Source organism: Prevotella sp. P5-64 (assembly GCF_002251285.1).
Taxonomy (GTDB): domain Bacteria; phylum Bacteroidota; class Bacteroidia; order Bacteroidales; family Bacteroidaceae; genus Prevotella.
In genome coordinates this window covers 1-57,671 of sequence record NZ_NPJK01000030.1, presented here as the reverse complement: position 1 = coordinate 57,671, position 57,671 = coordinate 1, and the positions used below count along the sequence as shown (strand labels likewise).

General features: G+C 47.2%; 55 protein-coding genes (1 of these 55 running past the window's edge). 19 read left to right on the top strand and 36 right to left on the bottom strand.

The genetic code is table 11. The annotated features are described in order from the left end of the window. From CIK87_RS05340 to CIK87_RS05310, 7 genes are all read left to right on the top strand, one after another. Positions 1 to 230, top strand: partial view of an MFS transporter gene (locus CIK87_RS05340; RefSeq protein WP_094386128.1) — the 3' end only. It extends 1,015 nt beyond the left edge of the window; only the last 230 of its 1,245 coding nucleotides appear in the window; its start codon lies beyond the left edge, outside the window; the stop codon is at positions 228 to 230. After that, entirely contained in the window at positions 230 to 772 is a 543-nt protein-coding gene (locus tag CIK87_RS05335; RefSeq protein ID WP_094386126.1) for a hypothetical protein, read from the top strand. Before CIK87_RS05340 ends, CIK87_RS05335 begins: the two co-directional genes overlap by 1 nt. 6 nt (positions 773 to 778) lie before the next feature. Then, positions 779 to 1,501, top strand: coding sequence for a 16S rRNA (uracil(1498)-N(3))-methyltransferase (locus CIK87_RS05330; protein WP_094386124.1), 723 nt, complete (start codon positions 779 to 781; stop codon positions 1,499 to 1,501). 156 nt (positions 1,502 to 1,657) lie between these two features. Next, entirely contained in the window at positions 1,658 to 2,752 is a 1,095-nt protein-coding gene (locus tag CIK87_RS05325; RefSeq protein WP_158216207.1) for a DUF4836 family protein, read from the top strand. Then, a complete protein-coding gene (locus tag CIK87_RS05320; protein ID WP_094386218.1) occupies positions 2,752 to 3,396 on the top strand; it encodes an ATP-binding cassette domain-containing protein in 645 nt (214 codons plus the stop codon). The genes CIK87_RS05325 and CIK87_RS05320 overlap by 1 nt, the downstream gene beginning before the upstream one ends. Positions 3,397 to 3,416: 20 nt before the next feature. Further along, a complete protein-coding gene (locus CIK87_RS05315) occupies positions 3,417 to 4,637 on the top strand; it encodes a hypothetical protein (protein ID WP_094386120.1) in 1,221 nt (406 codons plus the stop codon). A 105-nt stretch (positions 4,638 to 4,742) separates the two neighbouring features. Then, a complete protein-coding gene (locus tag CIK87_RS05310; protein ID WP_094386118.1) occupies positions 4,743 to 7,952 on the top strand; it encodes a carboxypeptidase regulatory-like domain-containing protein in 3,210 nt (1,069 codons plus the stop codon). 62 nt (positions 7,953 to 8,014) lie between these two features. Here the strand turns inward: CIK87_RS05310 and CIK87_RS05305 are convergent, their stop codons facing one another. Then, positions 8,015 to 8,263, bottom strand: coding sequence for a hypothetical protein (locus CIK87_RS05305; RefSeq protein WP_094386116.1), 249 nt, complete (start codon positions 8,261 to 8,263; stop codon positions 8,015 to 8,017). Between the two features lie 155 nt (positions 8,264 to 8,418). Between CIK87_RS05305 and aspS the strand changes: the two genes are divergently transcribed. The 4 genes from aspS (at position 8,419) to CIK87_RS05285 (ending at position 12,153) form a co-directional block, all read left to right on the top strand. Continuing rightward, positions 8,419 to 10,182 carry an aspartate--tRNA ligase gene (gene aspS / locus CIK87_RS05300; protein ID WP_094386114.1) on the top strand — a complete coding sequence of 588 codons (1,764 nt, stop codon included), beginning with the start codon at positions 8,419 to 8,421 and terminating at the stop codon, positions 10,180 to 10,182. A gap of 143 nt (positions 10,183 to 10,325) precedes the next feature. Next, the gene (locus CIK87_RS05295; protein WP_022311097.1) at positions 10,326 to 10,616 is read left to right on the top strand and encodes a winged helix-turn-helix domain-containing protein; all 291 of its coding nucleotides are present in this window, start codon (positions 10,326 to 10,328) and stop codon (positions 10,614 to 10,616) included. A 67-nt stretch (positions 10,617 to 10,683) separates the two neighbouring features. Beyond that, entirely contained in the window at positions 10,684 to 11,013 is a 330-nt protein-coding gene (locus CIK87_RS05290; RefSeq protein WP_094386112.1) for a hypothetical protein, read from the top strand. A 75-nt stretch (positions 11,014 to 11,088) separates the two neighbouring features. Next, positions 11,089 to 12,153, top strand: a complete 1,065-nt coding sequence (locus CIK87_RS05285; protein ID WP_094386110.1) for a mannose-1-phosphate guanylyltransferase — start codon at positions 11,089 to 11,091, stop codon at positions 12,151 to 12,153. Positions 12,154 to 12,235: 82 nt separating this feature from the next. On the opposite strand, the gene CIK87_RS05280 is transcribed toward CIK87_RS05285, so the two are convergent. The 4 genes from CIK87_RS05280 to proS all read right to left on the bottom strand — a co-directional run bounded on the left by CIK87_RS05280 (position 12,236) and on the right by proS (position 17,781). Next, positions 12,236 to 12,859, bottom strand: coding sequence for a DedA family protein (locus tag CIK87_RS05280; protein WP_094386108.1), 624 nt, complete (start codon positions 12,857 to 12,859; stop codon positions 12,236 to 12,238). Continuing rightward, positions 12,856 to 14,289, bottom strand: a complete 1,434-nt coding sequence (locus tag CIK87_RS05275) for a lipopolysaccharide assembly protein LapB (protein WP_094386106.1) — start codon at positions 14,287 to 14,289, stop codon at positions 12,856 to 12,858. The genes CIK87_RS05280 and CIK87_RS05275 overlap by 4 nt, the downstream gene beginning before the upstream one ends. Beyond that, positions 14,290 to 16,008: a glutamine--tRNA ligase/YqeY domain fusion protein gene (locus CIK87_RS05270; RefSeq protein WP_094386104.1), complete on the bottom strand. Its 1,719-nt coding sequence runs from the start codon at positions 16,006 to 16,008 to the stop codon at positions 14,290 to 14,292. Between the two features lie 291 nt (positions 16,009 to 16,299). After that, positions 16,300 to 17,781: a proline--tRNA ligase gene (gene proS, locus CIK87_RS05265; protein ID WP_022311092.1), complete on the bottom strand. Its 1,482-nt coding sequence runs from the start codon at positions 17,779 to 17,781 to the stop codon at positions 16,300 to 16,302. Positions 17,782 to 18,078: 297 nt separating this feature from the next. On the opposite strand from proS, the gene CIK87_RS05260 reads away from it, so the two are divergent. The 3 genes from CIK87_RS05260 to CIK87_RS05250 all read left to right on the top strand — a co-directional run bounded on the left by CIK87_RS05260 (position 18,079) and on the right by CIK87_RS05250 (position 21,997). After that, on the top strand, positions 18,079 to 18,753 hold the full coding sequence (locus CIK87_RS05260) for an OmpA family protein (RefSeq protein WP_022311091.1): 675 nt from the start codon (positions 18,079 to 18,081) through the stop codon (positions 18,751 to 18,753). Positions 18,754 to 18,817: 64 nt separating this feature from the next. After that, positions 18,818 to 19,543 carry a monofunctional biosynthetic peptidoglycan transglycosylase gene (mtgA, locus tag CIK87_RS05255; RefSeq protein ID WP_022311090.1) on the top strand — a complete coding sequence of 242 codons (726 nt, stop codon included), beginning with the start codon at positions 18,818 to 18,820 and terminating at the stop codon, positions 19,541 to 19,543. 18 nt (positions 19,544 to 19,561) lie between these two features. Continuing rightward, the gene (locus tag CIK87_RS05250; protein ID WP_094386102.1) at positions 19,562 to 21,997 is read left to right on the top strand and encodes an ATP-dependent helicase; all 2,436 of its coding nucleotides are present in this window, start codon (positions 19,562 to 19,564) and stop codon (positions 21,995 to 21,997) included. 148 nt (positions 21,998 to 22,145) lie between these two features. On the opposite strand, the gene CIK87_RS05240 is transcribed toward CIK87_RS05250, so the two are convergent. From CIK87_RS05240 to CIK87_RS05190, 13 genes are all read right to left on the bottom strand, one after another. After that, positions 22,146 to 23,564 carry a DUF4270 domain-containing protein gene (locus CIK87_RS05240; RefSeq protein WP_094386100.1) on the bottom strand — a complete coding sequence of 473 codons (1,419 nt, stop codon included), beginning with the start codon at positions 23,562 to 23,564 and terminating at the stop codon, positions 22,146 to 22,148. A 16-nt stretch (positions 23,565 to 23,580) separates the two neighbouring features. Beyond that, the gene (locus CIK87_RS05235) at positions 23,581 to 24,381 is read right to left on the bottom strand and encodes a glycogen/starch synthase (RefSeq protein ID WP_094386216.1); all 801 of its coding nucleotides are present in this window, start codon (positions 24,379 to 24,381) and stop codon (positions 23,581 to 23,583) included. 428 nt (positions 24,382 to 24,809) lie between these two features. Then, positions 24,810 to 24,941 (bottom strand): hypothetical protein, encoded by a 132-nt coding sequence (locus tag CIK87_RS14730; protein ID WP_256388295.1) that lies wholly within the window; start codon positions 24,939 to 24,941, stop codon positions 24,810 to 24,812. Positions 24,942 to 25,127: 186 nt separating this feature from the next. After that, entirely contained in the window at positions 25,128 to 25,553 is a 426-nt protein-coding gene (locus CIK87_RS05230; RefSeq protein ID WP_022311084.1) for a biotin/lipoyl-containing protein, read from the bottom strand. Positions 25,554 to 25,561: 8 nt separating this feature from the next. After that, positions 25,562 to 25,711, bottom strand: a complete 150-nt coding sequence (locus tag CIK87_RS14475) for a hypothetical protein (RefSeq protein ID WP_173823482.1) — start codon at positions 25,709 to 25,711, stop codon at positions 25,562 to 25,564. Between the two features lie 17 nt (positions 25,712 to 25,728). Next, positions 25,729 to 27,294, bottom strand: coding sequence for an acyl-CoA carboxylase subunit beta (locus CIK87_RS05225; protein ID WP_022311082.1), 1,566 nt, complete (start codon positions 27,292 to 27,294; stop codon positions 25,729 to 25,731). A 98-nt stretch (positions 27,295 to 27,392) separates the two neighbouring features. After that, entirely contained in the window at positions 27,393 to 27,920 is a 528-nt protein-coding gene (locus CIK87_RS05220; RefSeq protein WP_094386098.1) for an NUDIX domain-containing protein, read from the bottom strand. A gap of 9 nt (positions 27,921 to 27,929) precedes the next feature. Next, positions 27,930 to 28,766 (bottom strand): 4-(cytidine 5'-diphospho)-2-C-methyl-D-erythritol kinase, encoded by an 837-nt coding sequence (ispE, locus tag CIK87_RS05215; RefSeq protein WP_094386096.1) that lies wholly within the window; start codon positions 28,764 to 28,766, stop codon positions 27,930 to 27,932. 248 nt (positions 28,767 to 29,014) lie between these two features. Next, on the bottom strand, positions 29,015 to 30,064 hold the full coding sequence (locus CIK87_RS05210) for an alcohol dehydrogenase (RefSeq protein WP_094386094.1): 1,050 nt from the start codon (positions 30,062 to 30,064) through the stop codon (positions 29,015 to 29,017). 69 nt (positions 30,065 to 30,133) lie between these two features. After that, the gene (locus CIK87_RS05205; RefSeq protein ID WP_022311077.1) at positions 30,134 to 30,547 is read right to left on the bottom strand and encodes a secondary thiamine-phosphate synthase enzyme YjbQ; all 414 of its coding nucleotides are present in this window, start codon (positions 30,545 to 30,547) and stop codon (positions 30,134 to 30,136) included. Then, a complete protein-coding gene (locus tag CIK87_RS05200) occupies positions 30,547 to 31,023 on the bottom strand; it encodes a PaaI family thioesterase (protein ID WP_094386214.1) in 477 nt (158 codons plus the stop codon). The genes CIK87_RS05205 and CIK87_RS05200 overlap by 1 nt, the downstream gene beginning before the upstream one ends. A 253-nt stretch (positions 31,024 to 31,276) precedes the next feature. After that, positions 31,277 to 31,744: a peroxiredoxin gene (locus CIK87_RS05195; protein WP_094386092.1), complete on the bottom strand. Its 468-nt coding sequence runs from the start codon at positions 31,742 to 31,744 to the stop codon at positions 31,277 to 31,279. Between the two features lie 17 nt (positions 31,745 to 31,761). Then, on the bottom strand, positions 31,762 to 32,520 hold the full coding sequence (locus tag CIK87_RS05190; protein ID WP_022311074.1) for a YaaA family protein: 759 nt from the start codon (positions 32,518 to 32,520) through the stop codon (positions 31,762 to 31,764). 34 nt (positions 32,521 to 32,554) lie between these two features. Between CIK87_RS05190 and CIK87_RS05185 the strand changes: the two genes are divergently transcribed. Next, entirely contained in the window at positions 32,555 to 32,881 is a 327-nt protein-coding gene (locus CIK87_RS05185; RefSeq protein WP_144008121.1) for a hypothetical protein, read from the top strand. Positions 32,882 to 32,936: 55 nt separating this feature from the next. Here the strand turns inward: CIK87_RS05185 and CIK87_RS05180 are convergent, their stop codons facing one another. From CIK87_RS05180 to CIK87_RS05120, 14 genes are all read right to left on the bottom strand, one after another. Beyond that, entirely contained in the window at positions 32,937 to 33,470 is a 534-nt protein-coding gene (locus CIK87_RS05180; protein WP_094386212.1) for a methylated-DNA--[protein]-cysteine S-methyltransferase, read from the bottom strand. A 280-nt stretch (positions 33,471 to 33,750) separates the two neighbouring features. Next, complete coding sequence (locus tag CIK87_RS05175) at positions 33,751 to 36,525, bottom strand: AAA family ATPase (protein WP_158216206.1); 2,775 nt, start codon at positions 36,523 to 36,525, stop codon at positions 33,751 to 33,753. Between the two features lie 4 nt (positions 36,526 to 36,529). Further along, a complete protein-coding gene (locus CIK87_RS05170; protein WP_094386086.1) occupies positions 36,530 to 37,678 on the bottom strand; it encodes an exonuclease SbcCD subunit D in 1,149 nt (382 codons plus the stop codon). 79 nt (positions 37,679 to 37,757) lie between these two features. After that, on the bottom strand, positions 37,758 to 38,096 hold the full coding sequence (locus tag CIK87_RS14815; RefSeq protein WP_371327111.1) for a 5-fold beta-flower protein: 339 nt from the start codon (positions 38,094 to 38,096) through the stop codon (positions 37,758 to 37,760). A gap of 70 nt (positions 38,097 to 38,166) precedes the next feature. Then, positions 38,167 to 41,514: an exodeoxyribonuclease V subunit beta gene (locus tag CIK87_RS05165; protein ID WP_094386084.1), complete on the bottom strand. Its 3,348-nt coding sequence runs from the start codon at positions 41,512 to 41,514 to the stop codon at positions 38,167 to 38,169. Continuing rightward, a complete protein-coding gene (locus tag CIK87_RS05160) occupies positions 41,511 to 44,327 on the bottom strand; it encodes a PD-(D/E)XK nuclease family protein (protein WP_144008119.1) in 2,817 nt (938 codons plus the stop codon). Before CIK87_RS05160 ends, CIK87_RS05165 begins: the two co-directional genes overlap by 4 nt. A 404-nt stretch (positions 44,328 to 44,731) precedes the next feature. Continuing rightward, complete coding sequence (locus CIK87_RS05155; protein WP_094386080.1) at positions 44,732 to 45,121, bottom strand: hypothetical protein; 390 nt, start codon at positions 45,119 to 45,121, stop codon at positions 44,732 to 44,734. A 4-nt stretch (positions 45,122 to 45,125) separates the two neighbouring features. Continuing rightward, positions 45,126 to 46,253: a VWA-like domain-containing protein gene (locus CIK87_RS05150; RefSeq protein WP_094386078.1), complete on the bottom strand. Its 1,128-nt coding sequence runs from the start codon at positions 46,251 to 46,253 to the stop codon at positions 45,126 to 45,128. Between the two features lie 14 nt (positions 46,254 to 46,267). Then, positions 46,268 to 47,368, bottom strand: a complete 1,101-nt coding sequence (locus CIK87_RS05145; RefSeq protein WP_094386076.1) for an AAA family ATPase — start codon at positions 47,366 to 47,368, stop codon at positions 46,268 to 46,270. Between the two features lie 48 nt (positions 47,369 to 47,416). Further along, positions 47,417 to 48,127: a hypothetical protein gene (locus CIK87_RS05140; protein WP_094386074.1), complete on the bottom strand. Its 711-nt coding sequence runs from the start codon at positions 48,125 to 48,127 to the stop codon at positions 47,417 to 47,419. Positions 48,128 to 48,156: 29 nt separating this feature from the next. Then, positions 48,157 to 49,944, bottom strand: a complete 1,788-nt coding sequence (locus tag CIK87_RS05135) for an ATP-binding protein (RefSeq protein WP_094386072.1) — start codon at positions 49,942 to 49,944, stop codon at positions 48,157 to 48,159. A 79-nt stretch (positions 49,945 to 50,023) separates the two neighbouring features. Further along, positions 50,024 to 50,452 carry a hypothetical protein gene (locus CIK87_RS05130; RefSeq protein WP_094386070.1) on the bottom strand — a complete coding sequence of 143 codons (429 nt, stop codon included), beginning with the start codon at positions 50,450 to 50,452 and terminating at the stop codon, positions 50,024 to 50,026. A gap of 16 nt (positions 50,453 to 50,468) precedes the next feature. Beyond that, a complete protein-coding gene (locus CIK87_RS05125) occupies positions 50,469 to 50,690 on the bottom strand; it encodes a hypothetical protein (RefSeq protein ID WP_094386068.1) in 222 nt (73 codons plus the stop codon). After that, on the bottom strand, positions 50,677 to 51,027 hold the full coding sequence (locus CIK87_RS05120; protein ID WP_144008117.1) for a hypothetical protein: 351 nt from the start codon (positions 51,025 to 51,027) through the stop codon (positions 50,677 to 50,679). The genes CIK87_RS05125 and CIK87_RS05120 overlap by 14 nt, the downstream gene beginning before the upstream one ends. A gap of 676 nt (positions 51,028 to 51,703) precedes the next feature. Here CIK87_RS05120 and CIK87_RS05115 point away from each other — a divergent pair. The 4 genes from CIK87_RS05115 to CIK87_RS05100 all read left to right on the top strand — a co-directional run bounded on the left by CIK87_RS05115 (position 51,704) and on the right by CIK87_RS05100 (position 55,686). Then, positions 51,704 to 52,279, top strand: a complete 576-nt coding sequence (locus CIK87_RS05115; RefSeq protein WP_094386064.1) for a hypothetical protein — start codon at positions 51,704 to 51,706, stop codon at positions 52,277 to 52,279. Positions 52,280 to 52,409: 130 nt separating this feature from the next. Next, positions 52,410 to 53,036, top strand: a complete 627-nt coding sequence (locus tag CIK87_RS05110) for a hypothetical protein (protein WP_094386062.1) — start codon at positions 52,410 to 52,412, stop codon at positions 53,034 to 53,036. Between the two features lie 432 nt (positions 53,037 to 53,468). Continuing rightward, the gene (locus CIK87_RS05105) at positions 53,469 to 54,959 is read left to right on the top strand and encodes an IS1182 family transposase (RefSeq protein ID WP_094386060.1); all 1,491 of its coding nucleotides are present in this window, start codon (positions 53,469 to 53,471) and stop codon (positions 54,957 to 54,959) included. A gap of 166 nt (positions 54,960 to 55,125) precedes the next feature. Continuing rightward, positions 55,126 to 55,686, top strand: coding sequence for a hypothetical protein (locus CIK87_RS05100; protein WP_144008116.1), 561 nt, complete (start codon positions 55,126 to 55,128; stop codon positions 55,684 to 55,686). Between the two features lie 91 nt (positions 55,687 to 55,777). Here the strand turns inward: CIK87_RS05100 and CIK87_RS14320 are convergent, their stop codons facing one another. From CIK87_RS14320 to CIK87_RS05090, 4 genes are all read right to left on the bottom strand, one after another. Continuing rightward, entirely contained in the window at positions 55,778 to 55,918 is a 141-nt protein-coding gene (locus tag CIK87_RS14320; RefSeq protein ID WP_158216205.1) for a hypothetical protein, read from the bottom strand. A 3-nt stretch (positions 55,919 to 55,921) separates the two neighbouring features. Continuing rightward, positions 55,922 to 56,416 carry a DNA-processing protein DprA gene (locus CIK87_RS05095; protein WP_094386056.1) on the bottom strand — a complete coding sequence of 165 codons (495 nt, stop codon included), beginning with the start codon at positions 56,414 to 56,416 and terminating at the stop codon, positions 55,922 to 55,924. Between the two features lie 232 nt (positions 56,417 to 56,648). Then, positions 56,649 to 56,846 carry a hypothetical protein gene (locus CIK87_RS13940; protein ID WP_144008115.1) on the bottom strand — a complete coding sequence of 66 codons (198 nt, stop codon included), beginning with the start codon at positions 56,844 to 56,846 and terminating at the stop codon, positions 56,649 to 56,651. A gap of 16 nt (positions 56,847 to 56,862) precedes the next feature. Next, the coding region (locus CIK87_RS05090; RefSeq protein WP_144008114.1) for a transposase at positions 56,863 to 57,671 on the bottom strand (809 nt) is incomplete at its 5' end.

Genomic DNA, 57,671 nt, shown 5'->3' with positions numbered 1-57,671 from the left:
CCGATTCGAAGATTCGTTCAAGTGCGCAGGGCGTGTTTATGCTTATGACCAATGGTATCGGTGCAACCCTCGGCTCTTTTGCTGCCCAGGCTGTAGTCACTGCCTATACAGACGCCAATGGCGCAACCCAGTGGGCCACCTGCTGGTACATCTTTGCAGCCTACGCTTTGGTAGTTGGTGTGGCATTCGCCTTTATGTTCAGACCACGTAAAACAGGAGTTAAGGCATAATGGACAAAACCCGCCTATACATAAAGGGAGTGACGCAGTTGAGACAATTCGGCAATATAGGGTTGATTGTCCTCACCGACGCCGACCAGACAAAGCATCTTAGCATGCCTTGCAATATGGATAGACTTTATGATTTGGAGGGTTTCTTCAAGAAGCGACATACGTCTGTAGATGCGTTGATATCCGTCTTATGGACCATTATCAGAGACCACACTGGCGCCCCTTACGAGGTGCATGTTACCGATGTGAGTAGTGGCAAATACAGAATGGAATTACAAGATGTCGAAAAATCAATTGCATACAAGTTGGAACCTACGGCTGCCATCACATTGGCAGCCGTAGCCGATTTGCCTATATACATAAGCCCGCAGCTGTTTGACATACAGGGCGTGGATTACAATCCCGACAACGAGAAAATGTCTTTGCCACTCAATGTGCTTAGTTACGAGTTGTTGGAGAATGCACTTCGTCGGGCAGTCAAGGACGAAGATTACAGGATGGCGATGGCCATCAAACAAGAGATGGATAACAGAAAAAAATAAGAAATTATGAAAGAAGCACGGTATTTTTATGTACCCCAGGCGTCTGCTCAGAACGAACTGCCTGCCGAAGAGGCAGTACATGCCTTGCGTGTGTTAAGATTGGCTTCAGGTGACGAGATGTTTCTCATGGATGGAGATGGTGGCATTTACAGAGCCAAGGTCACTATGACTTCGTCCAAGCATTGCTTTTATGAGATTGTCGAGACGCTGCATCCCGGCAAGGCTTGGCTCGGAAACATCCATTTGGCCATTGCCCCAACCAAGATGATGGAACGTATCGAGTGGATGGCCGAGAAGGCCACCGAGATTGGTTTTGACGAACTTTCCCTACTCAAGTGCGCTTTTTCCGAACGCAAAGTTGTCAACACCGCGCGTTTGGACAAGATAGTCGTTTCGGCCATGAAGCAGAGCCGAAAGCCATTCAAGCCAGTTGTACACGAAATGGTTGACTTCAACACCTTTATCCAGCAACCACGAACCGGCCGCAAGTTTATAGCGCATTGCTATAATGAGGTGCCACGACTCGATTTGTTTACCCTGCTTACAGCCGACGGGGCGGCTGAAGACTGTACGGTTCTTGTTGGCCCCGAAGGCGATTTCTCTATCGATGAGGTTCGCGCCGCCATCGCCAACGGTTATCAGTCTATATCTCTTGGCGATTTCCGCTTGCGCACAGAAACGGCTGGTCTCATGGCCGTAACCATGGCTCAGTTGTCTCTTAGGAAATAGACACCTTATTAATATATAACAATGAAGAAGCTCGCATTTTTATTCATTTTGCTGAGCACGTTGATTGTTTCGTGTTCAGACAGCGATGATTATATGGATGCTGTTCCCAAGAAAAGTCCCTTGGTGGTATCCGTTGATTTGATGAAATACAAGGGTATGGATAGCAATGTCTTTATGCGTTCTCTTTTCCATATCCACAATATGACAACCCGCGGCATAGACCTTGCCCAAAAGGTTTATGCCTTTGAGTCTCCCGAAGGTTTTTATGGCCTTTGTTGCTGTGTGTCCGATGAGGACAACCTCAAGGAGCTTATGGGCAAAAACGGTTTCAAACTCACCGATTTCCGCGAATGTACATTCTCCGTTTTGGGCAATTCCTGGGTAGTGGGTTTCAATGCCAAGTCTCTGCTTGTGATGGGTCCCGTCACTGCGGGCGAGCAGCGCAATCTTATGGTTAAAATGGCCAGTTATCTCAAGCAGGATGCTGACAAAGGTTTGCGTGCCTCCGACTTGGTTCATCAGCTTGACTCTATTCAGGAGCCTATGGCTATGGTTGCTGCCATGACTTCCCTTCCCGAACTGATGCGCTCGTCACTCATGCTTTGTGCGCCCAAGGATATGGATGCCAACCAACTGTATTATCGTGCAGGCATTTCTGTCAGCAGCGATTATGTTCAGGTCGATGGAGCCATATTTGCAAAGAACCACAAGGATGATGAGACCATCAGAGATTACCAGCTCCGCCAGATGGATATTCTTCGTGGCAAATATGCGTCATATATAGACGAGCATAACTTTGTGTCAATCCTCTTGAACAGCAAGACAACGATGACGGAGCTTACCCAGGGGAAAAACGATTTTGACAAACTCTTCTCCGCCTTGAACGTTGGTTCTGATATCAATTACGGGAAGATATTTGACACATCTTCGGGAGAGATGCTGGTCAGTGTTCCTACTCATTCCAGCCAACTTCATCTGCTTGTCTCACGGCTGACAGCCGACTGGCATCAGTTTGTACCTGCTGATATGAGCGAGAAGCCTATCGGCGTAGCCGAAGATGGAACTTTCTTCTTGGGCATTCCATATAAGGATGTTGCACAACACGGGAAATGGGATGCAGTGCTAAAGGGAAAAAGGGCAGCCATGCTCGTGAACCTTGCCGAATTGCAGCGCGTAGCACCGCTGCCATTGCTTCAGAGTGTCCACACGGCATTGGGCAACAGACAGTTGATGGTCTTAACAGTAAAATGATGAAACAGATTCGGTTAAAAAGCGTCGTTCCTCATGTCTTTTCCAGTTGTGCTGACCTGAAATCCGATGTGTGGAACCAGGATGTGACCTTGGAAAAGGGCAAGACTTATTTGGTGGAAGCCCATAGTGGCAGAGGCAAGAGCACCTTCTGCAGTTATCTTATCGGTTATCGCCAGGATTATACCGGCGAATTGCTGTTCGACGATACACCCACGACCACCTTCAGTATGCAGCAGTGGGTTGATGTGCGCCGTTCCGGCATCAGCCATTTGTTTCAGGAACTCCGGTTGTTCCCCGAATTGTCTGCCCATGACAATGTGATGATTAAAAACTCTCTTACCCATCATGTTACGGCCTCTCAGGTAAACCAGTGGTTCGAGATGTTAGGCATATCAGACAAGGTGGATACCCCTATCGCCAATATGTCCTTTGGGCAACAGCAGCGTGTGGCTCTTATGCGAGCCTTGGCCCAACCGTTTGATTTCCTTGTCGCCGACGAACCCATCAGCCATCTTGACGACGATAATGCTGCGGTTATGGCATCGCTCATGATGGAGGAAGCACACCGCCAGGGGGCTGGCGTCATCGTTACCAGTATTGGCAAGCACATGGATTTGGATTATGACAAGGTATTCTGTTTGTAGATTTCTAAAGATTGCTGAAAATGAATTTGATTTGGAAGTTACTGAGCAAACATATAAGTAAAGGCCAACTGTTGGGATTCTTCTTTGCCAATCTCATTGGCTTGACCATCATTCTTTTGGGATTCCAGTTCTATATTGATGTGCTTCCCTGTTTCACAGGCGAAGACAGTTTCATGAACGATGACCAGGTGGTATTGACCAAGGCCGTCCGCTCGTCAAGTGTCGTTTCTGGCCAGACCAATCTTTTTTCTCCAGATGACGTCGAAGACCTGCGAAGCCAGCCGTTTGTAGAATCTTTGGGCGTGTTTTCATCCAACGAGTATCATGCCAATGCGACCATGTCGATTGAAGGCAACACAATTTTCAATTCCGAAGTATATTTCGAAAGCGTACCCGACGAATTTGTTGATATCGACAAGAGTCAGTGGAATTATGCTGAGGGCGATAGAGTAGTGCCCGTACTTCTGCCGAGGTCATATATAACAATGTATAATTTCGGCTTTGCCAAGTCCCATTCGCTGCCTACGCTCTCCGATGGCGTTCTTGGTATGGTCGACATCTCTCTCTTTGTTCAGGGAGATGGCAAGAAAGAGGTGTTCACGGGCAAACTGATTGGTTTCTCTAATAAGATCAGTTCCATACTTGTGCCTCAGTCGTTTATGGATTGGACTAACCGCAACTTCAGTTCTCAATCCCACTCCCAGCCATCACGTATTCTTGTCCATTTTGACAATCCTGCCAGCAAGGAGGTTACCTCATATCTCGAAGACCACGGCTATGAGGTCGACAGCGACCAGATGAACAATGAGAAGACTGCATATTTTCTCAAGTTGGTTGTAGCTCTCGTTATGGTTGTCGGCGCTCTCATCTCTGCATTGAGCTTCTACATCCTCTTGTTGAGCATCTTCTTGCTCGTCCAGAAGAATGAGGACAAGCTGGAGAACCTGCTGTTGATAGGATATACCACGCGCTCCGTAGCATGGCCCTATCAGATGCTTACCCTGGTGCTCAATGTCGGCATACTTCTCGTTTCCATCTGTGCAGTGTTCATATTGAGGGGGTATTATTATGATTATTTGTTGGCATTGTCACCCTCGTTGGACAAGTCGTCACCGATGCTCATGATTGCATTAGGTGTAGGTGTCGTTTTGCTGCTTTCAATGCTCAATTTTATCGTCATTCATAACCGTATCCAACAGATCTGGTATAGTAAAAGGCGAAATAACGGCGTTGTATCATAATTTTAACGCGCTCTTTATGATTAATTAAAAAAAAATACCTATATTTGCACCAAATATTAACAATAGTTACTACGCTGAGTAGTATTTTAACTTAACTTTTATAATATGTTGAGACGTTTAACCATTATTGCTTTAATGATGTTGGCCTTTACAACATCGATTATGGCACAAATTACGACTTCAGGTATTAATGGTAAGGTTACCTCTCAGGGTGATGAGGTTATCGGTGCTTCAGTTACCGCAACCCACCAGCCATCTGGTACCGTGTATCGTGCCGTTACTAATGTTCACGGAAGATTTAACATTCCGGGTATGCGTCCTGGCGGACCCTATAAGGTAGAGATATCTTATATTGGCCATCAGACCAAGACTTTCAACAAGGTTAGCTTGTTGTTGGGTGAATCACAGAACCTTTCTTGTTCGTTGGAAGAAGATGCCAAGATGCTCGACGAGGTTGTCGTTGCTGGCAAGGCAGGTCTTAATGCCACCAAGACAGGTGCGGCACAGAGCATCAATGCCACACAGATAGCCAATATGCCTACCATTACCCACAGCATCGCCGACATTGCGCGCCTTAATCCCCAAATCAATTCAAATGAGCAGGTGGGCTCTATGTCTTTTGCCGGTACAAATACCCGTTACAACGCTTTCCAGATTGACGGTGTAATGAATAATGACGCTTTCGGTCTTACCTACAATGGTAGTAACGGTGGTCAGGCTAATACACAGCCTGTTTCGATGGAAAGCATTGAGCAGATTCAGATCAACATCGCTCCCTTTGACGTTCGTCAGAGCGGTTTCACCGGTGGTGCCATCAATGCCATTACCAAGAGTGGTACCAATACCTTCCATGGTAGTGCTTATATCTATGGCAACAACGAAAAACTCGTAGGTCGTCACTTCCTGAACCATGATGGAACTTACGCTGCACCTTATTCTAAAGAGAGCGAGTCTTTGTTCGGTTTCACTTTGGGCGGTCCCATCATCAAGGACAAGCTGTTCTTCTTCGCCAACTTCGAGAGCTCAGACAAGTCATATCCTAATGACTATGGACTGGGTACCGGTGGCTCTAAGGTAGATGCCGATCTGGCTGTGAAGATTCTTGACGCTGTCAAGGATATGGCACAACGACAGGGTTATGACTACAATGGTGTCTATGCCAACCCCGATATGCGCACTTGGAGCAACAAGGCAAGTGTGAAGCTCGACTGGAACATCAACGACTTCAATAAGTTGTCTGTTCGCTGGAGCTATGTCAACGCCCGTTCTATGAAGGGTGGCGGCGGTATCGCTACTCTGAACACTGGCGACCACATCTATGAGTACAAGTCCAATACCAATACCATCATGGCCGAGCTCCAGTCTCGTCTCAGCCCTGTGTTGAGCAATGAGCTTCGTGCTTCTTATGTAATGGTTCGTGATGCTCGTACTTCTGGTAACCCATTCCCAGCCATCCAGATTTCAAAGGTAGGTAATAACAATGGTTCTGTAAACATCGGTAATGAGTACAACTCAATGGCTAATGGTCTTGACCAGGACGTATTTACCTTCGAGGACAACCTGACATGGTATAAGGGCAACCATACCATCACTATGGGTACACACAATGAGGTGTATAGCTTCTCAAACCTCTTTATCCCAAATCTCTTTGGCTCATATTATTTCCAGAATCCCGATGATTTCTTCAGCTATTATGAAGGTTTCAAGGCTGGCACTCCCGGTATCGGTAAATATATCAACCAGTATTACTTCCAGCAGGCCAATGTAGACGTTACAGGCAATGCCCGTTGGAGAGCCAAGTTCGGTTCTGCCCAGTTAGGTTTCTACATCCAGGACAAGTGGGATATTTCTAACTCTCTGCAGCTTACCTATGGTCTGCGTATGGACCTCCCCTTGTTCTTCGATACTCCTTCTGAGAATGCTCCATTCAACGCGTGGGCTGCCCAGAACGGCTATGGATACAGAACCAATAACAAGCTCAACTCTACACCTATGTGGAGCCCCCGCGTAGGCTTCCGTTGGGATAAGGACAACAAGCACAAGCTCATCGTACGTGGTGGTGTGGGTATCTTCACCGGTCGTGTACCTTTCGTATGGCTGAGCAACAGCTTCTCCAATACCGGTATCCAGATGTCTTCTTACAATGTAAAGCGCAACGATAAGATTACGTTGATTCTGGACCCCAACAAGCAGGCAGAGAACGGTCACCTGCTCAACGCCAGCAGCGGTAACCAGACCATCAACGTCTTTGATAAGGACTTCAAGTTTGCCCAGAACCTTCGTGCCAACCTCGGTGTAGATTTCAAGGCTCTTGGCATCGACTGGACTGCGGAGGCAATCTACAGCAAGACACTGAACGATGTATATTATCAGAACATTGCTTATGCTGAGACCGGCAAGACATTTGGCGACGTGACAGGTATGTATTGGGACAATCGTCCTATGTACGAGCGCGTGACCAAGGGTCTTCCTTTCTCTAACATCTATGCTCTTAAGAACAGCAACAAGGGTTATTCTTACAGCCTCTCACTGAAGGCAGAGAAGAGTTTCGACTTCGGTCTTGACCTTGCTGCTTCTTACACCTTCACACAGTCTAAGAGCCTTTGTCCTGCCACTTCTTCTCAGGCTGCCAGCAACTGGAACAACACCTCTACATATCGTTTCTCCAATGCTCCTGAGTTGGGTTACAGTGCCTACAATCTGCCCCACATGATCAAGGCATCTGCTTTCTACCGTTTCCACATTGCCAACAATAAGAACTTCACCACTACTATCGGTGTTATCTACCAGGGCAGAAGCGGTTCACCTTATTCTATGTTGTATAGCGGAGACCTCAATGGCGACAACGGTCGTGGCAATGACCTGATGTTCATTCCTACTGACGAGCAGATCGACCTGATGCCCTTCAAGGCTCAGGGCAACTATACCGAGGAACTGCAGCGTCAGAACCTGAAGGCATGGTTGGCCAAGACTCCTTATCTCAAGGATCATCGTGGCGAATACTTCAAGCGCAACGCAGACAACCTGCCTTTCGAGAACCACTTCGACTTCCACGTAGCTGAGAAGATGAGCGTGAAGGTGGGCAAGCAGGTACACTCTCTCGAGTTGTCTCTTGACATCCTCAATGTGGGCAACCTCCTCAACAAGGATTGGGGCCGTACCTACGGAACAACTTATTCTAACGAGTTGATTTCTCCTCTGACCTACGATGGTGGCAAGTTCCAGTTCCTCAGCACTCCAGACTATGTCATCAAGTATCCTCAGTCTTACTACAGCCGTTGGCGTGGTCAGCTTGGTCTGAAGTACACATTCTAACGCATAAGACTAACTTCATTATAAATAAGCCTTTCGGGAGCCAGTTTCCTGAAAGGCTTATTTTATTCTTTCATTGTCGAATAAGCGTCGCGCTTTGCCCCTATCTTCTTCGCTTCTCGTGACAATAATGCCTCGATGGCAATAATCTTGTTTTCAGGGTTTGAAATTGTTGTTGCCAATCGCGCAACATGCGATGCTAACCTTGATTTCCTGATTTCATGCTTTGCATTTACTTTATAACTGCCCACGGCATACTTTGATGTCTTTACGGTCATTGGCTTGCAGGCTTGCATGGTGTCGGCTATAGCCATATCCAGTCCAGTGGCAGGGGAAAAGCAAGCGAAGTCGGTCTTGCGCCGTCCACTATTTAGCATTTTAGTTGATACGTTTGAATATTAATTAGTTTTTTGTTTTGTTGTTATCTTCAAATATAGTAATTTTGCATGAAGAATTAATATATATCTTTATGTATAGAACAAAAACATGTGGCGAACTTCGTCTTGCCGATAATGGAGTCGAAGTTACCTTGGCTGGTTGGGTGCAGAAAGTACGCAAGATGGGTGGTATGACCTTTGTCGATTTGCGTGACCGTTATGGTATAACCCAGCTTGTTTTCAACGAATCTGTTAATGCTGCTTTGTGTGAGCAGGCCAATCGCTTGGGTCGTGAATACTGCATCCAGGCTAAGGGTGTTGTCGGTGAACGACAGAGCAAAAATGATAAGATTGCTACGGGTGATATCGAAATCCTCGTGTCTGAGCTCACTGTGCTCAGCCCCAGTGCTGTGCCTCCCTTCACCATCGAGGACAATACCGACGGTGGCGACGACCTGCGTATGAAGTACCGCTATCTCGACCTTCGACGCAATGTGGTGCGTAGCAATCTGGAGCTGCGTCACCGTATGACGATACTTATCCGCAACTTCCTCGATGCACAGCAGTTCATAGAGGTTGAAACTCCAATACTTATCGGTTCTACTCCTGAAGGCGCCCGCGACTTCGTGGTTCCCTCTCGTATGAATCCCGGTCAGTTCTATGCTCTCCCTCAGAGCCCTCAGACCCTGAAGCAGCTCCTTATGGTTGCAGGCTTCGACCGCTATTTCCAGATAGCCAAGTGCTTCCGCGACGAGGACCTGCGTGCCGACCGTCAGCCCGAGTTTACTCAGGTCGATTGTGAGATGAGTTTCGTAGACCAGGAAGATGTTATCTCTCTGTTCGAGGATATGTGCCGCATGCTGTTCAAGGAGGTTAGAGGTGTAGACCTTCCCGCCAAGTTGCAGCAGATGACATGGCATGAGGCCATGCGCCGCTTCGGTTCCGACAAGCCCGACCTGCGTTTCGGCATGGAATTTGTCGAGCTCAAGGATGTATTTGATGGCAAGGCAGACTTTGCCGTGTTCAACGAGGCTGCCTATATCGGTGCGATTTGTGTGCCCGGTTGTGCCAACTACACCCGCAAGCAGCTTGACGAACTCACCAACTTCGTAAAGCGTCCTCAGGTGGGTGCAAAGGGTCTTGTGTACATCAAGTACAACGAAGATGGCTCGGTAAAGAGCTCTGTAGACAAGTTCTATGGCGCAGGAGTGTTGGCAGAAGTCAAGGAAAAGACCGGTGCCAAGGATGGCGATTTGGTTCTGATACTGAGCGGCAGTCCTGCCAACAAGGTGCGCACACAGCTCTGCGCACTCCGTCTTGAGATGGGTGAGCGTCTTGGCTTGCGCGACAAGAATAAGTTTGAGTGTCTGTGGATAGTAGACTTCCCACTCTTTGAGTGGTCAGAAGAGGAGCAGCGTCTCATGGCAACCCACCATCCCTTCACGATGCCCAACCCTGATGATATTCCTCTCTTGGATGAACATCCCGAGCGCGTGCGTGCCAAGGCTTATGACTTCATCTGCAATGGTATCGAAGTCGGTGGCGGTTCGCTCCGTATCCATGACTCCAACCTTCAGGAGAAGATGTTCAAGATATTGGGCTTTACCAAGGAGAGTGCAGAGGCTCAGTTCGGCTTCCTGATGAACGCCTTCAAGTATGGTGCACCTCCCCACGCTGGTCTCGCTTTCGGTCTCGACCGCTTCGTCTCTATCATGGCTGGTCTCGATTCTATCCGCGATTGTATCGCCTTCCCCAAGAACAATTCTGGACGTGACGTGATGCTCGATGCGCCTTCCCAGCTGGCTTCCAAACAGTTGGAAGAACTTAAAATCTCCGTTGATTTGAGTCAAGATTGATAAAATAAAATTACAAAAGTTCTCGATTTTGTCATATTTTCGTACATATATTTGCTGGCAAGTCGATAAATTGTTATCTTTGCATTACAAAAAGTTACAAGATAGAAAGATTGAATGACGTAAGGTTAAATATTTACTAAATTATGACAGAAAAGAAAACAACAAAAGCTGTTGCAACCAAGAAGACTGCAACGACAAAAAAATCAACAGTTAAGAAGGTTGCTTCGAAGAGTGTAGTTGTACTGACAGCAGAGAACGTAGGTTTCAAGGCTGGTGATGTATATCAGGCTCTTGCAACAGCAGAGAAGGCGCTGACAATAGCAGAGATTGCCAAGTTGGCCAACATTACAGAGGATGAAGTCCTCGTAGGAATGGGATGGCTTTTCAAGGAAGGCAAAATCAAAGACGAGGACAACAAGGTTGCTCTTGCATAAATTTAAGTATATGAAGAAAGGGTCACACTTACTTTCAGTTAAGTGTGACCTTTTTTAATGATTTCACATGAATTACGAGAAAGTAATCATAGACCTTTTGTTTGCAGCCGGAGAGGATGGGCTTGCTGTCAAGGACATCTCACGCTATGTCTTCAATGCAAACAATTCCTTTTTTCAGCCTCTCGATTATAATCTCGTCCACAAACAGGTTTCCTCTTATCTAATACGCAACTCCAAAAAGACCGATTCTGTCATCAGAAAAGGTACGCAAAGAGGAACGTATTGTCTGAATCTCAATTCTGAAGTGTTCCGACAGTTGCAATTGCAGTTTGACGAACTCCAGCAAGAAGAAACCTCACCTACATCAGAAGAAGACACGTCGCTGTCTCTATTTTAGAAAATATTCACCCTTTTCTTTTTCCATTTGAAATTATTTTCATACATTTGTAAAGTTATACTAAATATGAAAATAATGAGTAAGAGTAGCAATCACCTTGTGATTATGGCTGGTGGCGTGGGTAGCAGATTCTGGCCAATGAGTACATCCGAGAGACCTAAACAGTTTATCGACGTGTTAGGTGTTGGCAAATCATTGCTTCAACTCACTTACGAGCGTTTCAGTGGTTTCTCCCCAGAGAACATTTGGGTGGTTACCAATCAGAAATATGTAGAGCTGGTGCATCAGCAGCTTCCTGAAATCCCCTATGGGAATATCCTGCAAGAGCCATGTAGGCGAAATACAGCTCCGTGTATAGCCTATGTGAGCTGGCGCATCAAGTCAAAGGACCCCAAGGCCAATGTGGTGGTTACTCCCAGTGACCATATAGTGACCGATGTCGAAGAGTTCCGCCGCATCATCAAGCTCTGCATGGACTTCACCCAGGATTCTGATGCCATCGTAACCTTGGGCATGAAGCCCAACCGTCCGGAGACGGGTTATGGCTATATCAAGGCCGACCTGAGTGTCAGTTCTTTGCGTCAGAAGAAAATTTTCCGTGTTGACAAGTTCAAGGAGAAACCCAATCTTGAAACCGCTCAGGAATATATCAAAGAGAGCGACTACTTCTGGAATGCCGGTATCTTTATCTGGAGTGTCAGCACTATCGTCAACGCATTCAGAGTGTATCAGCCCGCAATAGCCAAGATATTTGAGAACCTGATGCCGGTCTATGGAACGGCAGATGAGCAGCAGATGATTAATGCAGTCTATCCAGAGTGCGAGAATATCTCTGTAGACTACGCAATCATGGAGCGTGTTGAGGAAATCTTCGTCTGCCCGGCCGACTTCGGTTGGAGTGACTTGGGCACGTGGGGAAGTCTGCAGATGCAGACCAAGCACGACCTCTATGGAAATACGCTCATCGGCGAGAAGATTGAGATGTATGAAAGTCACAACTGTGTGGTGCATACCTTGCAGCAGAAGCAAGTGGTTATCCAGGGGTTGGACAACTATATCGTAGCTGAGAAAGATGGTGTGCTGTTGATTTGCAAATTGTCAGAAGAACAGCGCATCCGCCAGTTTAGCGGCGAAGGATAATCAGGGCCGATACAGTGGCTTGATAAAATAGAAAAAGCATCAATCCAAGCGGGATTGATGCTTTTTCTATGGTTGATAATGCTTATTTTCTTTTCTTAAGAAGCCATTTGGCTACGAAGTATACGATGGCAATGCCCACAAGGGCGATGATGCCCAACTTGATATACTCTCCATATTCCATAATCTTGTCGTTGAGTTCCTGCTCGGGAACCACTGAGTGCAGATACCATCCCAGCAGTGCCAGGATGCAGTTCCACAGACCGGCGCCGATGGTGGTGTAAAGGATGAATTTCCAGAATTTCATCTTGGAAAGACCGGCGGGGATAGAGATGAGGTGTCGTATGCCAGGGAGCAGTCTGCCGGTAAGTGTGGCGATGACTCCGTGGTCGTAGAAGAACTTCTCGCTCTTCTCTACCTTTTGCTGATTGAGCAGGCACATGCGTCCCCACTTGCTGTTGGCAAAGCGATAGATGATTGGACGCCCCAAGTAATAACCTGCAAAGTAATTGATAGTAGCACCGCAGTCGGCACCTATCGTTGCAAACAGTATGACAAGAAATACATTGAGGTTTCCTCCGGCTGCATGATAAGCTGAGGGCGATACAACCAGCTCTGACGGTACGGGGATAACGGTGCTCTCCAGCAACATCAGGAAGAATATCGTTCCGTAATTCAGGTTGCCTAATAGTGATGATAACCAGTTCATTTTATAAATTTGTTTTTGATGAATTCGTATAAATCAGTAAATGGTATATTGGGGTGCAGTATGTTGGAAAATACGATAGAGACTTCAGCAGGATTGACCTCGCATCCCTTGCGGAGGGCGTAGAGGAATTCATCCGCGCGTCCCATCTTGGCACAGCAGGCTGCGTTGTAAGCCCAGCCGTCGATGGGGTTGTCATCCTGGTTTTCTATCGTGATGCGCCTGAGGGCATCGTAGGCCAGGTCATACTCCCCATTGTCATAGCAGGCTGTACCTATCTGATAGATGATGAATGGGTCATTGTCGGACAGGGTAATGGCGGTCTCAAATTGCCGTAATCCTTCATCGGTTTCTCCAGCGTCCATATAGATATACCCCTTGATGACATGGAGGTCGGCGATATTGTTTTTGGCAGTGTTGATGCAGTTCTCAATGACCAAGAGAGCTTTGTCTCTTAGCCCCATAGAAGACAGGAGCAGTGCTTTCTGCTTGGAAATATCTATAAACAGCGAACGGTCACCGTTTGCGAGAAGGATAGCCTTGTTGTAATGAATCAAAGCCTCTTCGAGATTGTTCATCTTGACGTAAGTTGAACCGATAAGTGACTCTACATATCCGTCATTGGGACGCAAAGCGCTGTAGCGATGATAGAAATCAAGCGCATCAGCAAGTTGGCCTAACGTGAATTGGCAGTTGGCCTTTGCCAACAAGGCATCTTCGCACTGGGAGTCAATCGCAAGGGCGAATTCGCTGCTTTGCAGGGCTTCAGAGATTTTTCCATTAAGATACTGGGAAGCCGTAAGCTGCGTCCAGTAATAAGTGGAGTAGGGGTCTTGGTCCACCAGCTGCATGTATAGCTCCTCTGCTTGGCTATACTCTTGGTTGAGTAGGTAGCAACGCGCCGATGTCTCGCGATAGTCTTTACCTGATTTGTCGTCGATAAGCTCTATCCATTTCCGGGCACAGTCAAGAGCGTCGTAGTCCAAGAACAAATTGACTACGTCATAAACATAATCGGCTCTTTCGCGAGGAGACAAGTCGTCAATGCCCATGCGGAGATACTCGTCAGCCTCTTCGGGTTTGCCTTCATGGATAAGGATCTCAGCATGTAGATATTTGTAATCATAGTCAGATGTGTCTATGATTTGTTGGGCGTAATACTTAGCCTTTTCTACGTCGTTTTCTCTCAGAAGAGCGTATCGGGAACGGAAAAGGAGCGGCTCTACAGCACTGGGGAAAGTGTAGATCGCCCTGTCAATGGTGCTGAGCGCCTTCTCGTCACATTCGTGGTACTGGTAGTACTCGGCAATGTCCGTCAGGTCTTCTGGGTCAAGATAGAAAGGTTCTCCCTGACTCGTAGATTTCTCATAACGGTCAAGGAGAACCTTGAATTTGTCGGTTTTAAAATAAAGCTCTTTATTAAAATCGATCATTTACTTCTTGTTCTGTTTTGCCCAAGCATCCTTCAAGCCCACGGTCTTGTTGAATACAGGATGCTCTGCTGTCGTGTCGGCATCGGCCATGAAATAACCTATGCGCTGGAATTGCAGATACTCTCCCGGCTGCTTGTTGGCTGCATATTCCTCTACGTAGCAATTGGTGCGTACGCGCAGAGAGTCTGGATTGAGCAGCTCGTGGAAGTCGCGCTCGTCGGCAGAGGGGTTCTCTACAAAGAAGAGGCGGTCGTACTCTCTTACCTCTGCCTGGATGCAGTGATCGGCGCTAACCCAGTGGAGTGTACCCTTAACCTTGCGGTTGGCACCTTCCAATCCGCTCTTGCTAAGAGGGTCGTACTCTGCAAAGATTTCTGTGATATTGCCCTCTGCGTCCTTCTCACAGCCGGTGCATTTGACGATATATGCGTTCTTGAGACGTACCTCCTTGCCAGGAGACATTCTGAAGAACTTCTTGGGAGCATCCTCCATGAAGTCTTCACGCTCAATCCACAGGTGCTTGGAGAAAGTGATGTTGTGTGTACCTTCCTCGATGTTCTCGGGATTGTTGACTGCTTCCATCTCTTCCTGCATGTCGTCAGGATAGTTGGTAATGGTCAGCTTGACGGGATCCAATACGGCAGAGACACGAGTGGCCTTCTTGTTGAGGTCATCGCGAACAGCTGCCTCAAGCAAAGCGACGTCATTAAGGGCATCAAACTTGGTGTAACCGATTGAGTCTATGAAGTTGCGTATACTCTCAGGAGAGTAACCGCGACGGCGCATACCACAGACTGTAGGCATACGAGGGTCATCCCAACCATTTACGAGATGCTCGTCAACCAGGGTGTGCAGCTTGCGCTTGCTCATTACGGTATAGGTAAGGTTGAGACGGTTGAACTCAATCTGGCGTGGACGGTTGTCCTGCAGGTTGTCGTCGCTGCCGTCTTTCTCTTTGAGGAAGTCGATAAACTTGTCGTACAGAGGGCGATGGGGAACAAACTCAAGTGTACAGATGGAGTGGGTAACGCCCTCAAAGTAGTCGCTCTGACCATGAGCAAAGTCATACATGGGGTAGCAATACCACTTGGTGCCAGTGCGGTGGTGGGGAGTATGGATGATGCGATACATAATGGGGTCGCGGAAGTGCATATTGGGATTGGCCATGTCAAGTTTGGCACGCAATACCATGCTGCCTTCAGTGGCTTCGGGCGTATTCATGAACTCGAACAGACGAAGGTTTTCCTCTACGGGACGGTCGCGATATGGGCTGGCGATACCTGGGGTTGTAGGAGTGCCTTTCTGCTGGGCAATCTGCTCAGAGGACTGCTCGTCAACGTATGCCAAGCCTTTCTTTATCATCCAAACAGCAAATTCCCACAGCTTCTCAAAATAGTCGGAAGCGTAATAGATGTTGCCCCAATGGAAACCTAACCACTCAATGTCGTGGAGGATATTCTCAACGTATTCATTGTTTTCTTTGCTGGGGTTGGTGTCATCAAAACGGAGGTTGCAGACACCATTGTACTTCTCGGCGACACCAAAGTCCATGCAGATGGCTTTGGCGTGACCTATATGCAGATATCCGTTAGGCTCAGGGGGGAAACGAGTCTGGATACGGCCTCCGTTCTTACCTTCGGCCAAGTCCTGCTCGACGAGTTGTTCAACGAAACTTAAGCTCTTCTTCTCTTCAACTATATTTTCTTCTTTAGTTGTCATAGTGATAATTGTTTAATTTAATGCAAAGATACTGCAATTCAAGCATAATACAAAGGGTTCGACTTATTTTTTCATCCCTGCGGCTATACATATTTATATATAAGTGGCTGCGATGCTTTCTTTCTGGCGTCTGATGCATCTATGGCTTGTTAGCGCAGCCTGGGCGCGTCCCTTTATGCTCATTCATGTAATATATATCCCTGTCTGAAAGGTATTCCTTATTCAGACAGGGATATGAGAGGAAACTTCTGACATGATAATGTCTGCGTTTCGATTGGATTTAGTCTGTTTTTAATAGCTTCGGGCAATCAGCACACGACACTTGCTGGGCTTGCCGGTAACCATATCCACGCCCGGAGTCTGCTCGTAATCGAAGGGCACGCAGCGTATGGTTGCCTGGGTGTCTTCCTTGATTTTGGCCTCGGTCTCGGCTGTGCCGTCCCAGTGGCAGAGGAAGAAGCCGCCATCTTTCACGCGGGTCTTGAACTCCTCATAGTCGTCACATACATATACGTGGGCGTCGCGGAATGTCTTGGCCTTGAGGAAGATGTGCTCCTGAATGTCCTCGAGCAACTGCATCACGTGTTCTACGATGCCGTCAAAGCTGACGGTCGCCTTTTCAAGTGTGTCGCGACGCATAACCTCGATAGTATTCTCTTCGTAGTCGCGTCCACCCATAACCAGACGCACGGGCACACCCTTCAATTCGTAGTCGGCAAACTTGAAGCCAGGGCGCTTGTTGTCGGAGTCATCATACTTGACGCTGACACCGAGTTCTCTCAGCTTGTTGATCACGGGGCTCAGCTTATCACTGATGGCCTGCAGCTGTTCGCCGCCTTTGCTGATAGGTATGATAACCACCTGGATAGGAGCGAGCTTCGGAGGAAGTACCAATCCGTTGTCGTCGCTGTGGGTCATGATGAGCGCACCGATAAGGCGGGTAGACACACCCCAGGAGGTAGCCCATACATACTCAGGCTTGTTATCCTTGTTCAGGAAGGTAACGTCAAACGACTTGGCGAAGTTCTGACCAAGGAAGTGGCTGGTTCCGCTCTGCAAAGCCTTGCCGTCCTGCATCATTGCTTCGATGGTATAGGTGTCCAATGCGCCTGCAAAGCGCTCGGTTTCGCTCTTTACGCCCTGGAATACAGGTACGCCCATCCACTTTTCTGCGAACTCGGCATATACATGCAGCATCTTCTGAGCCTCTTCTTCGGCCTCTTGGCGAGTGGCGTGGGCTGTATGTCCTTCTTGCCACAAGAATTCCGATGTGCGCAGGAATGGACGCGTGCGCATCTCCCATCTCATCACGTTACACCATTGGTTGCACATCAAAGGTAAGTCACGGTAAGAGTGAATCCAGTTCTTGTAAGTATTCCAGATGATGGTCTCAGAGGTAGGACGGATGATGAGTTCTTCCTCCAACTTGGCGTTGGGGTCCAATACTACGCTGTTTCCGTCGTCGCTTGACTTGAGTCGATAGTGAGTAACAACCGCACACTCTTTGGCGAATCCCTTTACGTGTTCAGCCTCACGAGAGAGGAATGATTTGGGGATAAGCAGAGGGAAGTAGGCATTCTGGGCACCAGTCTCTTTGAACATCTTGTCGAGCTGGGCCTGCATCTTCTCCCATATAGCATAGCCATATGGCTTGATAACCATACATCCGCGTACCGCTGATTGTTCTGCCAAATCGGCTTTTACCACTAAGTCATTGTACCACTGACTGTAATTGTCTGCTCTCTTGGTGAGCTCCTTCAGTTCTTTAGCCATTTTATATCTTTTGTTTGTTTCTTTGTGCTTGGGGTGCATCAGGTCAGACTTGTGCTGATTACCTTGATGCGCCTGATTATTGCCTCAAATGTATTTATATTCAACAATATTGTGCAAAATTACGAAAAAAACTCCTCAAAACGCATAGAAATTTAGAAAATCATTATATCTTTGCAGTAAATAATATAAGGTGGAAGGTCGCAGTGCGACTTTTTGATACCAGAAGTGATAAACAAATGTGTGGTCCATAAGGACTGATATGCTAAGACAAGGATAATAATTAAAATTGATGACAAGATGAGACTCAAGATTACAGCACTATTATTGTGTGTACTTACTGTGCTTGGATGTGAGACCAAGCAGGGAACCGGAACTCTCGTTGGAACAGGTGGTGGTGCCGTGTTGGGTGCCATTATCGGTAAGATAGCTGGCAATACTGCCGTTGGTGCTGCCATTGGTGGCGTTGTAGGAGCGGGAACCGGTGCAATCATTGGCCGACATATGGACAAGGTGGCCGAGCAGGCCAAGGCTCAGGTGGAAAATGCCAAGGTTGAGCAGGTGACCGACAAGAATGGTCTTTCTGCCGTCAAGGTGACTTTTGACAGTGGCATTTTGTTTGCTACCAATAAGTCTGACCTCAACGCCACATCCAAGAACGAGTTGGCAAAGTTCTCTAATGTGCTGAAGCAGAACACCGACTGCTATGTAGATATCTATGGACACACCGACTCTACAGGCAACGACGGAATCAATATCCCTCTTTCCAATTCTCGTGCACAGAGTGTGGCCACTTATCTGAGACAGTGCGGAATCAGCGATGTCCAGATGAAGAAGGTTGAAGGCTACGGCAGTTCTCAGCCCGTTGCCGACAACTCTACAGCCAGCGGACGCCAGCTCAATCGCCGTGTAGAGATTTATCTGTATGCTTCACAGGCAATGGTAGATTCTGCCAATGCCGGTAAACTCAATTAAATCAACATTATTATTAAGATAAGGGCACACCGGTTATGGTTTGTGCCCTTTATTTTACTCACCAATGAAAATTCTGTTTAAGTACATCCGATGGATTTCCGGTCTGTTCTTCGCCTCCACCATCCTTGCGGTCGTTTTCTACCGTTTCGTTCCCGTCTATCTTACACCTCTAATGATAATAAGGTGCGTTGAAACCGGAACATTGACGATACACCATCACTGGGTGCCGTTGGACGAAATGTCTCCCCATATGCCTGTGGCGGTTATGGCCAGCGAAGACGGGCGTTTTCTGCTGCATCATGGCTTCGATTTCGATGCCATCGAGAAGGCTGCCGTCCATAATATGACCAACAAGCACGGTCGCAAGCACGGAGCAAGCACTATCACTCAGCAGACGGCCAAGAACGTCTTTTTATGGCCGGGAAGAAGTTGGGTGAGAAAAGGTTTCGAGGTCTATTTCACGGCTTTGATAGAATTGCTGTGGAGCAAGCAGCGCATTATGGAGGTCTACCTCAACTCCATAGAGATGGGCAGCTCCATCTATGGTCTGGATGCGTGTGCCGAGTACAACTTTGGCAAGACCGCGAGCGAGTTGACGCGCTCCGAATGTGCCCTCATCGCAGCCACATTGCCCAATCCGCGCAAGTTTAGTTCCAAATATCCGAGTGCATATATGCGTAAACGGCAATCCAGGATTAAGCACGAGATGCGGTATATACCCTCGTTTCCCAAAGAGGGCGAAGACTACAATCCGCAGACAAGTTCGGGTGGAATCTATTCTACCAAATAACTGAATTACATCATACTTATGGATAAACTTCTTGACAGTCTCAATGACAGCCAGCGCGAAGCGGTGGTTTACAGCGATGGTCCCTCATTGGTAATAGCTGGTGCAGGTTCGGGCAAGACACGTGTGCTCACCTACAAGATAGCGTATCTCCTGCAGCAGGGCTACGAGCCGTGGAGCATATTGGCTCTGACTTTTACCAATAAGGCTGCGCGTGAGATGAAAGAACGTATTGGCGCCTTGGTGGGTGCCGATAGGGCCAGGTATCTGAATATGGGAACTTTCCACTCTGCCTTTGCCCATATTCTGCGCCGCGAGGCAGAAGCCATCGGCTTCCAGCCCAACTTTACCATCTATGATACCAAGGACTCGCAGAGCCTGGTGAAAGCCATAGTCAAGGAAATGAAGCTGGATGATAAGCAATATGCCCCTGCGACCATCTTTTCCGCAATTTCAAGGGCCAAGAACCGCTTGATATTGCCCAAGCAGTATGCCGACGATATCGAGTTGCGCGACAGGGACAGGTTCGCCAAAGTAGACCAGACTTATCAGATTTACGCTGCATATCAGGACCGTTTGCGCCAGGCCAACGCCATGGATTTCGACGATTTGCTCATCCATACCTACCTCTTGTTCAAAAACAACGGGGATATCTGCCGACGCTACGCCGACAGGTTCAGGTACGTGCTGGTCGACGAGTATCAGGATACCAATTCGGTGCAACAGCAGATAGTGCTGCTGCTCACCAGCGAGAACCAGAAGATATGCGTAGTGGGCGACGACTACCAGAGTATCTATGCCTTCCGAGGTGCACAGATTGACAATATCCTCAATTTCCAGCGTATTTACAAAGACGTGCATATCTTCAAGTTGGAGCGCAACTACCGTTCAACGCCCGAGATAGTGAATGCCGCCAACAGTCTGATGAAGCACAATCAGTATCAGATTGACAAGGATGTCTTCAGCAGCAACGACAATGGCGACAAGGTCACTTATCGCCAGCTCTACAGCGATAGGGAAGAGGCTGCCGTGGTGGCTAAGACCATACGCAGCATTATGCGTGACGAGGGGTGCGACTACCGTGATTTTGCCATCCTGTATCGCACCAATTCGCAGAGCCGCATCTTCGAGGAGGAATTCCGTAACGACAATATGCCTTATCGTGTCGTGGGTAGTACCGAGTTTTTCCAACGCAAGGAAATCAAGGACGTCATCGCCTATTACCGTGTGGTAGTCAACCCTGCCGACGAAGAAGCCGTCAAGCGTATCATCAATTATCCGACTCGCGGCATAGGCAATACCACGCTGCAGAAGATTATCTCTTGTGCCCAGAGTTGTGGTGTGAGTCTTTGGACTGTGCTGGGCAATCCGTTCGCTTATCAACTTGATATCAACCGGGGCACAATGGCCAAGCTCGGCGCTTTTGTCCAGCTTATCGAGGGCTTTATGGAACACCTCGCCGATAAGGATGCCTATGAGTTGGGCGATATGATTGTAAGGCAGAGCGGCGTGTTCGACGACCTCTACCGTTCTACCGACATAGAAAGCCGCTCGCGTCAGGAGAATCTTGAAGAGTTGCTTGGCAGCATCAATGAGTTTGTCGAGTCGAGAAAGGAGGAAGGCCAGGACGACCGCGTGTCTTTGCCTGATTTCCTACAGCAGGTGTCGCTACAGACCGATGCCGATACCGACGACAACGATGATGACCGCATCAGTCTGATGACCATCCATGCCGCCAAGGGCTTGGAGTTTGCCACCGTCTTTGTTGTGGGCCTTGAGGAGAAGCTGTTTCCCAGTCTGCGCTCGTCCAACTCGTTGAAGGAACTGGAGGAAGAGCGACGGCTGCTCTATGTCGCCATCACCCGTGCGCGGAAGCATTGCTATCTTTCCAGTGCCAAGAACCGCTGGATGTATTCACAGATGGAGATGACAACGCCCAGCCGCTTCATCCGCGACATATCGAGCGAGTTTCTTGATGTGGTCTCGTCGGGCCGAGGTGACTCTGGTGGCGGCGCTGCCTATCAGGGTCATGCCCGTAGTGGTTATGGTCGTAGGGATGATGATTCCTGGCAGAACTCCCGTCCGGTGGGAGGGCAGTTTGTGGCAGATCGGAAACCCAAGATTACCCGTCCGCATCAGCCCGAGACAGCTGTAGACCCCTTCTCCGAGGGCTTCAAGCAGAGGTATGTGGCGCGTGGCGGCAATCTGCGTCGACTCTCGTCGGCTCTGTCCAATGGCGGTCGAACCGTGGCCCCATCGGGTGCACCCCAGTCCGCCCCCGCGGCTCCCGATTGTGCTCTCAGCGTGGGCACAGTCATAGAGCATCAGCGTTTTGGTGTTGGTCGTGTGGTCCAGATTGATGGCACTGGCGAGAATACCAAGGCCACAGTAGATTTTGAGAACACAGGGCGCAAGCAGCTTCTGCTCAAGTTTGCCCGATATACCATCAAGTCATAATAAATAACCAAATAAGCCTAAAGACTTTCGTCTTCAGGCTTATTTGGTTTATTGCTTAGCATGGGCAAGTGCTTCTTCTTGCGAAGCCATGCTTGTTTTCTTTTCTCGTATTCCTCTCGATGACGTTCCAGGAAGTTGTCAGCCATTCTTATTTGAATTTAGAGTAGATGATGCTTATCTTGACTGGCGAGTCTGCACCGTCTGTACCCTTGACCAGTCGTGTGCTGGTCAGCGACATGTCGTGTACCACGCTGGCTATCGTCTGTCCGCCTGTGGTGGCATCTGTTCTGTACGCAATCGACACCGGTATCAGCACCACCTTGTTCCAGTCGGCATTGTTGCGGTTCTGGTTGAGATGATTGATGAGGCCCGAGATGTTGTTGAACGTATAAGAGTTGGTAGACGATGTATAAGTGGCCAGGAACGTCGACTTGTAGTCTACAATCTTGTTGTTCTCAAAGAAGGAGCGCATCTCCGACTTGGGAATGATGAGCAGTGTGGTCGGAGCACCAAGCGCATACTTGCTGGTGGTGGTGTTGTTGATGCGCTTCAGCGTAATCTTGGCAGAAGAGATATACTCTTTGTCGTGACCGGCGAATATCTGGTCTATGGGCAGGGTCATCTCGGTGAAGATTCCGGCGGGCGACTTCAGATAGGTGCAGCTGTTGTCGTTGGCCAGCTGTGCGATGTTCTGGCTGTTGGTGATGGTCGAAGTCTGCAGCACCTCTTCAGTACCGGCAAACGATACGACGCCTTTCATTACACTGTCGTTGTATACGTATTGGAAATATAGATTGAGCTGACTGCTGCCGATATAGGCCATCGAACCGAGACCACCGGTATTCTCAAAGAAGAAGCCAGGCACCACATTGTGGATGAACGTATAGTCGTTCTTGAAGTCGGCGGGATTGGCAAAGTACTTTCTCAGGATATAGGTACCATAATTCTTGTATTGGTTGCCGTTGCGGTCGGTGTATTTGTCGTTGAGCAATACACGGATGTTGGTCTGGTAGTACTTGTTGTTTCTGATGCTGTCTACCTCACTTTGGTCGTAGATAGTATAGGGTCTGCTTACCGAATAAGCATTGGACGCGATGAGACCTTCGTTGTGGGGATTATAGTCAGAGTAGTAGTTCTTACCCTCGTTCATAGGCTTGTCCATTTCGTAGACACGCATCTTCATCGGTGTGATGGAGTCGCCGTAATAGCCTGAAGGGAACAGTCGGATTTCACAAGAGTCGGCAATGATTTCGCCGTTCTCAAGACTGCGGATGCTGTCTTTCTTGGGGAAGGAGAAGCCTTCGAGGCAGTTGAACTGTATCATGCAGTCGCCGGTAACGTAGGAGCCGGTTTCGGGGTCTCTTACTTTTCCCAGGTATGCAGTGATGTTGCGCGAAAGTACCGAGCCGGCAAGTACCGAGCGGGTAGAAACAGAGAAGGTATCGGTCTTGATTGCGATGTCGGCGCCGCCGATGATGGTTTGGCCGATGTCGTCGGTGGTGTTGTCACAAGCGACGAATGTAATCAGCGAAATGAGCAGACCGAGAGTATATCCAATTTTCTTCATTGATTGTTACATGTAATTAGATGAGTGTGTCGAAGAAGTCAGTATATGCCTTGGCATAGTCTTCTCCGGGATAGCGGAGCAGGGGACGCTGCTTGTCCTCTGCATATTTGATGAGCGACTCGGTGATAGGTGTCTGGCCCTCGATTACTCCGTCGGAATAGTCGATGGCAAGTTTGCCTAACTCAATCAGGTCAAAGTGGTCATCGTATGGCTTCAGCAGTTCTTCGTTGGCCTCCTTGAACTCGAGGGTCTTCTTGAAGTTCTCGCCGAGTATGTTTTTGAGCTCGTTGGGATACAAAGCCATGGCAACCTTGGTATTGGCGAAGGTGGGCTCGTCGTGGTAGGCGGTTTTCACATAGAAAGGAATGACGGCCGACATCCATCCCTGACAAACGATGAGGTCGGGCGACCAGCGGAGCTTCTTGACAGTCTCCAGCACACCGCGGGCAAAGAAGATGGCACGCTGACCATTGTCGGTGTATTCATTGCCGCTTTCGTCCATGGCCATCTGGCGCTTGGCGAAATAGTCTTCGTTGTCAATGAAGTATACCTGTATTCTTGAAGTGGGTATTGACGCAACCTTTATAATCAGTGGATGGTCGGTGTCGTCGATGACCAAATTCATTCCAGACAGTCTGATAACCTCGTGGAGCTGGCCACGGCGCTCATTGATGACGCCCCACTTGGGCATAAATGTGCGTATCTCAAAGCCGGCGTCTTGAGTCATGCGAGGTAAGTCGCGGCCAATGACTGACATTGCGGACTCGGGGAGGTAAGGATTGATTTCCTGGTTGACGAATAGTACTTTCTTTGCCATAATATGTGTATTAATGCATTTTATGTGTTTCCACATTTGGCTGCAAAGGTACGAAAAAAAAACGGGAATAGACCCTTTTTCTTCTAAAATCAAACAAAAGCAACCCTAAAATTGGTTAATTTTCAGTTAATTGCTTGCTTTGGGCCGTTTTTGGTCGTTTCTGGAACATCAATTATAGTCGTGCGCTCCGCCTTTGCTTTCGACATGGGAATTGTGTCCGGCAGTGCAAGCAGAGGCATCGTTTCTGTGCCGGAATCCGGCGATTTTAGCATCGTGTAGGCAGAGAGCTACTCCGACGAACATAGTGTCGCGTCGTCAGCGGATGGCAGCTCTGTGCAAGGTCGTAAAGGCAACATGCTCCTGATGGCTTTATAGTTTATTTCAAACTGTGATACGGTCATTTCGCGCTTTGCAATCATTGTTTCCAATCACAATTTCTCTATTTCCAACTTCGCTTCTTCTTTATACTTGGTCGCTGTCATGATAGACTTTTCCGCCAGGCTTTCATCGTCGTCCTTCTCTGCCTCGTCTGTTATGGCGAAATCTGCCGCACGCCTCATTGCGATGCTGTCTTTCTCGTCATAGTCTCTGGTTGTCGTGACGGTTTAGAGAAATGGCTTCAGGCTTCTCATAACCAATGATATTGCTATTGCCAATATAATCACGGAGTTTCTGAAAATAAATGAAAAAAGGCATGGACAGTCTGCTGACTCTCCATGCCTCTTGGCGGTAGTATTGTTGTTCTATTATTCTACGACAACCAGTGCGTCTTCTTCCAGTACGGCCTGTCCGGGCTTCACGCAGATGGCAGTAACCTTACCGTCGGCCTCGGCCTCGATGTTGTTGGCCATCTTCATAGCCTCAAGCACTACCAGAGTGTCACCGGCCTTTACTTCCTGACCCACCTCTACACAAATCTGAGTGATGGTGCCAGGCAGTGGGGCCTTGATAGCATTGGAAGTGTTCACGTTGGTAGCTGCGGGTGCGTCGTCGGCAGCTGCCTCTACGGGCTGTCCCAGCACTACCTTCTTCTTCTCAGGCTCGGCTTCCTTTTCTATCTGTACCTTGTAGCTCTCGCCGTTTACGGTGATGTCAGCCACATTGTTCTCGTCTATAGCGGCAATGGTAACTTCGTACTCTTTGCCTTCTATGGTATATTTGAATTCTTTCATTTTGTCTGTTATGGTTTTGGTGTTACACCTAAGAACTTCGCATTCCACAAAGTGTGACGTGGCTTGATGGTAATGATACCTGGCTCCTTGTCATGCACGTTGTTGCCGCTGTATTCATAGAGTGCCATGGCGATGGCAGCATAAACATTTTTGTCCATATTCGTTTCTCCTTTGATTACATTGGCATACAGCCATGTTTCTTTGCTGGTAATGACTGCTTCTTGGTAGCCAGCTGAGCCAGACCGCGACATATACGGAAGCGGGTGTTGCGAGGCTCAATCACATCATCAATGTAACCATACTGGGCTGCCTGATACGGATTGGCAAACATCTCTGTGTATTCCTCTTCCTTCTCGGCCAAGAATGCGTTTACATCCTCGCCTGCCTCCTTCTTGGCTTTGGCCTCGCGGGCGCACAATACGGCTACTGCACCGCTGGCACCCATTACGGCTATCTCTGATGAAGGCCATGCGAAATTGAGGTCAGCACGCAGCTGCTTGCAACCCATTACGATGTGCGAACCACCATAGCTCTTGCGCAGTGTGATGGTAATCTTTGGCACTGTAGCTTCGCCGTAAGCGTAGAGCAACTGTGCTCCGTGCAGAATTACTGCATTATACTCCTGTCCTGTACCAGGAAGGAAACCGGGTACGTCTACCAGTGATACGATTGGAATGTTGAATGCGTCGCAGAAACGTACAAAGCGTGCACCCTTACGAGAAGCGTTTACATCGAGCACGCCAGCGTATGCAGAAGGCTGGTTGGCTACGATACCCACGCTCTGGCCGTTGAAGCGAGCAAAGCCGGTGATGATGTTCTTGGCGAACTTGGGCTGAACCTCAAAGAAATCTCCGTTGTCGGTAATGGCTGTGATGACCTTGTACATGTCGTAGGCCTGGTTGGGGTCCTCGGGGATAATCTCGTTGAGCAGGTCGGCCTTGCGGTCAATGGGGTCGTCGCACTCGCATCTAGGTGCTTCTTCCATGTTATTGGAAGGAATGTAAGACAGCAGTGCCTTAATCATATCCATGCACTCCTCCTCGGTCTTTGCGGTAAAGGTGGTCACACCACTCTTGGTGGCATGTACGCTGGCACCTCCCAGATGCTCGGCGTCAATGTCCTCGCCTGTAACGGTCTTTACTACCTTCGGGCCGGTAAGGAACATATAGCTGGTCTGCTCCTTCATGATGATGAAGTCGGTAAGAGCGGGTGAATATACGGCTCCACCGGCGCAGGGACCAAGAATGGCGCTAATCTGGGGAACTACTCCTGATGCAAGGATGTTGCGCTCGAAAATCTCGCCATATCCGGCAAGCGCGCAGATACCCTCCTGGATGCGGGCGCCACCAGAGTCGTTCATGCAGATAACGGGGGCTCCCATAGTCATAGCCATATCCATCACCTTGCAAATCTTCTGTGCCATGGTCTCAGAGAGAGAACCGCCATTTACAGTGAAGTCCTGTGCATATACATACACCAAGCGACCGTCGATGGTTCCGCTTCCCGCAACCACACCATCGCCCATATACTGCTTCTTGTCCATGCCGAAGTTGTGGCATCTGTGGAGCTTGAACATATCGTACTCCTCGAAGCTGCCTTCGTCCAAGAGCATGTCTATACGCTCACGAGCTGTATATTTGCCACGTGCATGCTGCTTTTCGATTGCCTTTTCGCCACCTCCAAGACGTGCTTGCTCGCGCTTCGCAATCAGCTCTTTGATCTTTTCTACTTGTTTACTCATAATCGAATATCTTATGTTTTCTATTGTCTAAACTCGTGCAAAGTTACTAATAAACATTCAAATCAGAGAAAAAAAACATATTTTAATTCATTCCGTGGTTATTTTCTCTTATGATGAACGAGGTAAGGTTGGAGATAAGTGACGTATTCGCTTTCAAAGTTAGGAGTCAAGATGCCGTTACCGATGGCTTGCTCTATCTCATGGATGCTCCAGTATCTACCTCCGTCGAGCTCGTCGCGGTCAGGGACAATCGTGCCGCGATAATGGCACAAATAGACGTTGACCAACTCGTATTCGGTCGTGCTTTCGTAGGCGTAGCGGGTGACGAACTCCGGCACAAAGTCGCTTATACCTATCTCTTCTTTTACCTCTCTGCGTAGGGCGTCTTCGATGTGTTCGCCCAAGTCAACATGACCTCCGCATGCGGTGTCCCATTTTCCAGGCTGGATATCCTTCCATTCGGGACGGCGCTGGAGGTATATGTCCCCGTTGTCATTGATTACGTGCAGATGGACCACTGGGTGGAGTATCTTGCAGCCATCGTGGGCGTGGCCTCTGGATATGGTGCCGAGGAAGTGGCCTTCTTCGTCAACGATGGGGAACAGTTCGTATCGATTGTCTTTCATTGTCGTGTCTCAGAGCTTGTCAAAGAAAGTGAACATGCCATCGAACGCACGACCGATGTCAACCTTGCGGTCGAAGATGCCAAAGAACGCACTGCCGCTGCCACTCATCTGTGCATAGATGGCTCCCTCCTGATACAGGCGCTGCTTGATGTCGGCAAGTTCGGGATGCAGGGCAAATAGCGGTTTCTCAAAATCGTTTGTGAGTTCGTCGCGCCAAGTCTCGATGGGCTGTCTGACAATGTCGCGACAACACTTGGCTGGCATTTGTGGGACAATGTGGGCAAAGGCTTCCTTCGTAGAGATGGCAATGTCTGGTTTGACGATACCTATGTAGTAGGTTTCAAGCGCATCCCATGGCCCGTCGGTCGGTTCGAGTATCTCTCCGATACCCGTGGCATACGACGGCTCGGCTGTGATGAAGAATGCGCAGTCGGCACCCAATCTGGCTGCATAGCGCTCCATCTCTGCATTGCCCATATTCAACCTGAACCGCTCGTCCAGCAGACGTATCATGTAAGCAGCATCGCTCGAGCCACCTCCAAGTCCTGCCTGAGATGGTATCTGTTTGAAGAGGTGGGCGTGGATGCGTGGAAGGTCGTAGTCCTGGGCAATCAGGTTGTATGCCTTGACTACCAGATTGTTTTGCTCGTTACAGGCAACGGGGATACCATAGATTTTGAGGTCGCATGCAGTGTCTATGGGAAATTCGTCATCCATGCGTTTGATTTCCAAGGTATCGGTGAGCTTAGTGGGGTAGAACACCGTCTGGAGCTCATGATACCCGTCGCTCCGCTTGTTTACAATATTGAGACCAAGATTAATCTTGGCGCAGGGGAATGTAATCATATCGCAATCATAATTATTAGCGTTGCAAATTTAGTTAAAAATAATTATTCGTACGCTTGATATGAGGAAAAAAGTGTTGATGGATACCCTAAAAAGTCATTTCTCCACATCTTGCCCAGCCTCCTCTGCGGATGTTATAGTGCTTATGGGGCGGGGTGATATCAAAGAAAAGCCGCAATGTACGACCAGGGTACATTGCGGACATAATCTTGCGGCAGCCGAGGACAGCCCCCCGGACTATAGAGCGGTCAACGCTCACAGTCGGGGCTATAAATCGCTACTTTTATCACGCCCTCTTCCTTGTTTTCGAATATCCGGTACGCCTCTTCTATCTCGCCGAGGGGGAAGCGATGAGTGATAAGCGGCGTGGTGTCAATCTTGCCTTGCTCGATGAGACGGAGTATCTCTTCGCAGTCGCATCCGTCTACGCCACCGGTCTTGAAGGTGAGGTTTTTGCCATACATATCAGGTAGGGGCAGGGTCTGAGGTTCGTCGTAGAGTGCCACGACAGTGACAATGGCATTGGGACGAGCGCATTTCCAAGCCAGCGCGAAGGTATTCTTGCCTCCAGCCACTTCCAGCACTCTGTCGGCGCCACCGTTGTCGCTATGGAATCTTACGAAGTCCTCGCAGTCTTCGGGAACGGTAAGCAGCACATCGGGGTAATGCTCCTTAACAAAGGCGAGGCGCTCTTCCGACTTGTCGCACACGATGATGCGCTTGGGGTGCTTGAGCATGACGCAGAGCAGTGTGCAAATACCGGTTGGGCCGGCTCCGATGATGAGCACGGTGTTGTCTTCGGATATTTCGCTGATACGTGCAGCCCAGAAGCCAGTGGCAAGTATGTCGCCAGTGAATAATGCCTGTTCGTCTGATACGCCTTCCGGAATGCGGTTTAGCCCTTGGTCGGCCAGCGGAACGCGTACATATTCGGTCTGTCCGCCATCTATCCTGCATCCCAAGGCCCAACCGCCATTGGGTGAGGTACAGTTGTTCACGTAGCCATGCTTGCAGTAGAAACACTCACCGCAGAACGTCTCTACGTTGACCGTGACGCGGTCGCCGACCTTTACTTTGTTCACATCCTTGCCCACAGCCTCGACCACTCCCACCATCTCGTGGCCTACGGTGATGCCCGGAACGGCTCTCGGCACGCTGCCGTGCTTGATGTGGAGGTCGCTGGTGCAGATGCTGCTCAGCGTTACTCTCACCAGAGCGTCGGTAGACTCCTGTATCGATGGTTTCGGTTTCTCGGTCAGGGCAAATCTGCCTTTTTCGATATATGTATATGCTTTCATTATTTAGTAGATGTTTGAGTTATCTGTTCTTCTATGTTGGTGGCATGGGTCTACAGCTCTCTGCTATACCTATTCATATATAGTAGCCACAATCCGCCGCGGCCCACCATAGTCTCTGAACTCGCAGAGATAGATGCCCTGCCACGTACCGAGGTTGAGCCTTCCGTCGGTGATGGGGATGCTGAGGCTGACGCCAAAGAGCGAACTCTTGGCATGGGCCGGCATGTCGTCGGCACCCTCCAGCACATGGTCGTAGTAAGGCTCGTTCTCCCTGACGATGTGGTTCATGATTTTCTCCATATCCGAGCGCACGTCGGGGTCGGCATTCTCATTGATACTTAGTGCGCAGGAGGTGTGCTTGACAAAGAGATTGAGCAGCCCGGCCTTGGGGAGCGGCTTGGGCAGCCTGTCGATGATTTCGCGGGTCACGAGGTGACATCCGCGGTGCTTGGCGGCGAGCGCAAATTCCACTTGTTGTATCATTACTCTTCGCCCTCCACTTTGCATGATACGAAGTGCATGTCACTTTCAGCCTTCTCGCGAGGGAAGGAAAAGTAGGTGCAAGTGGCTTCGGTGCAGATGTTGCCGGCCGAGTCGGTGAGCGTCGCGTCGATGACGACGATGTTGCGCCTCTGCTCGCGTATGTGTGCCCTGATGGTAAGCTCCGTGTCGTCTGTCGATATTGGCCGCTTGTAGCGGGTTTCCATTTTCGATGTCACACCGGTGGTCTGCAGCTTGCGCATGACCACCCAGCCGCATACTTCGTCGAGCAGCAGCGCCTGTATGCCTCCATGCAGGGTGTTGAGCCACCCCTGATAGTTGGCTGATGGCTTCCACTTGCTTATGATGTCCTCTCCGTCCTCATAGAAACAGAGGTGTACGCCGAAGGGATTGTCTGGGGCACAGCCGATGCAGTTGTAGCCTTCCATACCCGTCCATGGGTTTATAATCTTTTTGATGTCCATAATGCTTTTTGTTAGAGTTGGTTACGGCGCCATTGTCTCAGCCGCTCGCATGACATGCAATATGCCCTCAAGGGTTTCGTTTGCCTTTCCGCAGCGCACGTTTGCGTTTGTCGAGATGGCTGCTCTCCTGTTTCCGCTCGCTTATGCTGCCACGGCGACGGACTTGGTCATGACGAAGGCTAACTCGCCATGCCCATTCAGGCAGACGATGACAGAAGCCACCACCGACCGCCATCGCTGGGCGATGCTACTCGGCGGCATTGATAGCGTCAAGTATCTGCTCGGCGTGTATTTTGGTCTTGATTTCCTTGGGAGTGAAAATCTTTTCGATGATGCCCTCTTCGTTTACGAGATACGTAGTACGCAGGATGCCGATGGTGTGACGGCCACAAGCTACCTTCTCGCCCCAACAGCCGAGCTGCTGCAGCAGGGTGGTCTCAGTGTCGGCAATGAGAGGGAACTGCAGGCCGTGGGCATCGGCAAACTTCTTCTGGAGAGCTTGCTTGTCCTTGCTTACGCCGATAATCTCGTAGCCGGCGGCAGCCAGCTCTTCCTTGTGCGCTTGCAGCGAACAGGCTTCGGCTGTGCATCCGCTGGTGTTGGCTTTGGGATAGCTGTAAAGCACTATCTTGCGACCGCGATAGTCGCTCGCTTTAATTTCGTGTCCGTCTTGGTCTATGCCAAGAATCTCTGGAATTTTATCTCCTATAGTCATGGTTGTGGTGTATTGGGTTATAGTTCTCTGACGAAATGGGGGAAGGCCTCGTCGCCCATGTGGGGCGCGTATTCGAATCCTTCGTAACTGAATGTGGTCAATTCTGCAGGGCTGACCAGTTGGTTGTTAGCTATGTATCTTACCATTGCTCCACGGCACGACTTGGCCCACACGGCCTGCATCTTGAGACGGCCGTCTCGCTGTCGCACATAGAACAAGGGATGGATGACTCTTACCTCCTGGCAGACTCTCTTCCAGTCGAACAGATGCTCATATTCTTCGGTCGAGAGGTGTATCAGAATACCGTCGTCCCTCTTCACGCTGTCTATGATCACCTCTGTCAGCCTGTCTTTCCAAAACTGATTGACCGGCTTGTCATTGGTGGCATCTAATGATACACAATGCTCCATGCGATAGGGCACGATACCATCCATGGGACGAAGTATGCCATAGAGAAAGCATGTTATCCAGAGGTGTTTCTGCGCATATATCAGCGCTTCTTCGCCCAGTGAGGCAGCTCTGAGGTGCTTGTATGCCTGCCCGTTGTAGGCAAGTATCGCTGGGAGCTTGGTCGCCCTGGCATAGGCGTGATATCGCTTCAGGTTTTCGGCAGCTATCTTGTGGCTGCAGTCCAGTTGGCGTGCCAGTTCGTCCACGTCCATTCTCGCCATTTCGGCAGCCAGAGTGTCGGCGGTCGATTGGAAGAGTGGGGTAGTGAGAGGTGGTCTCTCCGCCTTATCAAACATGATTTTTGCATTGGCCAATAGTATCTGCATATTCTCTCGCGTGTTCTTTGGATTTTATTTGGGTATGCCCGAAGTCAGCCATACAGGGCTGCAAGTCATCGGTGCATGCACCGAAACTTCGTTCGGCAATACCTTTTTACAAAATTCTAAAAAATCCTTGAAATATGCAAGCAATATGGCCAAAAACTTGACCTATACCATGAAAGATGTCTTCTGCGCCGTAAGGCAGTTCCTGTCACAGCGATGCCAATTCTATAGTATAGTCATCGTAAAATCAGTTTCACAAGGCGAAACTATGAATTCAGACCCGGAACCGATTATTTCGCAGCCTGAAAGAAATAATTCCAACCCCCATTTCCCCACAAAAGCCATCGCGGTAAGTTTGGTTTAGTTTGGCAATAATTTATGGGTGATAAAAGACAATATGAGTTGGCATTTGCTTGGCGTCACAAGTATGGCTGCGTGAATGACTCTCGACGCTCCAACTCCAGTAGTTTCTTCTTGGCATCCAGTCCGCCGGCATAACCGGTCAGAGTATGGTTGCATCCGATTACTCTATGGCAAGGAACGAGGATGGAGATGGCATTGGCTCCGATGACCTGTGCCACCGCTCTCACGGCATTCGGTTGACCGATGCCTACGGCAATGTCCTTGTAGCTTCTGGTCTCTCCGTAAGGAATGTAGGGCAGTGACAGCCACACTCGCTTCTGAAACTCGGTTCCGCAGAGATGCAATGGGATGTCAAAGGTCATGCGGCTTCCTGTGAAGTATTCATCCAGTTGCCCCATGGCCCGTTGTATAACATTCGAACTGCGTCTTGTAAATTGTACACGCATCATCCGCATGACTCGTCTCATATTGCGCTCAGAACAAGGCATGTCGTTCCAGTCGCATAGGCACAATTCATCATCAACAGAAGCCAATACCATCTCTCCGCAAGGCGACTTATAATACTGTAAACAGGCTACGCCTTTTTTCATATTAGTCATTTTATAGTTGTAGTGGGCTGCTAATAGTCTCAATGTGGTTGATAATTATGCGTAATAACCGTAAATGAACAAGCCTTATTGGCATTCGCCTCTAGAGTTATTGGTATAAGTTCCAAGCATACATCAGAAAGACTTTTAGATGCCTGTTGCTAAACAAGTCTTTTATAGAAACAACCTAGTCTTTATCCTGTCGTTTCAGTGTCTCGGTCTCATATGATAATGTCTTGACCATAATTATTCTTTTAAATGATGATTTTTATTAGGAAGCTGGTCAATACTTATAACTGATTTGACTATAATTCTGATTGTCCTTGGAAACAATAATCTGCCGGTCAATCTTCTTGAGCTCAGCTACATGTGAGATGATGCCAATCAGGCGATTTTCATCAGCGAGTTCATAGAGGGTTTTGAGAGCTTGCAGAAGAGAACCGTCGCTGAGCGAATCGAAGCCTTCGTCTACGAATATGGTATCAAGTTGGATGCCTCCTGCAGCCGCCTGAATTTCGTCGGATAATCCAAACGCCAGTGACAGTGACGCCATGAATTTTTCGCCGCCCGAGAGTGAACACACATCACGTTCCGTACCATTATAGTGGTCGAGCACGTTGAGTTCGAGTCCGGTCTGGCCATTGCCGCTGAACGTGGTGCGGCGTCGAAGCTCATACTGGCCGTAAGACATCACCATCAGGCGGGTGTTGGCGCGTTGTATGATACGGTCAAAGTATGCCATCTGCACATAAGTCTCAAGATTGATGCGCTCCTTTCCTGTGAGTTTGCCATTGGCTGTGTCAGAGAGAGCCTTCTTCATCTGATACTCATGCTCCAACGCAGCAAGGTCGTCAATAGTCTTATTGACTTTTTTTATTATGCCTTCATTGATGGTCTTGTTGGCTATCAGGTGAGAAACCAGTTTGTCCTTGGTTTTCTTCTCTGCCTCAAGGCTATTTTTCATCTGTTGTGCTTTCTTTACGTTGGTTGTTGGTGCATCTTTGATTAACTCGGCCAGCTGCTCTATGTTGCCGTTGAGAGTTGCGAGCTCTTTGTCATAAGTCTGTAGTTTCTGCTTTGCGTCTTCGATGGCGTTTTCCAGTTCTATTTTTCTTTTCTTCTTATCAGATAGTATGTTTCTTGCCTTTTTCTCTGATGCGTATACTAGTTCCTTGCGAAGGGATTCCTTCTTTTCGGTCTCCGCGTTATAGGCAGTCTCTGCAGAGGATTTCTTGGCTATGAGTTGGGATCTAGTTTCTGTAAGAGAATGTAGCTTTTCCCGGTCTTCAGGCAATTCCTTCTCAAGTGTTTCCTTGCGCCTGCATTGCACATTAAGCGTAGCCAATTTGGTCTCTATAATCTTAATCTCTTCTGCGATTGCCTTTAGCTTATTGGCAATAGCTATGGTCGCGTCATTTAGATCTACCCCAGGCAATATTGTGGTAATGCGAGACGTCAATGATTCCTTCTTGGTCTGAATAGAGGCAGTCTTCCCTGCCAACTCGTTTGTAAGTTTTTCTACGTTTGCCTTCAAACGATCCTTATGCTGTTCCATCGTGTCAAGCTGGGCTTTCGTTGGTGCCTCGGGTGCCTTGACTGCTGGCAATGGATGGAGTGTAGAGCCACATACGGGACATGGAGTTCCTTCTGTAAGTTTTTCTGCCAGATAACCTGCTTGTTCTGCAATGAACAGGTCATATTTCAGGTTGTACTCCGTTTCGGCGTTCTTGTGATCCTCTTGCGCGCTTTTCACCTTTTCTTGCATAAGCGGTATTTCGCTTTTATCTGCTATATATGCCTCAATGTCTGATTTTAGCGCAGTCAGTTGCTCGCTGTCAGCATCCAATTGGGTCTTATCTGCATTATACTTGGATAGCTCGGCACCAGGTTCCTTGATGTTTTTCAGCTCCCCTTCCTTCTTCTTTATGCTTTGCTCTAGAGAGGCATAATCGGAGTTGCTTTTCGTCAGCTTATCGCTGATGTCGTTAATTTCCTTGTTCTTATCTTTCAGCCCTGCTGCAACCTTGGTCAATTCTGCGTATTTAGGCATAAGAAGTTCCATTTGGGGAATCTCGTTAGCCAGTGCATCTATCTCTGCTTGGCGGGCCTTGGCATCTTCAAATGCCTTGTCAAGTGTAGGCTTTATATTCTTTTCGCGGTTTATCTTTTCAGCGATAGCCATGTCGTGCTTCTGCTTGTTAGTAGAATAATCCTGAACTTTGTCCAATTCCTTGTCAATGTCGAAAATTCTCTGCTGCAGCACTTTGCTTTCAGCCGATAGGCCCTTTTGTAGATTCCCTTCGCTTTTGATAATCTTCTCAATCAACTGGCACATGTCAACCATAGTCATTTCGTTATTCTTGACCTTCATCTTGGCGCTATTAAGTTCTGCAGCCAATTCGTTCGTAGCCAGACAAGTCGCCCCATCGACATATTGAAGGGCGCTCTTGCGTTTGTCTTGAACCTGTATGTCTATTGCATTGGTTTCTTCTTGAAGTCTTTTCTGTAAATCAAGATACACTCCTGTCTTGAAGATAGTTCGGAAAATTTCCGCTCTATCCTTAGTGTCGGCAACAAGTGCCTCCCTAAATTGCCCCTGAGCTATCATGGCTATCTGCGAATACTGCTCAAAAGTGACTCCTAAAATCTCTACAAGTTTATCGTCTACGGGAGTGATGCCAGTAATAGGTGCTTGCTTGTCAATCTGTAGCGTTGCTTCAGAGTCCTGCATAACGGTTCCTTTACCGCGCTTTTTGGGGCGCTCTTGCTTCGGAGAGCGTGTCACGGTATAATTAACTCCTCCATACTCAAAGTGCAATTGCACAAAAGTTGAGGTGTCTGGAGTTGCATATGTAGAACGTAGCATGGTTGTCTCGCGGTCTACTCCGCTTGCCTTGCCAAATAGTGCATATGTGATGGCATCGAATATAGTGGTTTTTCCTGCTCCAGTATCACCGGTTATAAGGAAAAGACCGTTAGAGCCAAACTTGTCAAAGTTGATTTCTACCTTTCCAGCGTAAGGCCCAAAGGCTGATATCGTAAGAATATGTGGGCGCATAGTATTACCGTTTATTAAAGATTTGATCGATGATGTTATTGAGATAAAGGCTTTGTTCTTCAGAGAGTGGCTGAGCATTTTGTTTCTCAAATAAATCGCCAAAAAGTTGTGCAGGATTGAGTTCCTCGACATTCATAGGTTTCCCAATGAGTGTTTGCCCTGCTCTCGTACGCTTGTTGTCATACCGTAGCTCAGTCAGTCGGTGATATATGGTTTTAAGGCGTCGCATACCATCAGGGATGTCGTCTTCATCGGTAAGGGTGATGCGTACGTATGCCTCTTGCAGGTCTGTATCCGCATAGAAATCCCTTGCCGTCAGTTCGTCGTAAGTGCCGCGCAGATCGTACCATTCGTGTAGAGGTGTAAGATACTTCTCTGTTATGTTGATGGGAGAGTTTCCATTGAACTCTATTATGGTTATTGACTTCTTGTCATTGACTTCAGAGAACGAGTACTTAAGCGGAGAACCACTGTAACGGATATTCTGTTTCCCACAAAATTGTGGACGATGAAGATGCCCGAGTGCAACGTAGTCGAACTTCTCGAAGGTTGAAGCGTCAATATTGTCGAGACCTCCAACGATAATGTCCTCTGACTCAGTACGTTCTGCATTGGTTATAAATTGGTGGGTAATAAGGATATTGCGTCGGGAGTCGTCCAGGTTCAGATGCTGGATAACATACCGCATGGCGTCATCGTAGGTCTTGATTTTTTCATGATCGTTGTCATCTGCGTAGTGTGATACAAGAGATGGTCTAATATAAGGTAGCAAATAGAATGCCACGTCGGTATCTTTGTCTTTAAGAATGATGGGCTGTATATTTCCATTATAAACAGGCGCGAGGTGGACCTTGCTTACTTCCATAATGCGAGAAGCGAAGGAGATGCGCTCGGCAGAATCATGATTGCCGCTGATGATGAATATGTTCTTACCCAGTCGGGCAAGCGAAACCAGAAAATCATCAAAGAGCGTGACAGCCTCCGCGGAGGGAATGTTCTTATCATAGATGTCGCCGGCAAGAATGATGGCATTTGGCTGCTCGGCTTCTGCGATGGTGACAATCTGTTCAAGAATGAACTTCTGTTCATCAAGCATGGAGTATTCGTTGACTCGTTTACCTATGTGCAAGTCGCTTGTATGCAATATCTTCATAGTTATTATTAATGTGTTATTTTTTGCAAAGTTGAAGAGTTTGCCCCTCTCGTCTAAATGTTTTATACGTATAATTTGTCTATCGTAGCAAATAGAAGCCGTATAAGAACACAATGCCAGCTATATTGTAAGGAATGTTAGAGAAAGCACCTATTATAGAACCAGTACGGTTGTATACGCACCCATTGCGAATGCTGCCTATATATGTCCCTGATTTGTCGTAATACTTGTCATCTTTGCAATAGCCGATGTAACTCCCTGAACGATCATAAAACTTGTCATCTCGTGTGCAGCCCAGGTAACTTCCAGCGCGGTCATAGAAACGATTAGAATCTACTCTGCCTTCATAAGAGCCATACCTATTATAGATTCTCCCATGGTCATATCGACCAATGGGAGAACCTGTGCGGTCATACATCTGCTGACTATATGCAGCAAGTGAAATCATAGAGGCAACAGTAAATGCCAACAATCTTGTGATGAGCATCTTATCTTATAAGTTTCCGCACGTGTGCTTGTACGGGATAGTAGATAAGGGTGTCAACTACATCGATGCCTGCAGCAGTCAGAGCGGCGTGGTAAGCAGATAACTGAGGATAGTATTGCTCCGTATGACTCTCCAACTGGTCGCGACGACCAGGGAAGGTCTTATAATCAATAAGAACACATTTCTCCTGATTGTCCGAAGTGTAATACCACTGTAGGTCTATCTCTCCTCGGAGCATTTGCCCAGAGGGAAGAGGGTATAGCAGTGGGCATTCTTTTTCAATACGTGTTGCCGGACCATAGGTTTGAGTCAGATAATTGTGTAGCCACTTTATAGAGGCAAGTATCTTCTCCTTTTGCTCGTCAGATACATTGCCGAATCCATAGTTGATGAGAGTCTGCGTCGTACGTAGGATATTACCATCATCATCCCCAGGTCTGTATGCGGCATAGATGTTGTGGATACAAGAACCTTTGACGGAATCGCTCTGTTCGCCCCTAAACATATCCCAATCTATGATGCGCTGGCCGGCCTCAGCAGCTTGAACATTACCAGTGAAAGCATTGCCAAAAGAAGCTATGGTGCTCGGGGATAGGTTAAGAACTTGTGCGCTGTTGATTCCAGGCGTATTTGTTGTTTGTTTGTAATATGCAGTAGCATTACCACCATCGCCTTCAGCCCCTTCCAACTCTTCTATTGTCTCTTTGTTGTCATTGCCCAAAGGTGCATCTGACCCACCATTACCAATACCAAGGTACATAGGCCATGCAGATTGTACATCTCCACGATCTTTGGTATCTTTTTGGGAAGTAAGCGAAACAAGATAATCTTTTGCTCTTGTCACGCCGACATAGAGAAGTCGCAAGGCTTCTTCCTGCGTCTGCTTTTTGATGTCTATAAACAACTCTTGATTCACGATATTTTTCTGCATCAGTTCAGGAAGTGTGCTGCTGCCTGCACCGCCTATGCCCGATGGAAAGAGGGAAATATAATGGTGGCGATTGAATATATCGGTAGCACCGTTCCCACGCTTGCAGACTTTCACTCCACAGAATTGCGATTTTGCCAGATTGCCTTCATCTCCGAATTCTTTCCATAGCTGATATAGAATTACCACAGGCCACTCAAGTCCTTTGGAACGATGGTATGTCAGCACTTTGATTGTGTTGGCAAAATTGTCGGGCTGATTGTCGGGTTTGGTAATGGCAAGGTAGTTGACAAATCCACTGATACTTGAACCGATACCCATTTGTAGACACATGTCATCATAGGTCTTTGCCATATTGACAATGGTAGAGAGATTGTGACGGCGTTGTGTGCTGTCGCCCCATTTCTCGACAATATTGGCGATATCCATCTCTTCGCAGATGGCCACGACGGTATCATAGACCGATAGCCTCTGATATCTGCGGGTTAGGTCTGTGAGTTTTTTGATGATTTCCGTGTTGTCAGGATCGAGCCAGAGGTCCCAGCCATTTTCCTCTTTAGCGTTTTCATTGACATACTTGATACGTTTCTTGAGAATGTCCTCTGTTGTAGTGTCGTTTAGCATCATTACTAGTTCGGCACGTAGCATCTTGTCTGTTGGCTTCTGCATGAAGAGCAGAAGTGTCTTGACGAGATAAACCTCAAGGCACTGCATGAGGTTGGTCTCTTCGCATGACGCAGGCAGACCAAGTTTGCGAAGCTGCGAAGCCACGGTATGACATTCACTGTTGGAGTAACAGAGTACGGCAATGTCACGATATGTTATTTCACTTGTGTCCTTGTCACACTCTTTGTGGTGAACCTTCAGCTTGCTCTCAAGCATTTTTTGGATTTTTTTCGCCAACAACTGGGCACGAGGAGCGCTTTTGTGCGTTGCTGTACGCCAGATATAGAGAGCCTGGGTATTGTCGAGGGTGTCGGTATCCTTATAATGTGGCTCGAGAGCTATCTGCTTTTCCTTAAGACCATTTTTCTTGAAAGGTTCGAGGAATATCTTGTTCGCGAATTCTACGAGTGCAGGGCGTGAGCGCCATGATTGCAACAACTGGTCTGTACCGAGATTCTTATCGCCTTGCTCTTTAATAGGTTTGCCATCTTTCGAGAATTCAAACATGGAAAGAATTTCAGCAATGAAGCGTGAATCGGAACCACGGAATCCATAGATGGCTTGCTTGGGGTCGCCGACCCAGATAGAGTGACCGTCGTTTTCGGCAATGAGCTCAGATATTCTATTGAAAATCTTGAGCTGGATAGGGTTGGAGTCCTGGAACTCATCGACCATAAGCAGACGGAAGTTGGCAGCAATATCATCTTGGACCTCCTTGTACTTTTTATCAGTGAGCATGGCAAGAAATATTTTCTCCATGTCATCAAAGGAGACTATATGGTTCTCTTGTTTGTACTTGTCAATTTCATTTTGCCAGCGAAGAGCAAGATTGAAGATGGTGTCAAGGTATTTCTCGATTTGAGGGAGATAGTCCTGGGACACAGCAGTCTCGTCATAAGCGGTCTTTGCATTTTTGTATTCTGCGCGATCATAAAATTCTTTCTTCAGAGCCTTTTCTTCTTTTCTTCTCCCATCGCCATATTCATCAAGCAACGAGCCAGTACCTACGCGTAGGTCAGCCAGGTTGCGCAGTACAATGCTCCCATTATCCTCCATTTTCTTCAACGCTGTCTGTGCTTCGGCTATTTTCTCCTTATTATTGAGCTTGGTTAGATAGCGACAGAGTTCGTTTAGGAATGTGCTGATAGTTTTCAATGCCTTATCCAATGTCATACCCGTGAAGATAGCCTTGGCCATCTTCTTGGATTCCTCAATACTCTTCTGCACATCATTAATGTCGTAATACTTCATCTTGTCAACGATGCTCTTAAGTTCTGGCAACCAGAAGAGATGGTCGGGTTTGCTGCCATTCTTAATATCGAAGGTGTCGCGGAACTCGCGGAAAACCTTGCGGTCGGCATCAGTCACTATAGAACTGATGGATTGGCTCATATAGAAATCCTGGTTCTGGTCTGATATGGCTTGTATGTCTGCGCCGTAGCTCAGAAGATACCAATACTTTCGGATGAAGCGGAAGCTGATGGCATGCACCGTGCCGATGTACGCATTGTCGAGTTGGGTAGCCTTATTGATACGAACAGTGGCATCGATGAGATTGCCATTCTTGTCTTTAGCATTGAGGATCTCCTTGCGCGCCTTCTCGCGGAATTCGGCAGCAGCTATCTCGGTGTAGGTAGTGAGTATTACCTGTGACGGTTCCAGCCCTTCTTGCGTGAGCAAATGGGCGAGGTCGGTAGTGAGGCGATAGGTCTTGCCACTGCCGGCGCCTGCATTGATAAAAGTGATATTTTTCATTTTAATCGTCCTTTCATTAGTGGATAAGTTGTCTCCGTCTCATTGAGCGGAGTGTCGTTTTTAGAAAACTCGTAGGTCTTTGTGAAAAGCATTTCTGGTTTAGCAGTAAAGATTTTAGGCGAATCCTTTATGATTGCATCAATAGCTGGGGAGGGGTTAACCTTGGTTGCGCGTTTTTTTTGTGCTTGACCCACCAGCAGCATTCCTCCATGCTTTATATATGCTTGCGAGTACGGGAGTTGCAGGATATCCATGCCCTCGCCTTCTTCAATCGAGCCATTCTCAATCTCATCTCTGCGTTGCTTTACAGAGTTCTCTATCTGCGTGAAGATGTCGATGCCTTGGGGCGGGTCGATGTGGTTGATGATAATCTTATCGATGTGCTTGTCTTTATAGGTCTCAAAGTCAGGGGTATCAAGTTGGCATTTGGGCATGAGGTAATATCCCACCGCACTAACCATCTTACCTGATTCTTCTAGCTCCTTGCGATACAAATCAAGCTGAAGGGCTTTGCCGTCCTTTATCTTGTTTCCGTAATAGTCAGAGTATGACCATTTCAAGTCAAAGATGACCGCTCGGCCTTCGGCGTCATTAAGCACTAGGTCTATGCGGGCGTTGAAATCACCGATGGTTTCTCCTAAGGGGTTCTCGTATTTCAACTCACAGCCTACAGGAAACAGATTGTGATGCTCCATAATCAGAATAAGAGAGTCTATGCTGCGTTTCAGCTGGTCCTTGAAGCTGTTGTATTCCATTTGGTTCTCTTTCAGTAGCAGGATAAGTCCCGTCACATTGATTGAATTCTGGAGTATGGCCTCGTAATCGTTCTTGAGTATATCTTTCATTTCGGCTATGCGACGGATGCCATCTTTGCCAGATACCCGACTCACCAAACTTTGTACGACATGATGGGCCACTAAACCTTTGGCTTTTTGCGGGCTTACCGTATCGTTCTTCGAAGACTTGCCAAGATGGGCAATATAATCGACAGTATAGTCGAAGGGATAGTTTATCAGTGTATCGATACTGGTGTTACTTTCGCTTCTTTGAGCGGGATTAATCTTTCCCAGATCATACTGCTCCTTGGGAGACGGAATGCTTATTTCCTTTTCTTCCGACATCGGGAGATTAATCTCGCCTTCCGAGAGTTCAAGATTGTCTCCCCGTAGCATCTTCAGCTCTGCAACAAGTGGATGCTCTGCCAACTTCTGGTTGTGGTGATACTCCGAGGTGACGAGAATCACAGACTCTTTCACCTTAGAGATGGCACATACCATTTCCTTGCGGTTGAACTCAAGTATATTCTTGAGAGTGGGAATTGACACCCGGTCTTGACTATCCAGCCATTGGCGTTCTGCAGCACTCAGAAATTCATATTGGTCGGCTCTTTGGTCTGCTTCGGAGCAGTCCAGCCAGACGAGCTTCTTCGGTGTGTCTACCAGTTGTTCATAACTGGAGACAACCTCCAAAGCTCCCACTTGTGCATGGGCCTGAGTCATAGCTGTGGGCTGGTAGATGGTGCGCACATGCTTGTCCAGGTCTGCATAGGATATTTTCTCGGCTCCACCCAGTATGCATGCGAGCTGTTTGAAGAACACTACTACATTGCCCAATTGTGACTTGAGAGCGTCGTCTTCGCAAATGCCGCTGTTGGCATACCTGTTGGCCCATCCGCTAATGTCACCGATATAGTCTTTGAGTATTTCGACGGGGATATCCTTTCCTTCTTCAATCGATTTGTCCGTTATATATTTCAGGAGTTCGGCTTTGGCTTTTCTCTCTTTCTTGTCAAGCGATGTAGCGTTATCATCGGTCTCAATATAGTCGTATATCGTTTTGTCCCATAGTGTGCATACATTGTTGCGCTTAAGTGCTGCAGCCTCATTCTCGTCAGATATGTCATTCCAGTCGATTTCACCAAATCCTCCGTTTGTTGCCAGGATATAGGCAAGTGCCGAACGTAGTTTGCGGGGCACTGGTCCCACCGGCAATTGCAGGTAGGAGAGGACGTCGTTGATATTCAGCGGACGCGAGAACAACGACATTGCAAGTTTGAACAGTTGCAGCGTCAGGGGATTTGCCTCTTCGATGTTTGCATTCAGCAAGGGCTCTCCCCAAGCGAAGAGTGAATGATTGAGAGACACATTGTCACGATTGATAATGACACAATCTTTGTAGTCTTCCATATTTGCAGCCACCTGGCGATAAACATCAGTGAGGTCCTTGTAATGTTTGATCTTAATTTTCAGGTTGTCGGGAATCTGCACGTTGTCAGGGTATTCGGCGAATACGGCATTGCAGGCTTCCAGCACTTGCTGCACTACAAAGGGCAACTGCTCCTTAGCACAGCGACAATCGATGGTGTCATTATCTTCTATTATTCGCTGTTTCTGTGATAGGATAAGCAGGTCGTGCCAACGGTCGGCATCGCCTTTCATATCTCCTTTCCATGTAGATTCGATGTTGGCAAGCAGTTGCAGCTTGGGCTTGTCGTCGTCCACATCGGGAGCCGCCTCCCATCCCGCCATAATCAGCGCGTCGCGCCATTCGAGCAAGCGCTTGGCCACACCCAGGTTGTCGTTGGTGAACGCGGTTTCGATTATCGTACCCTTTGCCCACTTTGCAACATGTGCGAGATAGGCAGCAGCACGCTCACCGTCGGAGGCGAACTGGCCACTCAGACCATTATACAGAGACAGATGCTCAAGCATTCCTTGAATGCCGACTATTTGAGTCCCTAGGATATCTTGGGAGTTAGGTTCGTGGCTTTTATAATAGCCACGGTCAAATGAAGGATGGAAGATGATTCTCATTATTGTATTATTGTTTTTGAAGGTTGTTAATTTACTTGCAAATTTAGTGTTTTTTTTGACATAGAGATGACTTTGGTGCAAAAATCTTATATTTGTGGCAGCTTTTTGTTGATTTTCCAAAAATTGCCTTTCTAAATTGGGTATGAATGCCATCATTCTTACCGATTTTTCTCTACGACTGCGACGGCGTTATGCGTATGCTTACGATTGGTTCTGTCTAACCTTCATCGAGCGCCATGGCGTATTTTCGTTCAGCAACCTCGTTCTGGCAGATTTCATGTTTGTATTTATTTGTTTCATGACTCAACAAATACAATTCGTAGTGCTAAATTCATGTCTCACGTCGTCAACTCTAGTTTTTTTCATATGCTTTGCTTTTTTGTTGTTGGTTGTTTAGTTTGTACCTATATTGGATGACATTCATAGGTTGCTTCGCGGGGTTCCGTTCTCCTTATTGCCGCAACAAATGCTTCTTGTGTGATATCTTGATTGGCAATTTTTTGAAGGGCGTCAATGTTGGTTTGTATAAAAGCCAACACACTCTTGACGTCATCATCGGTGATTTCCAACTCTATATCCTTGTCCAGCATACATGGCTCTTTGGAGATGGAAAACGGGATGAATTCATCGATGTCACGGGCATAGCCATTTCTGACCAATAACAGCAATTCATGCTCATGCCTTTGGTATGACATGCCGTCATCTACGAATATGTCAACTCTCATTCCCGAAGTTGTGTGCTTGAGCCACATGTATTCGCTCAGGTTCTCATGGTCTTTCATTTTGATTTTCATCGGTCTAAATGTTCTCTATTACACAGACTCTTCCACTGTTACCCATCCATCTCTCATGCTCTTTGAATTCACTTTCTGAACGGAGCACCCAACACAAAGGAGTAGTCAGCGTGCTCGGTATGACTGGATGATTGGCGTAGCCGTCTGTGTATATCAGTGCACCATCGTATTGAGGATTGGCGGCGACAAAGTCGATGAAGGGTTGGAAGTCTGTTCCACCTCTGCCCGTTATAGTGATATTCTCAGCTGCTTCAGTCAGGGTCTCTACCTTGCCTAGTGACGTGTCAAATTGCACCACGTCTATCTGGCTGATGCCGTATTGGAAGAACCTGTTGATGGTGGAATAGAAGTTCTGGAGATCCTCTTGACTTATGCTTCCACTGACGTCGACTCCAACAATCATGCGGGTTGTAAAGTCATAACGACTGCCCATCTGCTCAAATCCGGAACGGCGATTAGGGCGCATTCTGGTGAGCTTGCGTGCTTGTGAGATAATGGATGCTCTGAAGCCGGCAAGTACTTTGCGGTAGTCTATACGTGCCTTTGTCGATGCCACAATCTGTTCGACAAGTTTGCCAGGCATTGACCCCCATGATTTGATGTCACGAATAGTTTCGTTGATATGGGCTGCCATCAGTTCATCTTGCTTCCAGTTCTCTGCCATGTCAGCCATTTCTATCTGCTTGTCATCATCCATATCCTCATTCTCGGCATTGTCATTGACGACGCTTTGCAGGATTTTTTGAATCATGCGTGCATAGAATTCGTAATGCCCGTTTGGGGGCAACCCGAAATCAACCGGATGTCCTATCTCTATTCGCAATTGCGGATAGGCATCACCGATGATGCAGTTACTGCCCAATGCGCGGGCAATGATTGAGCAACATTCGGGCTGGCGGTCATATGGGTGCTTGAGCAGGATGCGTATAACTTCCACCCTCAGCCGCTCTTCCAGTTCTTTGTCAGTCATATTGGCGCAGAGGTCAGGGTTGACCTCTATAGCGCCTTTGCCCACACGCATAGGGCATTTCATAACGCTGTTTTCTATCACTCTGTGCGTGCAGAATGTCATGAAGAGCGCCTCTTCACTAAGAAACCAGCGTTGTGTTATTTCTGATATTCTATCTTTCATTCCATATCTTTCTTTTAAAGTTTCTCTACAAACTCATTAAGCATATCATATACTTCGTTGGCATTGACTACCATGAATACAATGGCCTCGTTGTATGTGCCTTTCTCGAATATGCTCGTAAAGTTGGCAAGCGCCTCTTTCTTTTTGTTAACGCGGAGCCAGTCTACATAGTTTCGCAGATTTTTGGCAGCCACGCCCTTAGCGCGTTCATCCATTTTGGCATTCTCAAGGAAGCGGAAAACAGACTCGTTGAGGATGGCAAACTCATGGAGCTGGTAGTTCTCGACTGCCTTCATGGTCTTGTCATACTTCAACAGAAGGTCCTTGCCAGTAATGATGTTGCTCTGCAATGTGCAGCGTATAAACGCAGCTGCGGCACCAGCACCAATTACACCACTGATGACTCGCTTGTGTACATCCTTAATCATGTCAATCTTCAACATGATGTCTGACACCTTTTTCCATGCACGCCTGTCTGCGCTTTTTTCCAGTCCCTGATACTGTCGTTTGCCATTGCCGTCATCATCTCCGTCAAGCCATATCGGGTTGGTCTGAATAAAGTTGATAACACGCTCATCCAGCTTGTTGGCAACAGCCCAGTTGAGCCATTCTTCAGCAGTAGGCTTGAACTCGTAGATGTTAAAGCGCGATACGAGTGCTGGGTCGAGGTCGGTCAGCTGATATTCATCGCCATCATTTACTGCTGCTATGATGCGGCTTCCTTCGGGAAGCACTTTTCCGGCGAGCTTGCGGTTCAGCGTCAGGTCCATCACGGTCTGGAGTATCTCCGGACGTGCACGGTTGAGCTCGTCAAGGAAGAGTACGATGGGCTTGTTGTCAATCGGAAACCAATAGGGCAGGGAAAAGTCGGTTTGCGAAATCAGGTTGCCTTGCGTGTCCTTGGTCTCAATCTTAGTTGGCAGACCGATGATGTCTCCGGGGTCAGACATCTGTCCGAGGAAGAGGGTTACCACCTTCATCTTTTTCTTGGTGAAAAACTCTGTCAGAATCTCTGACTTGCCTATGCCATGCTTGCCCACAAGCATGATGTTGTGTGACGCGGGAGTAATGTTCAAAGTCTCCTTCAGTTCATTTGTATTGATTATTGTTGCCATATAATGTTCTTGTTTTGATTAAATAATCTGCTAATATCGTTTTGTTAATTATCGCTTGCTTACAAAGAAGTCCATTCTACCGAGAGTGTTATGAAAATCTATCAGACGTTTGATGTCTTCAAGCTGCTTTGGCAGACGCTCTTTGTATGAGCCCCACCAGGCATCAATAACAACTCCCAGCTTGTTTCCTGGCAACTTGACGAGTATACGCAAGCGCCTCTTTTGTTCAATGAAGTCGTAATGGACATTTGTATACTCTCTCATTGCATCCGTGAATATAGCTTTGATGGCGAGCAATGCCATGTGGTTTCCTTTGATTTTCTTGGATGCCGCCATGAGGGCGTCCTGCCATCCATTCATGTATGAATCCAGATTCTTTTTCTGTCTGATAATCCACTTGGCGACCTCTTCTGCGCTACAATATTTTAAGGATATTGTTGCCGTGTATTTGTCATTGACCTTTGCCTGCAATCCCCCGTTCCTTGTTTCAATATACAAATGACATGTGGGTGACAACATAACAATCAGTCTAGAATGCCGGGTTATGACGCCCGACACTTCCTCCATCTTGAATTCATTCTTGCCGATAACTGCGTTTCCGATAAGATTTCTATGGATATCTGCCGGAATAAGGGAAGTGGGCAAATACGCCCCCGTCTTCTCCAAATCATTTACCATCATCATCTTGAGGAACAGGTCAAGATGGTCAGCATACTCCCCGCCCTCATAAATACTTTTTACGAGGGCATTGTTTATCATATGTTTGTGATATGTAGCCATATCATTATTTATTTGTTAAATCCAATTGCAGGTCTGGTACTCGTCTTGAGCTTCTCCTCTTTTGCAAAGTTCTTAAGCATTTCGACATTTGGCTTCTCGCCTGTAAGGACATATTCCATAGTCGCCTTTCTGGTAATGTTTTCAATCTCGCCGCCGGATATGTCAAACATATCTGCAAGCTCGACGCACTCATCTTCAGTCAGTTCTTCTGCCATAGACTTCCATATCCTTGCTTTCACATCTTTTCCAGGTTTATTGAATTGTATCTTGTAAATGAAGCGACGCTCGAACGCGCTATCCAGATTCACTATCATGTTGGTGGTAACAATCATTATCCCATCGAGGTTCTCCATCTCTTCCAAGAGTATGTTCTGAAGCGCATTAGACATCTTGTCGACACTTCTCTCTATATTTGATGTACGCTTGGATAGAATTGCGTCTCCCTCATTGAGCAACAAGATTGGTTTTGACTCGCTGTTCTTACAACAATTACGGTAGTTCCTGAAGATAGCCTTGAGTTTGCTCTCCGATTCACCAACGTATTTGTCCATGAAGTCAGTAACCTGCACCTGGATGATGTCTCGGTTGGTCTGTCTTGCCAATTCATAAGCAGTAGCGGTCTTGCCAGTACCAGGCTCACCATACATAAGAACGCAGATGCCTGTTCGCATTCCCTGCTCATCGAGGCGCTTCTGGACCAAGGGTAGTTGGTCTTTGGAGAGGATATCGCTGAGCCTCAACACTTGCTTTTCCTCCTCTTTATTATAATAAAGGGATTTGGGCGTTATATCCTTATACGACTTGAGACCGTTCATTCTTGGTTGTTCCACGCCTGTAGCCTTTGTAGGAGTGAAATCGGCAAGAATTTCTCTCTTGAGATGAGCTGTAGCAACATAAGTTTCCGTGTCGGCTATCCCGTCATCACATTTATGCTCAATAAGTCCTTTCACGAATAGTTCGTGTCTGCCGCTTCTCATGTCAATGATATGTCGGTAGAAGTCCCTTCCACCAATCTGCAATCCCATTTGGGCCATGTGCAAGTCAATTCCTTCATTTTCTGTTTCGTTATTGAGACAATAGTCGGCTATGATAAGCATTAGAATTGATATGCTGGTCGAGTCACTGAGCGTTAAGGCTGTTTTGCAAACCGGTAGTTCCTTGTTGGCGATGACGAAGTCCTTTATCCACTCATTGGTATCGCTGCTTTCCAGTCTGTTGTTATCACACGTATTTGTAAGTTTGGCTGCGAGCACTTCGACGAACTCCTGGGTGTCATTGAATTTCAAATCTTCGGGAACAAAGGTGCGATTCTCTCTTATAGCCGTAACCACACCATATGCCAATCCATAACCTTCATACATGCCATCCTGTTCACAGGCACCTTTGTGCAGTAGCCAGCGTTTCTTGAAGAGATCCTCGAGGTCATTGGTATGCACCATCATCGAAAGACGGGAAAGGCCAAGGGTCTTGCCAAACATTCTAAAGGACATGGGCTTGCCAAATTCCACGAGCATTGCAATAAAAGTGCATTGGATGGCATTGAAGCCTAATTCCTTTGCGAGGAAGCTATAGGCTTCTGCACAAAGAATGAACAGCTCTTTGGACAACTTGCTTTTGGGCAAATGCTCGTTGATGGTGTTGAAGGCTTCTACAATAGTCCATTTGTCAGAGTGTATTGGTTGTATTTTCTTTCCTTTCTTCTGTTTCGTTATTGGAGATGGTGTATCCACTTTTCCGAAATCGTCAATAAAATCATCAAGTTCGATGTCAAAGTCATCATAATGTCCGTTTTTCATAATCTAGTATGTTTAATAAATTTCCGATGCAAAGTTCGACGTTTTATCTGTGCTATTAAAATCTGTCATACGTATAAAATTATATATTATACATCATGCCGTGAAAAAAATGATAATTAAAAACTGCTGTCAATGTGGAAGCAGTTTGATAGAGGATGTTACAAGCCTTTCCATCTGAGCATGTAGGAATACTGGCATGGCGCAGTGGCGATAGGCTGTAGATAGTGGCCATCATAGCGACCGTCTCTACAGTAACCAGAGTCAACAAGGCAGAAACCATTTCCCCGTGTTCCCACATGTATCCAATTGCTCTATGCTTCTTCTTGATTCCTACCTTGAGATATGATGTACGTGGGCTAATATGCCTTTTATTCAGGTATATCTTATACTCTTTATCTTTTAATAGTGGTATTATCATCTGTTCGTATTTTATGCTTGTGGCAAATGCATCAAAGGCGTTTCTGAGGCGTTCATCCAAATTCTCCAAGGGTACCTCTATTTTCATCATAATTCGTTCGAATATCTTATACTTGATGACTAAAAAGATTTTTTCTTAACGAATAATCCTCAAAATCATGCTTTATATAACTCTCAAACTTATACCAAAGTTTCTCTTCTGCCGTTTTGACAAGCACCAAAGCCTTTATTTTGGCCAGCGTAACAAGATGCTTGTTTTTCGTTTTATCATTAATTTCCATATCGGCCTGTTTGTCATTTGTCAATTTCATGTTATCAATAGCTTTCATTGTATTGTCTAAATCTGTTTACTAACCATTCATAGTCCTCCTTGTCTTTGACAGAATCTCTTATTGGACAGTAGAATAGCAAGCGCTCATTATAACCAAGTCGGTTTATGAGATGCACCCCCATTACTACTGCATTCTCCATCTCTTCTGCCACAATATACTCCTCTGGTGTATGATGCTTGTAGTATCCTGCTCCAAAGTTCATGCATGTGAGGCATGTGTTTATGCGAAGGATGAGCACGTCGGTATATGGATGGGCCTTGTAATTTGTCAGACCGAAAAGCGGGCCAAGTTCCTCAAGATATGTTTCGTAGAAAGACTTGTCGAACAATGGCACATCATTGCATGACTAAGACGCACAGTTGCCCCCGGGAGATTCGAAAGCCATAATATAGCCTACATCTCCAAACCATGCCAATTCACCATTCCTGCTTCCTCTACACCCGATTTCTTCTTCGGCGAAGAAGACAACCTCGCATATCGGTACAATATCAAGTATGCTTAATGCAATCACGATGCTTGCTTTGTCATCACCTCCGAGTCCGAAGCCTTGCGTATATATAATATTGGTGTGTTATAGTAGGGCTCCTGTAGTTTCAGAATATGACCGTCTTAATATCTTTTGCATAGGAGTTCATGGCTATCTTGGTGCTATATATAGTGATATTTATCATCCCTGCCTAATCGTTTATCGGTTATTTGGTTGCAAAGTTCTATGTTTTCGATGGCTTTGCCATATCCCTTATACGTATAAAAACAGTAGTGGTTGAAAAAAAACTACAAGATTAACTTTTTTTGTCGAAAACTAAATCTTTATACGTATAACCAATTTTCAGAAATCAGCATAAATACATACCTTTGCAGCGAATTAATAACCGTCATGTTGAAACACTAAATGTACAACAGCTGTGACAATAGTTAGTCATGTCACAATGAGAAATAAAGTTATGACGCTTAACCGCAGCAGCGTGTATATGGCACTATGAAGAATATTAACTTATAAAAACAGAATTATGGCATTTTACAGAATTGAAAATGAACTGGATTTGGGCATGTCCCATTCTGGAGCAGTTGTAATTGATGGCGAAAGCACAGTAGAACTCACAGACGAGGATGTCGAGATACTCGTTAATCTCATCCGAGAGAAACACTCTATCAATGTCAGAAAACTTGGGATTAATGCAATGTATCCAGAGCTATATGAAAAGCTCGACGATGCATACAGACAACTTGCTTACGATACCGAGGCGACCCATTGGCTGTGGCATGGTTATTATAATGGTTATTACCGCTATGATAGTTATGACCTCAAGTGCTATTGTAAAGCCAATTGTGGATTCCATTTCGAATATGATGAGTCCGACTTCGTTGATGATGACGACATCTTTGATGACGAACTTTTTGAGAACGCTGAAGATAAGGCTTTCGAAGACTGGCTTGATGATTATGTACACAGCCTCAGCGACAAGGAGGCCAGAGACTTCTTCTATAATCACATGAATGCCGAACTGGATTTGGACTACGTAGACTACACTGTAGAAATACCTGAAGAGATCATCAAAATGGCCAAGAATGTAGAAGCAAAATAGACATCTTGAATTTACAGATGGCCAGAGGTGCGTTGTTAATGAGTTTACAGGTGAAGAGTCTGGCAAGAAGCAACTTGTAACTAAGGGCAAGACAGCGGAAACTATAGGGCCAGCAGAGCAATTTGGCAGCATGATTTATCTGGATTCCTTCACACTGAATACAGATGGTCGTGCTGTCTATCCCTATAAGGTTGTCGCGTCCCTGGGGCTAAGGCAGATTGAATTCGCCACCATAACGATTCTCTATGGAGGAATCGGATGTGACAAATCCACCTTGCTTAACATTATTGCTGACAAAATAGGTGTGAAGAACAAGTCAACGGAAACAGGAATGGTAGAAAAACCAGACGATATGTCGTCGTCAGAAAGGTATTTCCTTTCCCGTTGCGCCGATGCACGTGCTGCGTTCTTTGCAGATAGCATCTCAGACATGTTCGAATCCAATGGCGAGGTAGCACTCCGGCGTATGCAAATAATGATAATGCTCGACAACCTAATTTCCCTAGATGAGCCTAAAGTGTCTCTTTCTCCAGTGTGTCAAAGGCAGCTTGCTGATATGATTGAACTGTTCGCATCCCAATTGAGGACCGAGTTTGTCATAGCAACACACTCTCCGTTCTTCTTGTCGTTAAAGGAGGCGAGAATTTATGACCTTGACAGCAGGCCTTTATCAATAAGACAAAGGTATGAACTGCCAAATATGCATGCGTTTTTTAATTTGTTTGAAAGCAATAGAGATTTGTTTGTTAAGAAATAATGACTAAGAAAGAAATAAGTTACACGTAGTTTCCCTATCATACGCCTGACGACGTAAGACAATTGTGCTATATCGCTTACTTTGATGAAGACTATGGCTCTGCGGTACCTCAGTATTTGAGGAGGTTCCATACAACACGCAAAGTGTATGACGAGACGGTGCTCAAGCTCCAGCGGTTGGGTTATCTTCAGACCCATAACAAGGTTATGCCTGAACACCATCAGGATATATTTGACTTTCTGGTTATAGAGCATAAGGATTGGATTGACACATTCAAATCGATTCGTCAAAAAAGACATCATGGATGCCGTTTACTTCCTGCAGGGAGGGCACTGAAAAAGTCCCCCATCCCCTGCAAATAGCTGGATAATAGATGGGTAAATAGTTGCATATGTCAATATTTTTTCGTATCTTTACATAAAATAAAGGCATATGTTACAGCAGCAAAAGCAAATAAAATTCAGCAATTATTCGGAGTTGTATGACCTGTTAGTCCCGCAGGACCATCTTCTGCGTTCAATTACTGAACTCGTGGATTTCAGTTTCGTCTATGACGAGCTCAAGGACAAGTATTGTTCCTACAACGGCCGTATGGCAGAGGACCCGATACGCATGTTCAAGTATCTCCTCCTGAAGACCATCTACAGTATCTCGGATGTGGATGTGGTAAAGCGCACGTTGACCGACCTTTCATTCAAGTATTTCCTCGGCCTATGCCCCGAGGAGACGAACCTGATAGACCCGAGCCTGCTGTCGAAGTTCCGCAGGCAGCGGCTGAAGGATACGAAGATAATGGACATGCTGATCAAGAAGACCGTATGCGTCGCGCTGGAGAAGGGCATCATACAGTCGAAGCGCTTCTTCGTAGATGCCACCCATTCGCTGTCAAGGTCAAATTCCGTCAACGCCACCGACTATCTGACATACCAGATGGAACAGACCACACGGATTGTACACTCCATCAATGAAAGTTTCAAGCTGCCTGAATTGCCTGACTTGCACAGATTGTCCGAAAAGAAGAAGTTCCCGGTGGTACTGTCCACGGCGGTCGACTATGTGGCCGCCGTCGAGGCTGCCCCTCCGCTGGTCGCCATGCCGGCCGTGTCGGAGCGTCTGAACCTGCTCAAGGAGATCATCGCCGACGCCAAAATCCGGTACGTAACATCCAAGGATCCCGACGCCCGTATCGGGCACAAGACCAAGTCGCGCAGCTTCTTCGGCTACAAGACCCATCTGGTCATGAGCGAAGAGCGTATCATCGTGGCGGCAGATGTCACCTCCGGCGAGGCTGATGACGGAAAGATGCTGGAACGGCTCGTCGAGAAGACCGAGGAAAACGGAGTTGAGATAGACACCATCCTCGGCGACACAGCCTACTCGTCAAAGGCAAATCTGGATATGATAAATGATAAAAACGAAAATGAAAACAAGGATATAAAACTCTGTTCACCACTCAACCCAGTCATCAGCAACGGTACAAGGAAGGGCGCTACCTTCGACTATAACAAGGATGCCGGAATGTTCGTCTGTCCGGCCGGACACATGGCCGTTTCCAGGTCAAAACCGCAGCAGAAGACCAATGTCCCAGGAAAATACCATAACCCCGTTATCGTCTTCAGTTTCGATGTGGAGAGGTGCAAGGTCTGTCCGCTAAGGGAAGGGTGCTACAAACCGGGAGCCAAGAAGAAGACCTATAGCGTCAGGGTGTTGGCAAATACGCATAAGAAGCAGATGGAATACGAGAAGACCAGCGAGTTTGTTTACCTGCAACGTAAGCGGTACATGATAGAAGCCAAAAACGCAGAGCTAAAGAATGTCTTCGGGTACGACAGAGCCATGTCGTACGGACTCGCCAGTATGGAACTGCAGGGCGCAATGGCCATTTTTGCCGCAAATCTGAAGCGAATTATCAGAATAATGTAAGAAAAACGTAGGGAAACCTACATATCAGCCAAAACGTCCCCGAGAAAGCCGTTTGGAAGCGTTCCAAGCCCTTCTCGGGGACGATTTTTGCTTTTTACTCTCACCACACATCGTAGCCAGAACGCCTCGTAAACGCCCGATAATGACGCCTGACCACGCCGATAAAATGGAAATAACGGTAGTTTTTCAGTGCCCTCTGCAGGAAATGGACGGTGACTTTATGACAAGGGGCTCGATGATAGGCTTGCCCATTATGGTCGCCAAGGCTCTTACTGCGGCAGTCGCCATTATTGCCTGGCGCAGAAACCAAAAGGTGGTGATAGTCAAGTATTCGGATACGTATTCATATAAGAATCTGGGCAACAAGCCCTCAAGCATCGGAGAGCTGTCGAAATTTCTGTCTGTGCCTGACATGGGGGGGGGCAATAATGAGAACAGGATGTTTCAGGGCATCTTCACGGAAATCAAACCGACACTGCCTGAATATGACACTGCCGATGTGTTGTGTGTGTCCGATTTTGGATGGGGCCTAATCGATGATGGTACGAAGAAGTTGATCGAAAACGAAAAGCAAAACGGCATGCGCATTTATGGGTTGAATGTATATGCTCAAAGACCGTATGGTATGTTTGGCTATGATGGTATGCTTGACGGTTATTATACGCCACGCGATGTGTGCGATTCCCTATGGGTGTATGAGGATGGCGAATGTAGAGACATGGGTTAATCGTGTATTTCTTCTCACCCAGGAGGGCATCGGAATGAGTGGAAATCAAAGGACCTTGCATACCCATGCAAGGTCCTTGCTTGTCAGAGGCTTATTTGTCTTTCCATGAGATGTATTCGCCTATACCTTCGTCTACGATATAGCTGTTGCCAGTATTCTGCTCGTTCTCTCGTTGGAACTTGGCAGCCAAAATCTTTTTTCCATACTGCATGCCGAATCTTACCGTGTGCATCGTTCAGCTGTGCTCCGGGCATTCTGCCACTATTATAGTATGAGACAATGCCGCTTGCAGGCGGTTTCGTGCTACCAGCCTTTTGGGATTAGCTTTTACTCCTAATGGCTGTTCCGACAGGATCAAGCCACCTTTGCTAAGTATTTCTGCCTGCAAGGCTGCGTGTTCTTGCGGGTGAACTCTGTCAAGCCCCGTGGCAACTATAGCAATGGTCTTGCCTCCTGCCGACAAGCACCCATTGTGTGCAGCTGCATCACATCCAAAAGCCAACCCGCTTACGATGATTTTACCTTCGCTTGCCTGTTTTTTAGCTAATGTATACGCAGCCTTGTTGCCCTCTCCACTTGCCTTGCGGGCGCCGATGATGGCAACCATATCTGTCTCAGCGAGCAAATCTACATTGCCCAAAGCCCATATCGTGTTTGGGCAGTCTTCGCCTATCGCTCTGAGAGCGTCTGGGAACAATTCGTCTTTCTTTTTGATTTCTATTATATTCATATCGTTCTTGTTTATATTATTCTATATTACTGTCAACAAGAGACTCTAGGTCTTTGAGAATGTCAAGTCCAACGTCCAATGGAGTTTCTTGTTCTTTATAGAGACTTAGATGGTCCAGGCTTGTGCTTCCTTACCGTTTGTTACTGAGCTGCAAAACTTTTTGTCTCATATCTGTGTCTGCAATGACAATGCCAAAAGCTTTTTATAGACAAGAGTTTGCATCTTTTCGCTTCTAGAAGATGAGTGATTGCAATGAACCCCGATACAGGGACGGGTCATCGTGACGGTTGAGAACCATACACAGACAGTCTTCGTCGCGGTAGTTTTCTTCTATCACGAAGAATCCCTCTGCGTCAACTCCTTCAACGATTTTTCCCGCGTTGGTAACCTGCCTACGGTAGAGGTCAGAATTACTCGATGCTACCTGCATAAACCCAAATCGGTCATTAGGATTTCTCTGTGTCGTACGGCAAAGAGAAATCCTTTAATTTTTCCCATATAGATAAGAATGATTGTCGTGTTTTTAGTGATCTAGCCAAATATAGGATGTGCTTGTCTTTTGTTTTTCCCAGATAGGCTGGCGTCGATATCAACTCGTATCGGATAGTCTTCAGAAATTTCTTCTTGTTGGAATTGATCAGCGCATGTCTGAACAACGACATAAAGTTATATGCCATAACAATGAAATTCCCACATGCCTCTGTTGCCCAGAAGTTATTTGTGACAAAGTCATCGATGGAGAAATCATTCTTCAATTCTTTTATCCTATTCTCAGAATCCGCTCTTCCGCGATATGAGTCATATACAATCTTGGCCGGCAGGTCAAGGTCTGTTACAAAGCAGCTGTATCGGTATTTTCCGAAATCCTGCTCATCCTCAAAAAGCTCCAGTTGCTTGATTTGCTTTCCTGCAGCTTTAGGGCGCTTCTCTATTTCTTGCCTGACCATCACAATGCGTCTAGGCTTCTCCCAACCGTTTGCCTGATAGATGGTTTCGGATATTTCCAATCCGTCTGTCAACTCTATCCATTTGCGTTCATGGGTAAGACTGTACTTTATGCGATTATTGAAACGGCAGGCAATGATATAGTGTAACCCTTTCATTTCCAGATAGTCAAGTATTTCCTTTGCAAAGAAACCGCTATCCATGCGGACCAGCCCGACACGTTTGCCCTCAAGTTTTGAGAGCGTGTCCTCAAGAAACGACAGATAATTGGTACTTGCGGATGTGTTGCCTGGACGTAGCCAGTAATTTG

What these genes read in the sequence shown, in the direction of transcription:
- mtgA (WP_022311090.1), top strand. Translation starts at nt 18,818, where the DNA reads ATGAAAATTCTGTTTAAGTACATCCGATGGATTTCCGGTCTGTTCTTC.
- CIK87_RS05250 (WP_094386102.1), top strand. Translation starts at nt 19,562, where the DNA reads ATGGATAAACTTCTTGACAGTCTCAATGACAGCCAGCGCGAAGCGGTG.
- CIK87_RS14815 (WP_371327111.1), bottom strand. Translation starts at nt 38,096, where the DNA reads ATGTATGACCGCACAGGTTCTCCCATTGGTCGATATGACCATGGGAGA.
- CIK87_RS14730 (WP_256388295.1), bottom strand. Translation starts at nt 24,941, where the DNA reads ATGAGGCGTGCGGCAGATTTCGCCATAACAGACGAGGCAGAGAAGGAC.
- CIK87_RS05160 (WP_144008119.1), bottom strand. Translation starts at nt 44,327, where the DNA reads ATGAGAATCATCTTCCATCCTTCATTTGACCGTGGCTATTATAAAAGC.
- CIK87_RS13940 (WP_144008115.1), bottom strand. Translation starts at nt 56,846, where the DNA reads ATGCAGGTAGCATCGAGTAATTCTGACCTCTACCGTAGGCAGGTTACC.
- CIK87_RS05095 (WP_094386056.1), bottom strand. Translation starts at nt 56,416, where the DNA reads ATGAATATAATAGAAATCAAAAAGAAAGACGAATTGTTCCCAGACGCT.
- CIK87_RS05135 (WP_094386072.1), bottom strand. Translation starts at nt 49,944, where the DNA reads ATGAAAAACGGACATTATGATGACTTTGACATCGAACTTGATGATTTT.
- CIK87_RS05100 (WP_144008116.1), top strand. Translation starts at nt 55,126, where the DNA reads ATGGAAATAACGGTAGTTTTTCAGTGCCCTCTGCAGGAAATGGACGGT.
- CIK87_RS05165 (WP_094386084.1), bottom strand. Translation starts at nt 41,514, where the DNA reads ATGAAAAATATCACTTTTATCAATGCAGGCGCCGGCAGTGGCAAGACC.
- CIK87_RS14320 (WP_158216205.1), bottom strand. Translation starts at nt 55,918, where the DNA reads ATGCACACGGTAAGATTCGGCATGCAGTATGGAAAAAAGATTTTGGCT.
- CIK87_RS05235 (WP_094386216.1), bottom strand. Translation starts at nt 24,381, where the DNA reads ATGGCAAAGAAAGTACTATTCGTCAACCAGGAAATCAATCCTTACCTC.
- CIK87_RS05335 (WP_094386126.1), top strand. Translation starts at nt 230, where the DNA reads ATGGACAAAACCCGCCTATACATAAAGGGAGTGACGCAGTTGAGACAA.
- CIK87_RS05140 (WP_094386074.1), bottom strand. Translation starts at nt 48,127, where the DNA reads ATGATAAACAATGCCCTCGTAAAAAGTATTTATGAGGGCGGGGAGTAT.
- CIK87_RS05170 (WP_094386086.1), bottom strand. Translation starts at nt 37,678, where the DNA reads ATGAAGATATTGCATACAAGCGACTTGCACATAGGTAAACGAGTCAAC.
- CIK87_RS05195 (WP_094386092.1), bottom strand. Translation starts at nt 31,744, where the DNA reads ATGACTATAGGAGATAAAATTCCAGAGATTCTTGGCATAGACCAAGAC.
- CIK87_RS05330 (WP_094386124.1), top strand. Translation starts at nt 779, where the DNA reads ATGAAAGAAGCACGGTATTTTTATGTACCCCAGGCGTCTGCTCAGAAC.
- proS (WP_022311092.1), bottom strand. Translation starts at nt 17,781, where the DNA reads ATGGCTAAAGAACTGAAGGAGCTCACCAAGAGAGCAGACAATTACAGT.
- CIK87_RS05285 (WP_094386110.1), top strand. Translation starts at nt 11,089, where the DNA reads ATGAGTAAGAGTAGCAATCACCTTGTGATTATGGCTGGTGGCGTGGGT.
- CIK87_RS05290 (WP_094386112.1), top strand. Translation starts at nt 10,684, where the DNA reads ATGAATTACGAGAAAGTAATCATAGACCTTTTGTTTGCAGCCGGAGAG.
- CIK87_RS05230 (WP_022311084.1), bottom strand. Translation starts at nt 25,553, where the DNA reads ATGAAAGAATTCAAATATACCATAGAAGGCAAAGAGTACGAAGTTACC.
- CIK87_RS05115 (WP_094386064.1), top strand. Translation starts at nt 51,704, where the DNA reads ATGGCATTTTACAGAATTGAAAATGAACTGGATTTGGGCATGTCCCAT.
- CIK87_RS05260 (WP_022311091.1), top strand. Translation starts at nt 18,079, where the DNA reads ATGAGACTCAAGATTACAGCACTATTATTGTGTGTACTTACTGTGCTT.
- aspS (WP_094386114.1), top strand. Translation starts at nt 8,419, where the DNA reads ATGTATAGAACAAAAACATGTGGCGAACTTCGTCTTGCCGATAATGGA.
- CIK87_RS05190 (WP_022311074.1), bottom strand. Translation starts at nt 32,520, where the DNA reads ATGCAGATACTATTGGCCAATGCAAAAATCATGTTTGATAAGGCGGAG.
- CIK87_RS05155 (WP_094386080.1), bottom strand. Translation starts at nt 45,121, where the DNA reads ATGAAAATCAAAATGAAAGACCATGAGAACCTGAGCGAATACATGTGG.
- CIK87_RS14475 (WP_173823482.1), bottom strand. Translation starts at nt 25,711, where the DNA reads ATGGACAAAAATGTTTATGCTGCCATCGCCATGGCACTCTATGAATAC.
- CIK87_RS05225 (WP_022311082.1), bottom strand. Translation starts at nt 27,294, where the DNA reads ATGAGTAAACAAGTAGAAAAGATCAAAGAGCTGATTGCGAAGCGCGAG.
- CIK87_RS05220 (WP_094386098.1), bottom strand. Translation starts at nt 27,920, where the DNA reads ATGAAAGACAATCGATACGAACTGTTCCCCATCGTTGACGAAGAAGGC.
- CIK87_RS05240 (WP_094386100.1), bottom strand. Translation starts at nt 23,564, where the DNA reads ATGAAGAAAATTGGATATACTCTCGGTCTGCTCATTTCGCTGATTACA.
- CIK87_RS05270 (WP_094386104.1), bottom strand. Translation starts at nt 16,008, where the DNA reads ATGACAACTAAAGAAGAAAATATAGTTGAAGAGAAGAAGAGCTTAAGT.
- CIK87_RS05180 (WP_094386212.1), bottom strand. Translation starts at nt 33,470, where the DNA reads ATGAAAAAAGGCGTAGCCTGTTTACAGTATTATAAGTCGCCTTGCGGA.
- CIK87_RS05105 (WP_094386060.1), top strand. Translation starts at nt 53,469, where the DNA reads ATGTTACAGCAGCAAAAGCAAATAAAATTCAGCAATTATTCGGAGTTG.
- CIK87_RS05320 (WP_094386218.1), top strand. Translation starts at nt 2,752, where the DNA reads ATGAAACAGATTCGGTTAAAAAGCGTCGTTCCTCATGTCTTTTCCAGT.
- CIK87_RS05145 (WP_094386076.1), bottom strand. Translation starts at nt 47,368, where the DNA reads ATGGCAACAATAATCAATACAAATGAACTGAAGGAGACTTTGAACATT.
- CIK87_RS05295 (WP_022311097.1), top strand. Translation starts at nt 10,326, where the DNA reads ATGACAGAAAAGAAAACAACAAAAGCTGTTGCAACCAAGAAGACTGCA.
- CIK87_RS05315 (WP_094386120.1), top strand. Translation starts at nt 3,417, where the DNA reads ATGAATTTGATTTGGAAGTTACTGAGCAAACATATAAGTAAAGGCCAA.
- CIK87_RS05205 (WP_022311077.1), bottom strand. Translation starts at nt 30,547, where the DNA reads ATGATACAACAAGTGGAATTTGCGCTCGCCGCCAAGCACCGCGGATGT.
- CIK87_RS05310 (WP_094386118.1), top strand. Translation starts at nt 4,743, where the DNA reads ATGTTGAGACGTTTAACCATTATTGCTTTAATGATGTTGGCCTTTACA.
- CIK87_RS05305 (WP_094386116.1), bottom strand. Translation starts at nt 8,263, where the DNA reads ATGGCTATAGCCGACACCATGCAAGCCTGCAAGCCAATGACCGTAAAG.
- ispE (WP_094386096.1), bottom strand. Translation starts at nt 28,766, where the DNA reads ATGATTACATTCCCCTGCGCCAAGATTAATCTTGGTCTCAATATTGTA.
- CIK87_RS05185 (WP_144008121.1), top strand. Translation starts at nt 32,555, where the DNA reads ATGCCCGAAGTCAGCCATACAGGGCTGCAAGTCATCGGTGCATGCACC.
- CIK87_RS05175 (WP_158216206.1), bottom strand. Translation starts at nt 36,525, where the DNA reads ATGCGCCCACATATTCTTACGATATCAGCCTTTGGGCCTTACGCTGGA.
- CIK87_RS05325 (WP_158216207.1), top strand. Translation starts at nt 1,658, where the DNA reads ATGGATAGCAATGTCTTTATGCGTTCTCTTTTCCATATCCACAATATG.
- CIK87_RS05150 (WP_094386078.1), bottom strand. Translation starts at nt 46,253, where the DNA reads ATGAAAGATAGAATATCAGAAATAACACAACGCTGGTTTCTTAGTGAA.
- CIK87_RS05110 (WP_094386062.1), top strand. Translation starts at nt 52,410, where the DNA reads ATGATTTATCTGGATTCCTTCACACTGAATACAGATGGTCGTGCTGTC.
- CIK87_RS05125 (WP_094386068.1), bottom strand. Translation starts at nt 50,690, where the DNA reads ATGAAAGCTATTGATAACATGAAATTGACAAATGACAAACAGGCCGAT.
- CIK87_RS05130 (WP_094386070.1), bottom strand. Translation starts at nt 50,452, where the DNA reads ATGATGAAAATAGAGGTACCCTTGGAGAATTTGGATGAACGCCTCAGA.
- CIK87_RS05275 (WP_094386106.1), bottom strand. Translation starts at nt 14,289, where the DNA reads ATGATCGATTTTAATAAAGAGCTTTATTTTAAAACCGACAAATTCAAG.
- CIK87_RS05280 (WP_094386108.1), bottom strand. Translation starts at nt 12,859, where the DNA reads ATGAACTGGTTATCATCACTATTAGGCAACCTGAATTACGGAACGATA.
- CIK87_RS05210 (WP_094386094.1), bottom strand. Translation starts at nt 30,064, where the DNA reads ATGAAAGCATATACATATATCGAAAAAGGCAGATTTGCCCTGACCGAG.